At 61.6% G+C, this 57671-nt stretch carries 46 protein-coding genes (2 of these 46 running past the window's edge); 26 read left to right on the top strand and 20 right to left on the bottom strand.

Going from position 1 to position 57671, the window contains the following annotated elements:
* From ilvC to CGZ88_RS06150, 4 genes are all read left to right on the top strand, one after another.
* On the top strand, positions 1-853 hold the 3' portion of the coding sequence (gene ilvC, locus CGZ88_RS06140; protein ID WP_026644820.1) for a ketol-acid reductoisomerase. 209 nt of this gene lie to the left of the window's left edge; only the last 853 of its 1062 coding nucleotides appear in the window; its start codon lies beyond the left edge, outside the window; it ends in the stop codon at positions 851-853.
* An 828-nt stretch (positions 854-1681) separates the two neighbouring features.
* The gene (locus tag CGZ88_RS06145) at positions 1682-2956 is read left to right on the top strand and encodes an MFS transporter (RefSeq protein ID WP_101671379.1); all 1275 of its coding nucleotides are present in this window, start codon (positions 1682-1684) and stop codon (positions 2954-2956) included.
* 20 nt (positions 2957-2976) lie between these two features.
* Positions 2977-3141, top strand: a complete 165-nt coding sequence (locus CGZ88_RS08980; RefSeq protein WP_165778724.1) for a hypothetical protein — start codon at positions 2977-2979, stop codon at positions 3139-3141.
* Positions 3142-3184: 43 nt separating this feature from the next.
* Positions 3185-3577 carry a hypothetical protein gene (locus CGZ88_RS06150; RefSeq protein ID WP_101671380.1) on the top strand — a complete coding sequence of 131 codons (393 nt, stop codon included), beginning with the start codon at positions 3185-3187 and terminating at the stop codon, positions 3575-3577.
* Here CGZ88_RS06150 and CGZ88_RS06155 read toward each other — a convergent pair.
* Positions 3534-5276: a sialate O-acetylesterase family protein gene (locus CGZ88_RS06155; protein ID WP_101671381.1), complete on the bottom strand. Its 1743-nt coding sequence runs from the start codon at positions 5274-5276 to the stop codon at positions 3534-3536. The two genes, CGZ88_RS06150 and CGZ88_RS06155, sit on opposite strands and share 44 nt — an antisense overlap.
* A gap of 117 nt (positions 5277-5393) precedes the next feature.
* Positions 5394-6491: an SGNH/GDSL hydrolase family protein gene (locus CGZ88_RS06160; protein WP_101671382.1), complete on the bottom strand. Its 1098-nt coding sequence runs from the start codon at positions 6489-6491 to the stop codon at positions 5394-5396.
* Positions 6492-6711: 220 nt separating this feature from the next.
* Between CGZ88_RS06160 and CGZ88_RS06165 the strand changes: the two genes are divergently transcribed.
* The 6 genes from CGZ88_RS06165 to CGZ88_RS06190 all read left to right on the top strand — a co-directional run bounded on the left by CGZ88_RS06165 (position 6712) and on the right by CGZ88_RS06190 (position 17111).
* Positions 6712-8094, top strand: a complete 1383-nt coding sequence (locus tag CGZ88_RS06165) for a GH1 family beta-glucosidase (protein WP_101671383.1) — start codon at positions 6712-6714, stop codon at positions 8092-8094.
* A gap of 621 nt (positions 8095-8715) precedes the next feature.
* Positions 8716-10098 (top strand): ABC transporter substrate-binding protein, encoded by a 1383-nt coding sequence (locus tag CGZ88_RS06170; RefSeq protein ID WP_026644815.1) that lies wholly within the window; start codon positions 8716-8718, stop codon positions 10096-10098.
* Between the two features lie 794 nt (positions 10099-10892).
* On the top strand, positions 10893-11969 hold the full coding sequence (locus CGZ88_RS06175; protein WP_051198480.1) for a carbohydrate ABC transporter permease: 1077 nt from the start codon (positions 10893-10895) through the stop codon (positions 11967-11969).
* Between the two features lie 62 nt (positions 11970-12031).
* Positions 12032-12901 (top strand): carbohydrate ABC transporter permease, encoded by an 870-nt coding sequence (locus CGZ88_RS06180; RefSeq protein ID WP_026644814.1) that lies wholly within the window; start codon positions 12032-12034, stop codon positions 12899-12901.
* Positions 12902-13042: 141 nt separating this feature from the next.
* Positions 13043-15751, top strand: coding sequence for a glycoside hydrolase family 2 protein (locus CGZ88_RS06185; RefSeq protein WP_101671384.1), 2709 nt, complete (start codon positions 13043-13045; stop codon positions 15749-15751).
* A 328-nt stretch (positions 15752-16079) separates the two neighbouring features.
* Positions 16080-17111, top strand: coding sequence for a LacI family DNA-binding transcriptional regulator (locus CGZ88_RS06190; protein WP_101671385.1), 1032 nt, complete (start codon positions 16080-16082; stop codon positions 17109-17111).
* 375 nt (positions 17112-17486) lie between these two features.
* On the opposite strand, the gene CGZ88_RS06195 is transcribed toward CGZ88_RS06190, so the two are convergent.
* A complete protein-coding gene (locus tag CGZ88_RS06195; protein ID WP_101671386.1) occupies positions 17487-18137 on the bottom strand; it encodes a YesL family protein in 651 nt (216 codons plus the stop codon).
* 100 nt (positions 18138-18237) lie between these two features.
* Positions 18238-18978: a hypothetical protein gene (locus CGZ88_RS06200; protein WP_026644810.1), complete on the bottom strand. Its 741-nt coding sequence runs from the start codon at positions 18976-18978 to the stop codon at positions 18238-18240.
* A gap of 224 nt (positions 18979-19202) precedes the next feature.
* On the opposite strand from CGZ88_RS06200, the gene CGZ88_RS06205 reads away from it, so the two are divergent.
* Positions 19203-21371: an alpha-galactosidase gene (locus CGZ88_RS06205; RefSeq protein WP_101671387.1), complete on the top strand. Its 2169-nt coding sequence runs from the start codon at positions 19203-19205 to the stop codon at positions 21369-21371.
* A 119-nt stretch (positions 21372-21490) separates the two neighbouring features.
* A complete protein-coding gene (locus CGZ88_RS06210) occupies positions 21491-22756 on the top strand; it encodes an AGE family epimerase/isomerase (RefSeq protein ID WP_101671388.1) in 1266 nt (421 codons plus the stop codon).
* 131 nt (positions 22757-22887) lie between these two features.
* On the opposite strand, the gene CGZ88_RS06215 is transcribed toward CGZ88_RS06210, so the two are convergent.
* Positions 22888-23766, bottom strand: a complete 879-nt coding sequence (locus CGZ88_RS06215; RefSeq protein WP_026644807.1) for a helix-turn-helix domain-containing protein — start codon at positions 23764-23766, stop codon at positions 22888-22890.
* Between the two features lie 208 nt (positions 23767-23974).
* Here CGZ88_RS06215 and CGZ88_RS06220 point away from each other — a divergent pair, with 208 nt between their 5' ends.
* The 4 genes from CGZ88_RS06220 to CGZ88_RS06235 all read left to right on the top strand — a co-directional run bounded on the left by CGZ88_RS06220 (position 23975) and on the right by CGZ88_RS06235 (position 26657).
* Positions 23975-25450 carry an amino acid permease gene (locus CGZ88_RS06220; protein WP_026644806.1) on the top strand — a complete coding sequence of 492 codons (1476 nt, stop codon included), beginning with the start codon at positions 23975-23977 and terminating at the stop codon, positions 25448-25450.
* A gap of 126 nt (positions 25451-25576) precedes the next feature.
* The gene (locus CGZ88_RS08890) at positions 25577-25924 is read left to right on the top strand and encodes a hypothetical protein (RefSeq protein ID WP_133120912.1); all 348 of its coding nucleotides are present in this window, start codon (positions 25577-25579) and stop codon (positions 25922-25924) included.
* A gap of 116 nt (positions 25925-26040) precedes the next feature.
* Positions 26041-26292, top strand: a complete 252-nt coding sequence (locus CGZ88_RS06230) for an AbrB/MazE/SpoVT family DNA-binding domain-containing protein (RefSeq protein WP_196799999.1) — start codon at positions 26041-26043, stop codon at positions 26290-26292.
* Positions 26292-26657 carry a type II toxin-antitoxin system PemK/MazF family toxin gene (locus tag CGZ88_RS06235; protein WP_026644803.1) on the top strand — a complete coding sequence of 122 codons (366 nt, stop codon included), beginning with the start codon at positions 26292-26294 and terminating at the stop codon, positions 26655-26657. Before CGZ88_RS06230 ends, CGZ88_RS06235 begins: the two co-directional genes overlap by 1 nt.
* Positions 26658-26906: 249 nt before the next feature.
* Here the strand turns inward: CGZ88_RS06235 and CGZ88_RS06240 are convergent, their stop codons facing one another.
* Positions 26907-27440 (bottom strand): helix-turn-helix domain-containing protein, encoded by a 534-nt coding sequence (locus CGZ88_RS06240; RefSeq protein ID WP_026644802.1) that lies wholly within the window; start codon positions 27438-27440, stop codon positions 26907-26909.
* Positions 27441-27740: 300 nt separating this feature from the next.
* On the opposite strand from CGZ88_RS06240, the gene CGZ88_RS06245 reads away from it, so the two are divergent.
* From CGZ88_RS06245 to CGZ88_RS06270, 6 genes are all read left to right on the top strand, one after another.
* Entirely contained in the window at positions 27741-28442 is a 702-nt protein-coding gene (locus CGZ88_RS06245; protein WP_026644801.1) for an ABC transporter ATP-binding protein, read from the top strand.
* Positions 28443-28449: 7 nt separating this feature from the next.
* Positions 28450-31356, top strand: a complete 2907-nt coding sequence (locus CGZ88_RS06250; protein ID WP_101671590.1) for an ABC transporter permease — start codon at positions 28450-28452, stop codon at positions 31354-31356.
* Positions 31357-31427: 71 nt separating this feature from the next.
* Entirely contained in the window at positions 31428-32957 is a 1530-nt protein-coding gene (locus CGZ88_RS06255; protein ID WP_101671389.1) for an amino acid permease, read from the top strand.
* A 273-nt stretch (positions 32958-33230) separates the two neighbouring features.
* Positions 33231-33839, top strand: coding sequence for a MarR family winged helix-turn-helix transcriptional regulator (locus CGZ88_RS06260; protein WP_081664026.1), 609 nt, complete (start codon positions 33231-33233; stop codon positions 33837-33839).
* Positions 33840-33891: 52 nt separating this feature from the next.
* On the top strand, positions 33892-35811 hold the full coding sequence (locus CGZ88_RS06265) for an ABC transporter ATP-binding protein (protein WP_101671390.1): 1920 nt from the start codon (positions 33892-33894) through the stop codon (positions 35809-35811).
* A gap of 99 nt (positions 35812-35910) precedes the next feature.
* Complete coding sequence (locus CGZ88_RS06270; protein WP_026644797.1) at positions 35911-37746, top strand: ABC transporter ATP-binding protein; 1836 nt, start codon at positions 35911-35913, stop codon at positions 37744-37746.
* 15 nt (positions 37747-37761) lie between these two features.
* On the opposite strand, the gene CGZ88_RS06275 is transcribed toward CGZ88_RS06270, so the two are convergent.
* On the bottom strand, positions 37762-39201 hold the full coding sequence (locus tag CGZ88_RS06275) for a polysaccharide deacetylase family protein (protein ID WP_101671391.1): 1440 nt from the start codon (positions 39199-39201) through the stop codon (positions 37762-37764).
* Between the two features lie 421 nt (positions 39202-39622).
* On the opposite strand from CGZ88_RS06275, the gene CGZ88_RS06280 reads away from it, so the two are divergent.
* The gene (locus CGZ88_RS06280; protein ID WP_243390094.1) at positions 39623-40111 is read left to right on the top strand and encodes a VOC family protein; all 489 of its coding nucleotides are present in this window, start codon (positions 39623-39625) and stop codon (positions 40109-40111) included.
* Complete coding sequence (locus tag CGZ88_RS06285; RefSeq protein WP_101671392.1) at positions 40075-40263, top strand: hypothetical protein; 189 nt, start codon at positions 40075-40077, stop codon at positions 40261-40263. The genes CGZ88_RS06280 and CGZ88_RS06285 overlap by 37 nt, the downstream gene beginning before the upstream one ends.
* Before the next feature lie 1858 nt (positions 40264-42121).
* Here CGZ88_RS06285 and CGZ88_RS08985 read toward each other — a convergent pair.
* The 8 genes from CGZ88_RS08985 to CGZ88_RS06320 all read right to left on the bottom strand — a co-directional run bounded on the left by CGZ88_RS08985 (position 42122) and on the right by CGZ88_RS06320 (position 49069).
* Complete coding sequence (locus CGZ88_RS08985; protein WP_165778725.1) at positions 42122-42277, bottom strand: hypothetical protein; 156 nt, start codon at positions 42275-42277, stop codon at positions 42122-42124.
* A gap of 2 nt (positions 42278-42279) precedes the next feature.
* Complete coding sequence (locus CGZ88_RS06290; RefSeq protein ID WP_101671393.1) at positions 42280-42963, bottom strand: ABC transporter ATP-binding protein; 684 nt, start codon at positions 42961-42963, stop codon at positions 42280-42282.
* Entirely contained in the window at positions 42963-44192 is a 1230-nt protein-coding gene (locus CGZ88_RS06295; protein WP_101671394.1) for an ABC transporter permease family protein, read from the bottom strand. Before CGZ88_RS06295 ends, CGZ88_RS06290 begins: the two co-directional genes overlap by 1 nt.
* 9 nt (positions 44193-44201) lie before the next feature.
* Positions 44202-44657, bottom strand: a complete 456-nt coding sequence (locus CGZ88_RS06300) for a hypothetical protein (protein WP_101671395.1) — start codon at positions 44655-44657, stop codon at positions 44202-44204.
* An 806-nt stretch (positions 44658-45463) separates the two neighbouring features.
* Complete coding sequence (locus tag CGZ88_RS08895; protein ID WP_133120913.1) at positions 45464-45859, bottom strand: hypothetical protein; 396 nt, start codon at positions 45857-45859, stop codon at positions 45464-45466.
* Between the two features lie 349 nt (positions 45860-46208).
* Positions 46209-46898 carry a response regulator transcription factor gene (locus CGZ88_RS06310; RefSeq protein ID WP_101671397.1) on the bottom strand — a complete coding sequence of 230 codons (690 nt, stop codon included), beginning with the start codon at positions 46896-46898 and terminating at the stop codon, positions 46209-46211.
* 987 nt (positions 46899-47885) lie between these two features.
* Complete coding sequence (locus tag CGZ88_RS06315; protein WP_101671398.1) at positions 47886-48386, bottom strand: hypothetical protein; 501 nt, start codon at positions 48384-48386, stop codon at positions 47886-47888.
* The gene (locus tag CGZ88_RS06320; RefSeq protein WP_101671399.1) at positions 48386-49069 is read right to left on the bottom strand and encodes a phosphatase PAP2 family protein; all 684 of its coding nucleotides are present in this window, start codon (positions 49067-49069) and stop codon (positions 48386-48388) included. Before CGZ88_RS06320 ends, CGZ88_RS06315 begins: the two co-directional genes overlap by 1 nt.
* Before the next feature lie 111 nt (positions 49070-49180).
* On the opposite strand from CGZ88_RS06320, the gene CGZ88_RS06325 reads away from it, so the two are divergent.
* On the top strand, positions 49181-49642 hold the full coding sequence (locus tag CGZ88_RS06325) for a hypothetical protein (protein WP_231371398.1): 462 nt from the start codon (positions 49181-49183) through the stop codon (positions 49640-49642).
* Between the two features lie 223 nt (positions 49643-49865).
* Here the strand turns inward: CGZ88_RS06325 and CGZ88_RS06330 are convergent, their stop codons facing one another.
* The 5 genes from CGZ88_RS06330 to CGZ88_RS06350 form a co-directional block, all read right to left on the bottom strand.
* Positions 49866-50471 carry a TetR/AcrR family transcriptional regulator gene (locus tag CGZ88_RS06330; protein WP_051198475.1) on the bottom strand — a complete coding sequence of 202 codons (606 nt, stop codon included), beginning with the start codon at positions 50469-50471 and terminating at the stop codon, positions 49866-49868.
* A 63-nt stretch (positions 50472-50534) separates the two neighbouring features.
* The gene (locus tag CGZ88_RS06335; protein ID WP_101671400.1) at positions 50535-52736 is read right to left on the bottom strand and encodes a YhgE/Pip domain-containing protein; all 2202 of its coding nucleotides are present in this window, start codon (positions 52734-52736) and stop codon (positions 50535-50537) included.
* Positions 52733-55489 (bottom strand): YhgE/Pip domain-containing protein, encoded by a 2757-nt coding sequence (locus CGZ88_RS06340; protein WP_101671401.1) that lies wholly within the window; start codon positions 55487-55489, stop codon positions 52733-52735. The genes CGZ88_RS06335 and CGZ88_RS06340 overlap by 4 nt, the downstream gene beginning before the upstream one ends.
* Before the next feature lie 291 nt (positions 55490-55780).
* On the bottom strand, positions 55781-56371 hold the full coding sequence (locus CGZ88_RS06345; RefSeq protein ID WP_101671402.1) for a hypothetical protein: 591 nt from the start codon (positions 56369-56371) through the stop codon (positions 55781-55783).
* 188 nt (positions 56372-56559) lie between these two features.
* The gene (locus CGZ88_RS06350; RefSeq protein ID WP_051198473.1) at positions 56560-57441 is read right to left on the bottom strand and encodes a patatin-like phospholipase family protein; all 882 of its coding nucleotides are present in this window, start codon (positions 57439-57441) and stop codon (positions 56560-56562) included.
* 137 nt (positions 57442-57578) lie between these two features.
* On the opposite strand from CGZ88_RS06350, the gene CGZ88_RS06355 reads away from it, so the two are divergent.
* Positions 57579-57671, top strand: partial view of a TetR/AcrR family transcriptional regulator gene (locus CGZ88_RS06355; RefSeq protein ID WP_243390095.1) — the beginning only. It continues 531 nt past the right edge of the window; 93 of the gene's 624 nt are visible here — the first part of the coding sequence; the start codon lies at positions 57579-57581; the stop codon falls past the right edge of the window.

Consider the following 57671-nt stretch of genomic DNA (forward strand, 5'->3'; position numbering starts at 1 on the left):
GGCTGCCGCGGAGGCCGACGTCATCATGATCCTGGCTCCCGACCAGTATCAGAAGGCCATCTGGGACAACGACATCGAGCCGAACATCAAGGAAGGCGCCGCACTGGCCTTCGCGCACGGCTTCAACATCAACTACGGCTACATCAAGCCGTCCGAGGACCACCCGGTCTTCATGGTCGCGCCGAAGGGCCCGGGCCACATCGTCCGCCGTGAGTACGCGGCCGGCCGCGGCGTCCCGGTCGTGACCGCCGTCGAGCAGGATCCGCGCGGCGACGGCTGGGATCTCGCCCTCGCCTACGCCAAGGCACTCGGCGCGCTGCGCGCCGGCGCCATCAAGACGACCTTCAAGGAGGAGACCGAGACCGATCTCTTCGGTGAGCAGAACGTGCTCCTCGGCGGCGTCAACAAGCTCGTCGAGATGGGCTTCGAGGTCCTCACCGACGCCGGCTACCAGCCGGAGATCGCCTACTTCGAGGTCTGCCACGAGCTCAAGATGATCGTCGACCTGATGAACGAAGGCGGCCTGAACAAGGATCGTTGGTCCTGCTCCGACACCGCCCAGTACGGCGACTACGTCAACACCGTCATCGACGAGCATGCCCGTGAGCGCATGGAGTATCACCTCAAGCGCATCCAGGACGGCTCCTTCGCGAAGGAGTTCATGGACGATCAGGCCGCCGGCGCGCCGAAGTTCAAGCAGCTCCAGGAGGAGTACTCGAACGTCCGCATCGAGGAAGTCGGCCCGAAGCTCCGCGCGATGTTCTCCTGGAACAACGAAGCCGCGAAGGACGCCGACGAGGCCAACTCCTTCACCGGCAAGATCGCCCGCGCCCAGGTTCAGGACGCCGAGTGATTGAATCGGCCTGCACGGTAGTGCACGGCTGAGCCACGCCAGTAGGTACTGATAGCTACGTATAGGTAGGGTGCAGTTCATCAAGAACTGTACCCTACCTTTTTTGCTCTCCGCCCCGCCGGTCTGCCGGTCTGTTGCCTGACTCTGCTGGTCGCTGTCCTGCAACTCGCGTCCCGTTCCGTCGCTCCCGTCGACGAACCGCCCCGCTAACGGCCACCATTGCGAACGGCCTCGGCGAGGGGACCGACGGGATGAGTCACAAACCAGTGTGGTTGCGGGTTGTTTCGTCGCCTCCATCGGCGGATCAGCCCGTAGCGGGTAGTTCTGTCGGGTGTGTCGACGATCCAACCCGCGAATGGCCGCTGTTGTGGGTCATTTCGTCAACCCGCTCGACGGGTCGGACCGCATCGGGTCGATCCGCCTCTCCCGTCGAGGAATCGACCCACTAACGGCCGTGGTTGCGGGTGAGATTGTCGCGCGGGGCGACGAAACGGGACGGTGGGATGGTAGACTGACGAAGCATGTGTGGAATAGCAATGATGTCGATGATCGCGTGGGATATCTGACCGCGCGTCAGTGCATATCCTCTTGAAATCCTCGAATTTCCGATAGCCATCGCGCGCAGCCGCTACGTAGCGGCTATATCGGCATGCCTGCAACCACCTAAGCACGTCTAACTCTCACGCCCTAAATGCACCTGTCCTGGACCTACCCGTTCCAGTTCCGCTTGTTCCGCTTGCCTCGCCTCCGCATCCGAGCACTCGGAGCAAGCATCAGTGACGTGCCGATCATGCATGCCTTCGCGCGCATTCAAGCAAAGGAGACATCATGAACAACCATCCGCAATCCCAACCGGCCGCGGCCGCCGTCCCGCCGCATTGGCAGGCGCAGGTCGCGCTGCTGCTCACCGGTCAGGCGCTTTCGCTGATCGGATCGAGCATCGTGCAGTACGCGGTCTTCTGGTACCTCGTCATGCGCACCGATTCCGGCATCACGATGACGGTCGCAATGCTGTGCGCATGCGTACCGCAGGCGATCGTCTCGCTGTTCGGCGGCGCATGGGCCGACCGTTGGAACAAGAAGGCGCTCATCATCCTGCCAGACGCGCTCATCGCCGCTGTCACCGTCGTGTTGTCCATCGCGATTGCGCACAACCTCGCCGACCTGATGCTGTTCTTCGTCGTGCTCGCGATTCGTTCGGCCGGCGGCGGCGCGCAGACGCCGGCTGTGCAGTCGTTCATTCCGCAGATCACGCCGGAGCATGCGCTGCTGCGCGTGAATTCGATCAACGGCACGATTCAGTCGGTGAATCTCATCGCCGCACCCGCCGTCGCCGCCGTGCTCGTCAATCTGCTGCCGTTATGGGCGATTCTCTACGTCGATGTGACGACGGCGGTCATCGGCGTCGCTTTCGTCGCACTGATTCGTGTGCGTCGCGCGCGTGCCGCCGCTGCGCAAGCGCCGAGCGCGTCCGTGTTCGACGATATGCGCACCGGTCTGCGCTATGCGTGGCAATACCCGCGTATCCGCAGTGTGCTCGTCGCCTATGCCATCGTCTGTTTCATCAACATCGCGCCGATGAATCTCACGTTGATTCTGATGAATCGCGGATTCGACGGCCAGCAGCTCAACCTTGGCTTCACCGTATTGTCGACGGCCGCCGACAAGCTCGCGGCGAACGAGATGGCGTGGAGTGTCGGCATGGTGATCGGCGGCGCGCTGCTCGCCGCGTTCGGCGCGCGCATCTTCCATGACAATATGGCGCTGCTCGCATGCGCGTTCATCGGCATGGGCGTGTGCACGGCGGGACTTGGGTTGTCGCCGACATTGCTCGTCTATCTGTGTGTCGATTTCCTCGTCGGTCTGTGCACATCGCTCGGCTCGTCGCCGACGTTCACGCTGCTGCAGCATGAGAGTACGCCGGAGATGCGCGGCCGCGTGTTTGGCCTGCTGACGACGTTCTCCGGTTTCGGCACGCCGCTCGGCATGCTTGTGTTCGGGCCGCTCGCCGATGTGATCGACGTGCGTGTGATCTTCGTCGTCGGCGGCGTGCTCACAGTGCCTTTCGGCATCTGGCTGCTGCGTGTCGACCGTCGCCATTGAGCGCGTCTGTCAGGAGATTCGTGACAGACGGTGGCGGCGCATGGTCCTTCTGGATTACTGTCGAACATACGGGTGGCATCGTCGGGATGCCATTGACGATACGGGCGGAGGCGCAGATGGCTGAGGGACGTGATCGACCGCGTGTGATGCGCATCGGCGTTATCGACAACGATGTGTGGCGCTGACGACCGGCGATTGGGAATGGGCGCGACCAGACGAACACTTCTGGTGGGCGTCGGGACTGCGGTGCCCTACGGCTGCACGCTTGGCGCAGTCCCTGCGCTGCTCGGCGTCGGCATCGGCGCCGGTGTGCGCTGGCTGCTGCGCATGGCGCGTGCCGCGCGGTGGACGCCGGACGCCAGACGTCGCATGGCCATCACCGTCGCCGGCGTGGCATGGGGCGTCTTCGTCGTCAGTGCGATTCTTATCTTCGCGCTGGCCGTCCCCGCAAGCGCGACGCCGCTGCCATGGACTTATCCGGTGCTGCCGGCGACGCTGATGCTCGCCGCCGGCAGCACGGCGCTCATTCCGCTATCGGCCAATCCATCGGTCAACGCTCGGAATCGGCGTCCAGCCGTCAGTCATCGGCGAACGGGAATGCCGGCAGACCGTCGCCGTTGAACAGCGGGGCCGGACCCCAGCTGCGCCACGCGTACCGCACGGCGGTCGGCGCGGGCACCTGCGGCGCCGACACGCGCACCTTCATATGCTCACCGTCGGCCGCGTCGATGCCGCTGTACTCGAGGATCTGCGCTTCGGCGTCCACATAGACGCCGTCGTCGCCGGCGATCTCGAATCCCGAAGCTCCGGCTGCACGCGCGCCGCTCTCGTCGTCGGCGTCACGCATCGTATCCGGCGTCGTGCCTCGCCAGTGCAGTCCATGCGCATGATTGAACATGACGTCGATTGCTGCGCCTGCGACGCTCGTGTGCACGGCGCGCGGACTCTCGGCGGCCACATCCTGATGTCCATAGACGGTACGCAATGCGAGATTCGCGATGCGTTCGCCGACCGTGCGCTTGTCGAGCGGATGGATGTTGTCGAATTCGCCGCAGTCCATCGTGCAGACGAGCTCCACGTCGTCGAGCGATTCGCTCGCGTCGTACTGCGCGGCGCGGATGGCCGGCCAGCGGCGCGGATCCTCGCCGAGCGCCGCGACCTGGCCGTCGATCCACTGCGGCAGCTGCACGACGAGGAACGGCAGCGTCCGCGCGCCCGGCTGATAGCCGACCGTCGGCTCGTCATAGCCGTCGAGATTCCACAACGTCCGCCATTCATCGATAAGCAGCCCGAGCAGCTCACGGTAGGAACCGCATTGCAGTTCATCCTCCTCGCCCTGATACCACAGGAATCCGCGGACCGTGTACGGTGCGACGCGCCTGACCATGCCTTCGAAGGGCGCGCCGACGCGGCGCTCCGAGAACGGCGTGACCGGCGGCGGCCACGGGCATGGCCCGAGCACGGCGTCGATCTGCGGCTGCGTGATGCCGGGATGCGTGTCCTTCATCGCGGCGACGTCGTTGTTCCACTGGTCGAAGGTGCGCTGCCACGCGTCCGCCTCGGCGCGCATCTGCTCGTCGGTCTTGCCGGCGATCGCCTGCTCGTAGCGTTCGACGTACGGGCGACCGGCAGTGGAGCCGTTCAACGTGGCCGTGCTCATCCAACAGGAGATCGACGTGCCGCCGATATAACAATCGATGATGCCGACGGCGACGCCTTCGCCGAGCTTTTCGCGCAGCCGGAGTCCGAAATGGTAGCCGACGGCAGACATGTGCGCGACCTCGGGGGTGACGGCGGCGCACCATGCGCTGTCGGCCTCCGCCGCCTCGTCGACGGCGCCGACCTTCGGCGTGTTGTAGAAACGCAGCAGCGGGTCGTCAGCGGCGGCGATCTCGTCGGCGCCGTGCTCGCTCGTATGCAGTTCGAGTTCGATGTTGCTTTGGCCGCCGGCGAGCCACACTTCGCCGATGAAGACGTCCGTGCAGGTGATCGTGTCGTGGCCGGCGCGCACGTCGAGCGTGTACGGACCGCCTGCCGACAGCGGCGGCAGCAGCACCGTCCACGCTTCGGCGTCGCGCACGTCCTGCGACGCGCTCTGTGCGACGATGACATCGTCGGCCGTCCGCAGCTGCACGACGACCTGCGTGTCGCGCGGCGCCGTACCGAAGACAGCGATCGGCATATCGCGCTGCAGCACCATATGGTCGGCGAAGACGGCGGCGACGCGCAGCGCCCCCGCGCGCGTGCGATCGGCGCCGTGATGGCGGCCGCCGTGCGCCACCTTCGACGCTCCGGGTGCGATTCCCGTCACTGTGGACATGTCACTGCCTTTCCCGATGAGCCCTGCCCGAGCTTTCGTACTGATGATTCGCCGGCTGCCGATGGTCTGCCGATAGCCGGCGCGCGCCGATCACCATCTCCCGTTATCGCATGCGCGTCAGCGGCCGCTCCAGATATCCGCGCCGAGCGTATCAAGATAGGCGACGAGCTCGCGCGCCATCTCCTCGTCCTCGGCGATGCGCGGATGTCCGGGCGTGCCGCTGCCGGCGCGCGTGTAGCCGAAATAGCTGATGCGCGGATCGTCGATGGCCTCGACCGTTTCGCGGATCGCGCGATCCCACTGCGCGCTGTGCTCGAGCACCGTCGTCGTGCAGACGATGCGCGCGTGCGGGTAGCGTCCACGCAGCGCGCACACGAAGTCCGCATAGCGGGCACGCCAATGGACAGCCTCGTCGCCGTCGTAGTCGTCGGCCATGAAATCGTTCGGATGGGAATCGTTCTGTCCGAGCGCGATGATGACGACCTGCGGCTCGTAATCGTCGAATCTCCACATGCTCGACTCGCCGAGCGCCGGGTTGTAACGCACACGGTCCCAGATGCTCTCCATGCCCACGTAATCGGGGGCATTGAACCAGCCGATGCCGTCGATGAGCGGTGCGCCGCCCTGTGCAATGATGCGCAGCTCGGCGCCGAGCGCACGCGCGGCGATCGCGCCGTACGAATACCAGGCGTTGCTGTACGACGACAGATCGGCATCCGGATCGGACTTGCCGGTGTAGAGGACGGCCTCGTTGCGCTCGCCGCAGCTGACCGAATCGCCGTAGATTTCGATGCGGCGCGTGCTCGGCGTCTCAAGCGGCGCCTCGATGTGGGCGTCATCGTCCACCGCGACGCCGACGAATTCCATATAGTGCATGCCGCCGTCCTGACGTTTGAAGACGACCGCCTTGTGCTCGATATCCGGCAGATGATCGGCGATGCGCAGCGTCAGCACGCCTTCGTCCTCCTCGGTGTACACGGGCAGCGTCGGCTCGGCCGGCGAGGGGATGCGCACGCTGTACTGCGTGTTGTCGATGATGACGCCGAGGCGGATGTCGCCGTAGTTCCAATGGTTGCGCAGTCGCACGCTCAACGATGTGCCGGTGAAGCGGAATCGCGTCTGCGTGTAGGGGAACACCCACAGCAGGCCGGCGTCGGTCTTCTCGGTGCGCCCTTGGTACTGAAACGCTTGATCCGTATAGGTGATGAGCCGCATGACACTCCTTCGTATGCATCGTCTCGGTACGGCGGCGCCCGCGGATGGGTGCGCCGCCGTGTCCTGCTGTCCGCTGTGTTCCGATGATAATCGCGGGGGCGACCTCGACATGCTGAAGCGCTCAAGTTTCTCTGTGGCTTCGGATATATATTGATGCACTTATCAGCAGCGCGGAGCGCCGACGGCGGCGTCGGCGGCACGTCAACGAAAGGACGAAGCGATGGAAGAACGGTTCCCGAAGGGATTCCTGTTCGGTACGGCGACGGCGGCGTACCAGATCGAAGGAGCGGCGGCCGAGGACGGCCGCACGCCGTCGATCTGGGACACGTTCTCCCACACCGGACACACGCTGAACGGCGACACTGGCGACGTCGCCGATGATTTCTACCACCGTTGGGAGGATGACCTCAAGCTGCTGCGCGACCTCGGCGTCAACGCCTACCGATTCTCGATCGGCATCCCGCGCATCATCCCGACGCCGGACGGCAAGCCGAACGAAGCCGGCCTCGACTTCTACGAGAAGATCGTCGACCGTCTGCTCGAGTACGGCATCGCGCCAATCGTGACGCTTTACCATTGGGATCTGCCGCAGTACATGGCCTCCGAGGGCGGACGCGAGGGCGGCTGGCTCGAGCGTGACACCGCCTACAAGATCGCCGATTACGCCGGCGTCGTCGCGAAGCGGCTCGGCGACCGCGTGCACACCTACACGACGCTCAACGAGCCGTGGTGCGCGACCTATTTGAGCTACGGCGGCACCGAACAGGCGCCGGGACTCGGCGCAGGCCCGCTCGCCTTCCGTACCGTGCACCACATCAACCTCGCGCACGGCCTGATGTGTCAGGCTGTGCGCGCCGAGGCCGGCGGCAAGCCGGAGCTGTCTGTCACCTGCAACCTGCAGGTGTGCCGCGGCGATGCCGATGCCGTGCATCGCCTCGACCTCATCGCCAACCGCGCGTTCCTCGACCCGATGCTGCGCGGCCGCTATCCGCAGGAGCTGTTCGCGATCACGAAGGGTATCTGCGACTGGGACTTCATCCGTGACGGCGACCTCGCGCTCATCCATCAGCCGATCGATGTGCTCGGCCTCAACTACTACTCGACGAACCTCGTCAAGATGAGCGACCGTCCGCAGTTCCCGCAGAGCACGGCGGCTTCGACGGCGCCGGGCGCGAGTGACATCGACTGGCTGCCTACGGCCGGTCCGCATACCGAGATGGGTTGGAACATCGATCCGGACGCGTTGTACGACACGCTCGTGCGGCTCAACGACAACTATCCCGGCACGCCGCTCGTCGTCACCGAAAATGGCATGGCGTGCCCGGACAAGGTCGAGGTCGGCCCCGACGGTGTCAAGATGGTGCACGATGCCGAACGCATCGACTATCTGCGCCGGCATCTGGAGGCCGTGTACCGCGCGATCCAGGAGGGCACCGATGTGCGTGGCTATTTCGCATGGTCGCTGATGGACAACTTCGAATGGGCCTTCGGCTACAGCAAACGCTTCGGCCTGACCTATGTGGATTACGAGACGCAGGAGCGCATCCGCAAGGACAGCTTCATGTGGTACCGCGACTTCATCGCCACGCACAGCGCGCGCTGAGTCGATCGCGCAGGAGGCGCCGATTCGTTTGCTGCGGATCGGCGCCTTTGTCATCTGTGATGGTTGCGGGGGTCTGGTGCCGGGGAGGCGACGTTGGTCTTGAACGCTTGCCGCATTGCGACAGCATGGAGCAGGGCCGATGATTGCCGTCGGATGGAGGGGAGGACATGGCTCATGGGCCCGGTTTCGCGAAGGGTGAAGGTGACATGTCATCCGTCGTCGGCGAATTCGGCGACGGCAACGCGCCATGAGGTCCTCTTCGGCTTGGATTCTGCGGTCGGGGACACGCCGAGATTATGAAGCGCTTAACACAAGAAATCGTCGTATATGGTGTCGGAGCGAATCAAGATGTGTTGCGGCATGGTGTATTTGTGCAACGGAAAACCGTTGGGAATACTTGGAAAAGACGATAGGCTGTGACAACGCTGACATAACGTGCTCGCGGTGATGGCAGTTGAGGACGGTAGTCGAGCTACTTAAGCGCTTGACAAGCTGAGAAAAGTCGGTTATATTGAATGCCATCGTTCACCTCAGGCAGGCAGAGAAGCCGAGAGGTGGCCCAAGCTCATTGCTGAGCTGGACGTCGGCGACGACGCCCAAGAGACCAGGAAGGACACAAGAATGAACGTCAAGAAGATCGCGGCGGCCGGTATCGCGGCGGCGTGCCTCGTCAGCGTCGCTGCGTGCGGCGGCAACAACGGCGGCTCCGCGGACAGCAACAACAAGGCCGGCATCACCTATCCGCAGATCAAGCTCGGCGAGACCGACAAGGACCTCAAGGCGGAGATCACCTTCTTCAACGGCCGCACCGACATGGGCCTCGCGGACTACCCGGGCAAGAACTGGGAGTCCTACATGAAGGACTTCAACGCGATGTACCCGAACATCAAGGTGAAGGTGCAGACCGACTCCAACTACGCGGATTCCGCGCTCACCCGCCTTCAGGCGAACAACGACTCGTGGGACGTCATGATGATCCCGGCGGTCGACCGCTCCGAGTTCTCGAACTACTTCGTCTCCTACGGCAAGACCGAGGACATGGACAAGGAAATCAAGCTCGCGAACGAGAAGGCCTATGACGGCCAGACCTACGGCATCGCGACCGACGGCCAGACCTCGGGCATCGTCTACAACGCCAAGGTCTTCGAGGAGGCCGGCATCAAGGAACTGCCGAAGACCCCGGAGGAGTTCCAGGCCGATCTCAAGCTCATCAAGGAGAAGACGAAGGCCATCCCGCTGTACACGAACTTTGCCGAGGACTGGGCGATGGGCGCATGGGATGCCTACATCGGCGGCAACGCGACCGGCGATCCGAAGTTCATGAATCAGGTCATGCCGCACGACAAGACCCCGTTCAAGAAGGACGACGAGGCTCCGGACACGCACCCCTACGCCGTCTACAAGACACTCTACGACGCGGTCGCCAACGGCTACACCGAGGAAGACTACTCGACGACCGATTGGGAGTCCTCGAAGGGCAAGATCAACAACGGTGAGATCGCGACGATGGTGCTCGGTGCGTGGGCCGTGCCGCAGATGAAGCAGGCCGGCGACCACCCGGACGACGTACAGTACATGCCGTTCCCGATCACGATCGACGGCAAGCAGTACGCGACGCTCGCGGGCAACTACTCGATGGGCATCAACAAGAACTCCGACGCCGACCGTCAGAAGGCCGCGATGATCTTCGTCAAGTGGATGACCGAGAAGTCGGGCTACGCGAAGAACGAGGGCGGCATCCCGATTGTCAAGGACGATGATTCCTACCCGGACACCTACGAGCACTTCAAGGACGTCGAACTGATCGTCGACGACCCGGCGAAGGAAGGCGAAGAGGACCTCTTCGCTGACATCAACTCGGATTCCGAGCTCGGCATCAACAACGGCAACGGCAAGAAGATTCAGGACATCGTCGTCGACGCCGCGAACAAGACGAAGACGATTGACCAGATCATGGACGAGTGGGATCAGAAGTGGGGCGCGGCTGTCGAATCCGAGAGCTGACCTGACTGGCGTCAGCGCCCATGACGGGTGCTGACGCTCTCGATCCATTCCCATGGCATAACCTTAACTCCTTTCCCTTTTTCCCCTTTCTTTCCTCGATGAGGGCCGGAACGGCAACGTTCCGGCCCTCATCGTTGTTATGGGGAAGTGAGAGGGGGGCGGGGATGTCCGCAATGGCCGTGCCGCGCCGCCTGGATCGGATCCCGGCACCCGGCCGCCAACGTCGCGACACGCCGAAACGCCCGTTCTTGGCCCATCTTCGGTGTGCGGAAATTCGCCTGCGGAGGAATGATATAGTTATGCGCTTAAGTATCGCGGAACTGGCATGGCATGAGGGTGTGCATGTCGGCGAAATCGTTGGAAAATCAACGAAAAGTCGACGTAAAACATCGCTCGTACCGCCGCATGGGCGTGCTGAAATGCACAGCTTATTGAGTGAAGATCGGCGCAATGTGCGATGACGGACGTTGAGCGGAGGGTCGTGGCCGCGACGGTGCTGTCAGTTGCGTAGCAGGGTTGAAAATCGCCGCAATATCAGGGAAACGGCGGCTTCTGAGGGTAGTGGAACGCCATCGGAGGGACTTGCGGGGGAAGTGGGTGTCGTTCGTCGTGCGACGCGGGGGAACTTAAGCGCTTGACAAACTGAAAACACACGGTTATATTGAGTGTCATCACTTATCACAGGCAGGCAGAGAAGCCTGAGGTGGGTATTCCAAAGGACTCATTGCTGAGTCGGGAGGAAAACGCAGACGCCCCGGCGTCGGCGGAAGGATAAGGAAGGAACAGAGACCATCATGACTACCACACAGCCGAACGTAGCGGTCGCGGAGCGGTCCGCCGCGGACATCCCGTTCAACAAGCATCGCAGGGATTGGAAGAAGACGGGCATCATCGTCCTCTTCTGCCTCGTGCCGGTTGCGCTCCTCGTCGTCTTCACGTATCTGCCGTTCTTCCAGATGTGCGGATACAGCCTCTACAAGATGAAGTACATCGGCACGCCGAAGTACATCGGCATGAAGAACTACGTCGACATCTTCACCCGTCCCGACCTGCTCGCGACGCTCAAGCTCTCGCTGTACTACATGGTCGGCGCGCTCATCCAGGTGGCCCTCGCGCTCTACCTCGCCACGGTCCTCGCCTTCAAGGTCAAGGGTGGTGCGTTCTTCAAGGGTGCGCTGTTCTTCCCCTACCTGATCAACGGCATCGCGATCGGCTTCATCTTCAAGTTCTTCTACACCCGCGGCTACGTGCTCGATTCGGTGCTCCAGTGGTGCGGATTCGACCTCAACAACCTGCCGTACTGGCTGCGCGACCAGAAGGTCAACAACTGGTCGCTCGTCGCCTCCTCGGTCTGGAGGTACCTCGGCCAGACGATGATCCTGTTCATCGGCGCGATCATGTCGATTGATGGTTCCCTCTACGAGGCGGCTGAGATCGACGGCGCGAACAAGTGGCAGCAGTTCAAGCACATCATCCTGCCGGGCATCCAGACGATCCTCGTTCTGAACATCATCCTGTCGATCACCGGTTCGCTCTCCGCCTTCGAAGCGCCGTACGTCATCACCTCCGGCGCGAACGGCACCGGCACCTTCTTCGTCCAGATGGACAAGATTGCGCACTCTGACCAGAAGGTGGGCCTCGCCTCCGCGATGGCCGTGGTCCTGCTCATCATCATCATGATCTGCGCGCTGCTGCAGAAGATCGTCATGGGCTGGCTGTTCCGTGACGCGGACGATGGCACCGCCAAGGCCCGCAAGCATGCGCAGAAGGTCGAGAAGCAGCGCAAGAAGGCGCTGCGTCAGGCCAACAAGGTCAAGGCCGGCAACGCCCCGCTCTTCAAGAACGGAGCCCAGAAGGAAACCGAGGCGTGAGCACGATGTCTAGCGAAACGATCACCCCGGATATGCAAACGAACTCGCAGAAAGGAAAGGCCATGGAAGCCTCCGTCGAAAAGGTGAGCGCCTGGTACCATGTGCGCCGTTGGGTGCTCTCCTTCCTCAAGTACTTCAGCCTCGTCTTCATCACGTTCTGCGTCCTGCTGCCGCTCGCTTCCTGCGTGTGGACGGCCGCGAAGACCGACGCCGAATACAAGACTGGCAACGTCATGGCGATGCCGCACAACTGGTTCAACTTCCAGAACTACGCGGATGCGTTCAAGCTGTCGAACATGGCCGTCGCCTTCCGCAACTCCTTCATCGTTCTGGTGTGCGTCTGCTTCATGACGACGATCATCGGCACCCAGCTCGCCTACGTCCTGAGCCGCTTCCAGTTCCCGGGCAACGCGTTCATCCGCGGCGCCTTCACGATCGCGGCACTGCTGCCGGGCATCGCGATGCAAGTCGCGGTCTACAAGATCATGGGCTCGCTCGGCATGATTAACTCGTTGTGGGGCTACATCATCATGTCGATGGGCACCGATGTCATCTCGATCTACATCTTCATCCAGTACTTTGAAAACCTGCCGATCTCGCTTGACGAGGCGGCGATGATCGACGGCGCGAGCTACTTCACGATCTACGGCCGTATCCTGCTGCCGCTGCTCAAGCCGGCAATCGTCACGGCCCTCATCCTCAAGGGCGTCGGCATCTACAACGAGTACTACGCCGCGAACCTCTATCTGCAAGACAAGCAGAAGCTCGGCACAGTGGCAATCTCGCTGTACGCCTTCACCGGTCCGCAGGGCTCGAAGTACAACCTGATCTGCGCAGGCGTCATCGTGACGCTGCTGCCCGCCCTGATCCTGTTCCTGATCTTCCAGAAGCAGATCTACAACGGCGTTGCAGCCGGCGCAGTCAAGGAGTAATTTCCAGACTTACCCTTCCCCTTTCCTCACCGTCAGGGAGCCGTGCCGAGCGAGTTGCGTGCGGCGCGGCTCCCTTTCTCCTCTTCTTTCCCGATTTTCCGTCGGCGGCCTCGGGCCGCCCACAATCCAGGAGCACATATCATGACCAACACCTCTTCTACCTTCGCCCCGCTGTCGAGCGGCTGGACCGTCACCGCAATGAATCCGGAGGTCGCGCCCGCCGACCTGCGTGAGAAGCTGACCGCCGGCATCCCGGCGACCGTCCCGGGCGAGGCGACGCTCGACCTGCTCAACGCCGGCCTTATCCCCGACCCCTTCGATGGCGACAACGAGAACAAGCTGCAGTGGACCGGCGACGTCGACTGGCGTTTCACCTGCACCTTCGAATGGCATGACGACAGCAACACACGCCACGATCTCGTCGCCTACGGCCTCGACACCGTCGCGACGATCGAACTCAACGGCGACCCGGTTGCGCAGACCGAGAACTGCCACCGCTCCTACCGCTGGGACGTGCGCGACCTGCTGCGCGACGGCGAGAACGTGCTCACCGTCACCTTCATGTCCCCGGTGCGCTATTCCGACGCCGAGGAGCAGCGCCGCGGCTACTACCCGCACACCGAGCACCACGCCTTCAACCAGATCCGCAAGCCGAGCTACTCCTTCGGCTGGGATTGGGGCATCGACGTCGCGAACGCCGGCATCTGGCGTGAGATCGGCATCGATTCGTGGAGCGGCGTGCGCCTCGCCGAGGTTCGCCCGCTCGTCGACGTTGCCTCCGACGGCACCGGCATCCTCAACGTGCACATCAAGGTCGAGCGCGAAGGCCATGGCCGCATCATGAACCCGATGGACGCCCACAAGTTCCAGACGCCGGTCCCGGTCCACGTGACGCTCGAAGGCTACGGCACGATGCTTGAGGCCGACGGCTCGGTCGATCAGGGCCGCGACGAGACGACGATCACGATCGCCGTGCCGGACGCGAAGCTGTGGTGGCCGCTTGGCTACGGCGAGCAGCCACTCTATGCCGTCGACGTCAAGGCCGGTGCCGATCTGCAGGCCGAATGGAAGGGCCGTATCGGCTTCCGCACCACCCATGTCGACACGCGCGCCGACGACCTCGGCCGCCCGTTCCAGATCTACGTCAACGATGTGCCGGTGCACGCGCACGGCTACAACTGGATCCCCGACGACGCGTTCATCGCGCGCGTGACGAAGAAGGATTACGAGCGCGGTATCCGCGACCTCGTCGAATCGAACTCGAACATGGTTCGCGTCTGGGGTGGCGGCATCTACGAAGCCGACGAATTCTACGATCTGTGCGACGAATACGGCATCATGGTCTGGCAGGACTTCATGCTCGCGTGCGCCGCCTACCCGGAGGATCCGGAGACGAAGGAAGAAGTCGAGGCCGAAGCCCGCGAAGCCATCGTGCGCCTGTCGAGCCACCCGAGCCTCATCGTCTGGAACGGCTCGAACGAAAACTACGTAGCCTACGCCGAATGGGGTGGCTACAAGCAGGCTGTGCGCGACGACGATCTGCCGGCGAACGAGTACGGCTACGGCGAAAAGGGCTGGGGTGACTACTACTACTCGGAGCTCTTCCCGCAGCTGCTCGCCGAACTCGACCCGACGCACGTCTACCTGCCGAGCTCGCCGATGAGCTTCACGAAGTTCACGAACGCGAACTGGGACACCGATGGCACGATGCACATCTGGGATGCGTGGAACCGCAAGGACTACCGCATCTACGCCGAGTACACGCCGCGCTTCGCCGACGAATTCGGCTATCAGGCGCCTCCGGCATGGAGCACGCTCGTCGGCGCCGTGCACGACGAGAAGCTCGAGCCCTTCGGCAAGCAGATGCTCGTGCACCAGAAGGCGATGGGCGGCAACTACAAGCTCGCCCGCGGCATGCGTTCGCATCTGACCCCCGGCCAGCTCGACGACGTGAGCTTCGGCGGCGTCGTCAACGGCAAGCCGAGCGACGGCGAGCACAGCTGGCTCATCCCTACCGACGACTGGGCCGATATTCAGGATTGGCACTGGGCGTGCCAGCTGCAGCAGGCGCATGCGATGAAGTTCGGCGTCGAGCACATGCGTTCGCTCGCGCCGGTCAACGCTGGCGCGCTCATCTGGCAGCTCAACGACGACTGGCCAGTCGTCTCGTGGGCGGCCGTCGACTTCAACGGCCACCGCAAGCCGATGTGGTACGCGTCGCGCGACTTCTTCGCGCCGCGCCTCGCCACAATCCAGCCGCGCACCTCGGAAGAGTACCGTCAGACGCACAGCTGGGAAGGCGTCAAGGTGGGCACCGACCACTTCGAGCTCATCGTCCTCAACGATACCCGCGAACCCGTCAAGGACACGTGGACGGTGCAGCGCGTGACGCTCGGCGGCGACGTGCTCGCGACGCAGACGATCGACGTCGATCTCGACGCGACCTCGCACAAGGGCTACACGCTCAACGACGACATCGTCGCCTATGACGACCCGAACGCCGAACTCATCGTCGCGACGCCGTCCGACGATTCCTTCGCGCGCGTCGTCTACAACCCGGCGGAAGTCGTCGACCAGTCGCTCGCGGCGCCCGGCGAGGCGTTCACGGCGGACGCGAAGAAGGTCGACGGCGGCGTCGAGCTCACGGTGACCGCGAAGGACTACGTGCGCGACCTGTTCGTCATGGTCGACAAGGTGGATCCGAAGGCCAGCGTCGAGGAAGGCCTCGTCTCACTGCTGCCGGGAGAGTCGGTCACATTCCACATCACGACGGACGCCGACGATCCGCAGGCCTTCGCGGCGGCCAACGTGCTGCGCAGCGCGAATGACCTCAAGCGCGAAGCGAAGTGATCATTTAAGCGGCCATCAGCGCTTCGGCAACTGATGGCCGCTTAACTATCGTCCGGACCATTCGACCTGTTCGGACGAGACAATCGCACAATAGGCAGAATTATAAGAAAAGTCGGACGATTATGAGGAAAAGTCGGACGGCGAGATGCGTCGACCGACCTTTCTCTATACAATGGTTCTGAAGCGATTCAGTGCAGGCGTCCCCGCGGATGCGACACGGAATCGCGAGGCACCAAGCACAACGCATGACGTCCGGGCATGGACGGCGGCCACAGAACGCAGCGGCACAGCGGCGTGCGCGCGGCGTGACGGGATTGGAGAAATCGACATGGCGGCACAGAAGACGAAGGTCACGATCTTCGACGTGGCGAAGGCATCGGGGGTGTCGAGCAGCGCCGTGTCCTACGCGTTGAACGGAAAGCCGGGCGTCTCCGACACGACGCGTGCGAAGGTACTGCAGGTCGCCAGAGAACTCGGATGGAAACCGAACGGCGCCGCGCAGTCGCTCGCGCAGTCGAAGACGCGACGCATCGGCCTGATCCTCGGCTACGATCCGCAGCTGCTCGCCGTCGAGCCGTACATGATGAGCCTCATCTCCGGCCTCGGCGCGGAGCTCGAGGAGAAGGACTACTCGCTGCTCGTGCGCATGTCGATGGACAGCGACGACGAGGATTCGATCATCGAGGATTGGGTCGCGACGAGCAACGTCGACGCAATGCTGCTGCTCAATCTCGAAATCGGCGACCCGCGCATCGACATGATGAAGCAGAATCCGCAGATGCCGGTGCTCGCCGTCGCCGACGCGTCGCTCACCGCCGGGCTGCCGACGCTCGCGAGCGACGACGCGGCCGCCGTCGGACTCGCCGTGCGTCACCTCTACGATCTGGGACACCGCAACATCGCGCGCGTCGCCGGCCCTGAGGAACTCGGTCACTCGTACATCCGCGACGCCGCGTTCTCCGAAGTGACCGCCGAACTCGGCGTGCGCTACCGCTGCCTGCACACCGACTACACGCCCGCGGCCGGCGCCGACGCGACGAAGCGACTGCTCAGCGTCAATCCGGCGCCGACGGCGATCATTTACGACAACGACGTGATGGCGCTCGCCGCGGAAGGCGTCGCGGCGGTGAGCGGCGTGCGCGTGCCCGAGGATCTGTCGATCATGAGCTGGGACGATTCGTTCATGTGCGAGGCCGCGCATCCCGGCATCACGGCGCTCAACCGCGACATCGTGGAATCAGGACGCATCGCCGCGTCGCTCATGCTCAAGCTCATCGATGGTGAGGAAGTGGACGTCGTCGAGGAACCGCCCTACGTGCTGCGCGTGCGCGAATCCACCAGCCCGGCCCCGGAACGCTGAGATGTGCGGCGCATGCTCGCCGCATAGGAGAAGAAAGACGGCAGCGGCCCCGCCTGATAAGTCATGCAGGCGGGGCCGCTGCCGTATCCATAGGATCCATAAATGAACCGGACGATCGCAATGCGCACCGGTGGCGATCGCGAAGATGCCTGTTGGCGAACGCTGCGGGTGCAAGTTGCGGCGGTCGCGTTCGCGCGGCGGGGTGTTGCGAACGGTTCGGGTGCAAGTTGCGGCGGTCGCGTTCGCGCGGCGGGGTGTTGCGAACGGTTCGGGTGCAAGTTGCGGCGGTCGCGTTCGCGCGGCGGGGGCGTTGCGAACGGTTCGGGTGCGGGGTGCGGCGGTCGCGTTCGCGCGGCGGGGGTGGGTCAGGGAAGATCAGGCGTCGTGGTCGGCGGGAGTGTCGCGCGGCTTGAGCTGGAAGGCCTTGCAGGTCCAGCGCATGACCGCCCACATCGAAACGCCGGCGCCGAGGACGCACCACAGAATCGGCACCCAGACAATCGCGCCGGGCGCGAACCACATCAGCACGAACGGCAGCGCGATGAGTGCGACGTTGCCGAGCGCCAACAGCGGCTTCATCAGCGACAGGCGGATCGACTGGCGGATCTGCTCCCACCAGGACAGCTTGCTGCGGCCGGACAGCGGCAGCACGAAGGACAGCATCATCGCGACGATGACGAGCGCGCCGAGCGTGACGCCGTAGATGATGGACGCTGCGTCGCCGGACTGCCGCGAGATGTACCACAGGTCGACGGCGCCGATCGCGAAGAGGACGATGAACAGCAGCGAGAACAGCATGTTGACGCCGAAACGACGTTTGATCGCGCGCCAGAAGGTGCGCAGGACGCCTTCATCGGTGTCCTCGACGATCTCACGTGCGACTTCGCAGGCGGCCGAGGTCGCCGGACCGATCGTCACGATCGGAATCGAACAGACGAACCATGCGACGGACAGCATCGCGAGGTCGCCGATGCGGCCCATGACGATGTTGAACGGATTGTCCTGACGGAACAGGCTGGAACTCATGGCGGTGTCTCCTCTCCAGATGGCTTCGGATGTCTACAGATTCTTGTCTACAGATGATTCTGGCGTGCAGTCAGTGGATCGCATGCCGCTGCCGGCACGTTCAACGGTACAGGTATTCGATGAAACGCTGTGCGTTGCCGCTCTGCTTCGTGTTCGCGACGACGCCGATGAGCGCGGCGTCGGAGGTCGCAAACTCATGCCAGCGTTTCGCATCGTCGAGCTTGAGGCCGTAGGGTTCCGCCTTGCCTTTGCCGCTGCCGGAGTCGTCGACGTCGTCGGCGAGCGCGGAATCGTCGAATCCGTGGAAATCCTCGACATAGGCGTGCAGATCGCCGTATTCGCCGGCAGGCAACGCCGATTTGAGATTCGTGAAGTAGCCGTAGCCGGCGAGTTCGCGGAAGACGGAAGGCGGTGCGATGACGACGTCGATCTGCTCGCTCGAGATCATCGTCTGCAGTTTGGAAAGGCCGTCCTTCTTCGTGTCGAAATAGTCGTCGATGATGACGTCCTGCCCGAGCGTCTTCGCGTACTGCTCCTGTAGCTTCGCAGATTCGCCGAGCGGCAGCGTGCTGTCGACGACAGCCGCGTACAGCGCGGGACGTTCGCGCGGCGAGACGAAACGGACGATGACGAAGGCGCACAACGCGATGATGATGACGGCGGCGACGCACGGAATCAGGAAATGCTCGCGGAAATAGGCGGCCTTCTGCCGCATCGGCAGTTTCGCGAACACATACAGTTTCGATTTGCCGGCGTATTGCGGGGACTGCGTGAGCGTGTCCACGGCCGCGCGCTGGGATTCGGTGAGCCGATCGTTCGGCGAATGCTTGTCTGCTGCCATGGCGCCCTTCCTCTCGTCATATCTTCCGGCGGCGTCGCCGGTGGCCGCGGTGCGCACATCGGCGTGTCGAAGTGAACCTCAGCCATGTTCTGTTTGCGTTACTTAACCGCTTAATTTATACTGGTTGAACGAAAAAGTCAACCCCTTATGTAGTGCCGACGGCGGAGCTTACGGGGGAACTGAATGCGCGGCGGACACGCCGCAGTTGTGCGAAGGAGACAACGATGTTCGACAACGGAAACCATGTGGTGCTGCGTCGCGACGGCGTATGCGTCGTGCTCAAGACGCCGCAGAATGAGATGCCGCAGGTCGAGTACTGGGGCGGCGATTTCGGCGTGTCGAGCGCCGAGGACGTACTCGCGATGCTCGACGTGATGACGCTCAAGGTGACGCCGCCGGACGAGAATCCGGACGCGGCGCTACGCCCGTCGATTCTGCCGCAGGGCGCCGAGGCCTTCGCGGGACGCCCGGGACTCGAGGCGTACCGCGGCGAGAAGCCGGTGTTCGTGCGCTGGACGTCGGTGACGACCGAAGCGCATGACGACGTCGCGCTCGACGTGTACGCCGAGGACGCCGTCAACGAGGTCGCGCTCGACATGCGCCTCGAACTCGCCGAAGGAGGCCTGCTGCTCGCGAAGGCCACCGTCGGGAACGCCGCCGAGGGCGGCGAGCCGCTCGTCGTCAACTGGCTCGACCTGACGATGCCGATCCCGCGCCGCGCCGACCATCTGACGCAGTTCACCGGCCGCTGGCCGCTCGAAAAGCAACCGGCGACGACGGCATTGCCGGTTGGCTCCGTCACGCGCGACTGCCGCCACGGCAAAACGAGCCACGAAAGCCCGTGGCTGTTCATCGCCTCCGACGGCGCGCCGAAGTTCTCCGCCGGCGAAGTGTGGGCATGCCACCTCGCATGGAGCGGCAATCAGACCTACCGTCTCGACAACCTGCCGCAGCACGAGGCGCTGCTCGGTGCTGGCGAACTGCTTGGCCCCGGCGAGATGCGCCTCGAGCCCGGCTCGTCCTACGCGATGCCGCAGGTGTGTTTCTCCTACTCCGATGCCGGCCTCGACGGCGCCGCGAGCCGCTTCCACCGCTGGCTGCGCGCGCTGCCGCAGCATGTGCGCACCGACCGTCCGGTGACACTCAACACCTGGGAGGCCGTCTACTTCGACCATGACGAGGCGACGCTGATCAAGCTCGCCGACCTCGCCGCGAAGGTGGGAGTCGAACGCTTCGTGCTCGACGATGGCTGGTTCCATCTGCGTCGCGACGACACAAAGGGCCTCGGCGACTGGGTCGTCGATCCCGAAGTGTGGCCGAACGGACTCGACGCGCTCGCGAAGCACGTGCACGGCTTCGGCATGCAGTTCGGCCTGTGGTTCGAGCCGGAGATGATCAACCTCGATTCCGACTGCGCACGTGAGCACCCCGACTGGATCCTCGCGGCGCCCGAGGCGGTGCCGTGCCGCGCCGACGTCTCCTACCGCACGCAGTACGTGCTCGATCTGGCCAATCCGGACGCCTACCGCCATGTGCATGACCAGATGGCCGACCTCATCCGCGAACTGGGCATCGACTACATCAAGTGGGACCACAACCGCGACGTGACCGAGCCGGTGCACGCCGGCCATTACGGGCTGCACGCGCAGACCGAGGCCTGCTACCGTCTCTTCGACGAGCTCAAGCACGAGTTCCCGGGGCTCGAGATCGAAAGCTGCGCCTCGGGCGGCGGCCGCACCGACGCCGGCATCCTGCAGCACGCCGACCGCATCTGGGCTTCCGATTCGAACGATCCTCGCGACCGCGTGGATATCCAGCGCTACACCGAGCTCGTCGTGCCTCCGGAGATGATCGGCGCACATATCGGACCAAGCCCGGCGCATTCGACGTGGCGCGCGACCGACCTGTCCTACCGTGCGGCGATGTCACTCGAAGGCTGCTCCGGCTTCGAATGGAACATCCTCGAATGCACGCCCGAGGAACTCAAGCAGATCACCGAGTTCGTCACGCTCGTCAAGGAACTGCGCGGCATCCTGCACTCCGGATCCGTGCACCACGCCGACTTCCACGATCCGGCACTGCGTGCACGCGGCGTCGTCGCCGACGACGCTTCGCGCGCGATCTGGGTCATCGCGACCGTCACGAATCTGCGCGATATCCTTACCGAACGGCTGCGCCCGGCCGGCGTGTGCGACGACCGCGTCTACCGCGTGCGCATGCGTCAGGAGATCGGCGAGTCGCGCTGGGGCTGGAACACGCCCGAATGGATGCGCGACGCGCGCACGGAGGACGGCTTTGTCGTGAGCGGCGCGCTGCTCGCGCACATCGGCCTGCAGATCCCGCCGTTGTGGCCGCTGCAGGCGATCGTTCTCGACATTCAGGAAGTGCGGTGAAACTTGCCACTTAAGCGCTTCAGTGATACGCTCGGTATCGTACGCGCACGAAAGCGCGCATGGCCGTCACGGTCAGGCAACGTCAACGAAGACAGCGGACGACAATCGGAAGGAAGACGATGACCACCACCAATGCGAAGTATCAGATCGGGACGCCGGAGAACAAGAAGTTCCTCGACATCTCCCGTGACAACCTCATCGCGTTCGGACGCCATTTCCCTGCCGTCGACGGCAGCTCGTACTGGCTCGGCGATGACGGCACGCCGTGGAAGGACCGCAATCGCGCCACCTGGATCACGTGCCGCATGACGCACGTCTACTCGCTCGCGACGCTGCTCGGCGTCGACGGCGCTGCCGAACTCGTCGACGACGGCATCCGCGGCCTGCGCGGCGTGCTGCATGACGAGGAGAACGATGGCTGGTACGCCGAAATCACGCCGGACATCTGCCACATGCCGACGAAGCAGGCCTATGCGCACGCCTTCGTGCTGCTCGCCGCCTCCTCGGCGCTGCTCGCGGGACGGCCGGGCGCCAAGGAGCTGCTCGAACAGGCCGAACACGTCTATCTGACGAAGTTCTGGGATGATGAGATCGGCCTGAGCGTCGACACGTGGAATACCGAGTTCACCGAACTCGACACCTACCGCGGCCTCAACGCGAACATGCACTCGGTCGAGGCGTGCCTCGCCGTCGCCGACGTCACCGGTGACGAAAGCTGGCGTGAACGCGCCGGCCGCATCATCGGCCATGTGCTCACGTGGGCGGAGGAGAACAACTGGCACATCCCGGAGCACTTCACCTCCGACTGGATGGCGCAGCTCGAGTTCAACGCCGACAAGCCGGACGACCAGTTCAAGCCCTACGGCGCGACGCCGGGCCACGGCATCGAATGGGCGCGCCTGATCACGCAGTACGCGCTCTCCGTGTACGGCAAGGACGGCGTACTCAATGGCGACGGCAAGAAGTACCTCGACGCGGCCGAGCATCTATTCAACCGCGCGGTCGAGGACGCATGGGACGCCGACGGCGCGCAGGGCATCGTCTACACGACCGATTGGGAAGGCAAGCCGGTCGTGCACGACCGCATGCACTGGACGCTCGCCGAAGGCGTCAACACGGCGGCGACGCTCTACCACGTCACCGGCAAGCAGGAGTACGCCGACTGGTACGCGACCTTCCTCGAGTACATCGACACCTATCTGATGGACCACAAGAACGGTTCGTGGTTCCACCAGCTCAACCGCAAGAACGAGGTCATCGACACGGTCTGGCCGGGCAAGTCCGACCTGTACCATGCGACGCAGGCGATGATGATCCCGCTGCGCGACCCCTCGCTCTCGATCGCTCCGGCGACGAAGAAGGGCGTTGAGGAAGGCCTCGACTGACGGCGAGCACAGTATGAACACGGTGAGCACTGTGCATACTGTCGCTTAGCGTGAACGGGCGCCGCGGCTGCTGTCGCGGCGCCCGTTCATATATTGGTGCCTATCGGGTTTCGGATGGACGGTGCTGTGCCTTACTGCACCGTGACCGGACGGAATTCGATATAGCCGCGTTCGCCCTTCGGCTCGAGCTGGATGCGCGGGGACTGCGTGCTCCAGCGGTAGCCGAGCACGGATGGGTCGTAGCGGTCCGCCGCATGTTCGACAAACTGGATCGCCTCGCCGTAGTCCGCTTCGGCGAAGGGCTGCCCCTGGAACATCAGATAGTCCGCTTCGGGCAGCTCGATGATGTCGAATCCGTCGGGGACCGGGCCGTCGTAGTAGACGCCCACCTCGACGCCCTGCACATAGGTCGAGGTGCCGGGCTCGCGGTACGCGGCCGGCAGCCACAGGCACACCGGCTCGCCGCACAGCGAATCCATGCTCAGCAGCGTGCCCCAGACGTCGCAGCCCACCTCCTCGCAGTAGGCCCAGTAATCGTTCGCGGACGTGCCGCGTTTGATGATCGCCTTGCGGCGTGGCTTGTGGATCGGGGTGACACACAGGTACTGCATCGTATCCATGTCGATCGTGTCCTTTCGTGGTTGCTGATACTGGACGCCGTAAGGATGGAACAACGTGATCGGGCTCGGCGAACGGGAGAAGTCGCCCGGTGTGCGCCCGAATTCGCGCCTGAACGCGCGTACGTAGCCGTCGACGCTGCCGAAGCCATACGCGAAGGCCGTCTCGGTGACCGGACGTGCATCGTGTTTGAGCGCCATCGCCGAACTGCTCAGCCGCATCCGTCGCATGTAGGCGGCCGGCGTCAGACCGGTCATCTCGCGGAACAGGCGGTAGGCATACCATGGTGAGAACAGCGCCGCGCCGGCCAGATCGGACATCGTGACGCGTTCATGCAGATGCCGCGCGATGTAGTCCTGCATCCGCTGGACCGCGGCCGTTCGTTCGTCCATCGTCGTTCGTCTCCTTCGACAGCTTCCATGTAAGTCGATGTTCTGCGCTGATGCTCGACCTTTTTTGCCATGTTCGTGAGGCTCGCCGTAACAACGTGTCCGTAGAATGGACGTCAGCCGTCCACGCATGCGCGCGTGGTGCGGCCTTTTCCATGCCATTGCCATGCCACGGACGGCCGTTCGCGGCAATGCGAAACAAAGGACGATCATGGCCTCCACATCCGAAGTGAGTGAGCAGCCGCAACAGCTGCGCAAATCATTGAAGAACAGGCACATCCAGCTCATCGCGCTCGGCGGCGCGATCGGCACCGGCCTGTTCTACGGCTCGAGCGAATCGATCTCGCTCGCCGGCCCCTCCATTCTGCTCGCCTACATCATCGGCGGCGCCGCGATTTTCATGATCGTGCGCGCGCTGAGCGAAATGAGCGTCGAAGACCCGAAGGCGGGCGCGTTCAGCTACTACGCGTCGCGCTACTGGTCGAAGCGGGCCGGATTCATCTCCGGATGGAACTACTGGTTCAACTATGTGCTCGTCTCGATGGTCGAGCTCGCCGTCGTCGGATCCTTCGTCAACTACTGGTTCCCGAACATTCCGCAGTGGGCATCGGCGGCGTTCTTCCTCGTGCTCATCACAATCCTCAATCTCTTCGGGGTCAGCGAATTCGGCGAATTCGAATTCTGGTTCGCGCTGATCAAGATTGTCGCCGTCATCGCGATGATCGGCGGTGGCCTGGCGGTCATCATCATGAATCTGCCGACCGATTCGGGCGTGCGCGCGTCCTTCGCGAACTGGTTCACGATCGACGGCGGCTTCTTCCCGAACGGCGTCATGTCGCGCGCCGCGGACGGACGATGGACGGGTCTGCTGATGGCGCTCGTCGTCGTCATGTTCAGCTTCGGCGGCACAGAACTCATCGGCGTGACGGCGGGTGAGGTCGCCGAGCCGCGCAAGACGATCCCGAAGGCGACGAACGGCATCATCTGGCGCATCCTTGTCTTCTACGTGGCTGCGCTCGGCATCATCATGGCGGTCGTGCCGTGGAACAGGATCGACGGTCAGATGAGCCCCTTCGTGCAGATCTTCGACTCGGTCGGCGTGCCGGTGGCCGCCGGCATCCTCAACTTCGTGTGCCTGACGGCAGTCATGAGCGTCTACAACTCCGCGCTCTACTCGAACTCGCGCATGCTGTTCTCTCTGGCCAGGCAGGGCAACGCGCCGGCGTACCTCGGAAAAGTGAACAAGCGCGGCGTGCCGGTCGCGGCAGTGCTCACGAGCGCCGCCGTCACCGTCGTCGCCGTTGTAGTCGTGTTCCTGTGGCCGCAGTTCGCGTTCAACTATCTGATGTCGATCGCGACGATCGCCGCGATCATCAACTGGACGATGATCATGATCACCGAAATGCTGTTCCGACGTCATGTGGCAGCCGGCGACGGCCCGGGTGAACTGCGCGGGCTCACCGGCAAGGAGGCGCTCGACAAGATCCAGTTCAAGCTGCCGGGATGGCGGTGGATGCCGTATCTGATCATCGCGTTCCTGGCGATGGTGGCGGTGCTGATGTGCTTCTCGCCGAGCTACCGCATCGCGCTCATCGCCGGTGTGATCTGGCTCGCCGTGCTGTTCGCAGCATATGCGCTCGCATCGAGGGGCGGCGAACGACGCCGGGAGGCGGCGAAGGAGTGCTGATAGTGGAGTGCCGCATGGCGCTGATGCACGGTCTTTGGCTTTCTACCCGAGTCAAAGACCGTTTTCTGTATGGCAAACGAGTGGCGCATCATGGAGTTTCTGGTTGTCCTTTGAGAAGATGACATCATGTGGTATCACCAAGAAGAAAGTGCGATAATTGGACCGCTGCTTGCGTATGAGCAGGAGCATCCGCATGCGAAGCTGCTGCTTGTGTATGCCGATGGTTCTTCGTGCCATGCAGTGTTGGTTACGTCTTACGAAAGCGACAATGAGAACCTGGTGGAGCAGGATCCGTCCGTTCGGTATGACGAGTTCTATGTCGTGCTTTACGAAGTTCTTGATATCGTTCGCCGTGGAATGGTGAACAATCTCATCGCTGACGGCATGTTGGAGGTCGATTATCGTCAAGCTCCTGTGAAGGTGATCGATGAAGCGCGGGATGTAGTTGTCTATGATCTGCAAGCGCAGCGCTGACGGTTTGCTGTGCGGCTGCGGCTGCTGCTGCACAGCAAACCTTTGTGCCAATGCATGATCGAAAGGTATATACTTTGTATATACGGTATTGAGGTCATGGAGCGGCAAGGAGCGGGATGATGGTCACCACGCTGGTCAAATGGGGCAACGGACAGGGGGTGCGCCTGTCGCGGCAGGTCCTCGAAGAGGCGCATCTGAACGTAGGGGATGAGCTCGATGTTCACGTAGAAGGCGGGAACATCGTGCTCGCTCCGGTTCGGAAACGAATCATTTCCATTCCTGATTTTGCGAGTATGTTCGCCGGTTATTCGGGTCCGCAGCCGCAGGAGGATGACTTCGGTGGCCCCGTTGGCGACGAGGAGTGGTGATGTTCCATTACGGTGATGTGATCTGGGTCGATCTTGATCCAGCTGCCGGGCATGAGCAGACCAAGCGCAGGCCGGCGATCGTCGTGAGCAACGACTCGTACAATCGATTCAACAATCTCATCATGGTCGTCCCGGTGACGAGCGCGCATGAGTATCCGCTGCATATCAACATCGGCGTTATCGAGGATGAGCGGGGCAACGCCATCCACGGCTGGGCACAGGTTGAACAGCTGAAATCATTGGATCTGCGGACCAGAAACGCGACGGTCGTCGGTGAAGTCGACGCCGATGTGCTGAATGCGCTCACGGAGATGATTCTGGGGTGCCTGATGCAACCCACGATGCGCATCGAGCAGTTCGCTTGATCAACGTCGGCGCATGCGCGCACGGCTCGCGCAACTTCGCTCAGCATCAATCGAAATCGATCATATGAAATGAAATCGTCTGCGGGAATGCTGAAGAACGCAGCAGCCGAGCCGTCCGCCGCATATCTCGATAAATCCTCCTCGATCTCGAGATATGCGGCGGACGGCTCGGCCGTTACGGCTGCGCGCGCGTGAGCGCGAAGTCAGCGCGTGGTCAGCGACGTCAGCACGGTCGGCGTCTGCGCGCGGTCAGCGCGTCGAATCGTCGTTGTGCTTCTTGCCGAGCAGATAGCCCTTGAGGCGCAGCTTCGCCCTCGAGATCTGCTGCATGCGGCCGGACGCGTACAGCACACCGCATGCGAGGATGCCCGCGACGAAGCCGAGGCATGCCTCGGCCACGTTCGACCACGGCGCCGTATCCGCCAGGCCGTTCGCCTCGATGATGCAGTATCCGATGAACATCACGAACGCAATCGAGAACAGCACCGTCATACGTCGGTCCTTCCTCTCGTTGATCTGCGCGTTGTAGTCGGCCACCTTGCCCATCGTCGTGTTGTCGATCATGTCGTCACCTTTCCTTTCGCCGTCGAGGATTTCATCGACGCTGATTCCATAGAGTTCCGAAAGCATCACGAGCAGTGAAAGGTCGGGCATCGTCGAGCCGGTCTCCCAACGGGACACGCTTCGGTTGGACACGCCGATCTGATCCGCGAGCTGCTGCTGCGTCCAGCTGTGTTCAAGTCGGAGCTCCTTGAGGAACGTCCCGATGTGCTTCTGGTTCATCGCGCGCTGTCCTTTCTCTGGTCGGGGAGTGCTTTCGAGCATCAGCTTTGCACCGCGTCGGAGGCAACACGCACATCATCGCCGGGCGCAGCCCGAGAACTCGGGAGATGACCATGGATTGGACACAGGACAACGCTGTCCAATGGCGGGATTCCAACGATTGTGACGATCGGCTATGCGGACGCCGTGTTATGCGATTGCGTGTTGCGGGTGGAGGCGGCGTTTCGCCGCCCAAACTCAGAGATACTAAATTGGGAGGTACTAAGGCCGAAGGGCGCAGTGCAGCGGAAGGAGTAGATGATGGCGTACATCGAATTCAATGATGTGGTCAAGGAGTATCCGGCCGGGGATTCCACGATCCGTGCGCTCGACGACGCGAATTTCACAGCCGACGAAGGCGAGCTGAGCGTCATCCTCGGGCAGTCCGGCGCCGGCAAGACGACGGCGCTCAACATCCTCGGCGGCATGGACACGGCGACCTCCGGCAGGGTCGTCGTCGGCGGCCGTGACATCACCGATCTCGATCACCACGACCTGATCACCTACCGGCGCAACGACATCGGCTTCGTCTTCCAGTTCTACAACCTGATCCCGAACCTGACCGCGCTCGAGAACGTGGAACTTGCCTCGCAGATCTGCGCCGACCATTTCGACCCCGCGGACACGTTGCGCAAGGTGGGTCTCGGCGACCGGCTCAACAACTTCCCGGCGCAACTGTCCGGCGGTGAGCAGCAACGCGTGTCGATCGCCCGTGCGCTCGCGAAGAAACCGAAGCTGCTGCTGTGCGACGAGCCAACCGGCGCGCTCGACTACGAGACCGGCAAGGAGGTGCTCCAGCTGCTGCAGGACATCTGCCACGACGAGCGCATGACCGTGCTCATCGTCACGCACAACTCGGCGCTCGCGCCGATGGCGCATAAGGTCATCCGTTTCCGCTCCGGCAAGGTCGTCAGTCAGGAGATCAACGATCATCCGACGCCGATCAGCGAGATCGAATGGTGAGGTGACGATGACCCGACGCACTGTGAACCCGAACCCGCGCAAGAGCGCATCGCCCGTGGGATCCGCTTTCCTGCTGGACACGCTGCGCTCCTGGCTGCATGCATGGAAGCCGTTCCTTTCGATTCTGATCATCACGATGCTCGGTGTGGCCGTGCTCACCGGCATGTACGCGGGCTGCCGCGATACCTTCGCCGCGGCGAACAGATTCTACCGCGAACAGGGGCTCCACGACGTGCAGGTGGTCTCCACGATGGGGCTCACCGATGATGACGTCGCCGCACTGCGCGATGTGGACGATGTGACGGCTGCGCAGGGCATGCATATGATTCGCGTCCATGTGGACGACGGGTCGAGCAAACGGCTCGGCGCGACCATTCAGGAACCGGCCGGAGACCTCGACCATCCGTATCTGCACGAGGGTCGGCTGCCGGACGGACCGGGCGAGGTGGCCGTCAGCTCGCAGTTCGCGCATGACACCGGCGCGAAGGTCGGTGATACGGTCAAGGTGGCCGACGACGACGACGCCAAGGCTCTGCGCGCGCTGAAGATCACCGGCATCGTGACCGACCCCTCCGACCTTTCGAATCCCGACGGATACTCGAGTGGTGCCTTCCGCTCGACGATGACCAACGACTACGCGTTCTACATGGCGAAGGACGGCATCCGCAGGACCTTCGTCGACTCCTCCGGCGCGCCGATCGCGAGCGCCGACCCGGATGTGTACGGCTCGGTCGTGATCCGGCTCGAGAACGCCGAGAACAAGGATGCGTTCAGCGATAGCTACGACGAATACGTCTCCGGAGTCATCAAGCGTGTCGAGAACGACGTTCAGGGCAGGCGCGAGCAGGCGCGCCGCGATGCGCTCGTCAAGACCGCGCAGGACGAGCTGCAGGCTCAGCAGGACGACGCCTACGCCAAACTCGATGATGCGCAGAGAAAGCTTGACGAACAGCGCACGCAGCTCGACCAGCAGAAGCATCTGCTTGATGTACAGGCCGTGCAGATTCCCGCCGGTATGCCCGCACCCGCGCAGCTCACCGAAGCGCAGCGGCAGTGGGCGGCTGGCGAGGCGAAACTCAAGGCGGCACAGCAGGAGCTCAACGCCCAGCGCAAGGATGCTGACCTCGAGTTCGCGAAGGCGCAGCAGGAGATCGACGATATCGCAACGCCACGCTGGTACGTGCAATCCAGATCGGCACTTGCCGGATTCAGCTCATTGAAATCCGATATCAGCTCGATAGAATCACTCGGTCGCGCGTTTCCGATCGTCTTCCTCGTCGTGGCCGTCATGATGAGCTTGACGACGATGAGCCGTCTCGTGGAGGAGGACCGCGGACTCGTCGGCACGTATCTGGGTCTCGGGTACGGCCGTCTCGCAATCACGCTGCGCTATGCGCTGTTCGCGCTGTTCGCGTGCCTCATCGGGGGCGGTCTCGGCTTGCTCATCGGATTCCTCGGCATTCCGGCGTTCCTGCTGTTGGTAATCAAGGGATTGTATGCAATCCCGGACCTCCGTCTTGAGTACGACTGGCTGTATGGCACGATGGGCATCCTGCTCTTCGTCGTGGGCGTGCTCGGCGCGGCGCTGTTCGCATCGGTCCGCGAGATGCGCCAGATGCCGGCCACGCTCATGCGGCCGAAGGCGCCGAAAGCCGGCTCGCGCATCCTTCTCGAGCGCATCAGGCCGCTGTGGAGGCGCATGAGCTTCCTCAACAAGGTCACCGCGCGCAACATCTTCCGGTTCAAGAGCCGTCTCATCATGACGGTCGGCGGAGTGGCCGGCTGCACGGCGCTGATTCTATGCGGTCTGGCCATCAACGATACGGTGGCGGCCATCGGACCGAACCAATACCGGGGCGTCGACCAGTACGACATGCTCGCCGTGGCCAATGACGGCGACGAGCAGGCGCTCAAGGAGAGGCTCGTCTCCGACGGCAGAACGACGGCGATCATGGAAACCCGCATCGAGAACGGTGAGATCACGAACGCCGGCGACCGCAGCTCGAGCATCCAGCTCACCATCGTGCCGCAGGACCAGCTCGCCGAACTCAACGAGATGTTCAATCTCAAGCCCGCGCAGGCGGAATCGTTGTTCGGGTGGATGCACGACGCAGGCAAGGATCAGGCGGTCAAACTGAATAATGACGGCATCATCGTGTCACAGGCGGCAGGACAGTCGCTCGGCTTGCAGGGCGGCGACGAGGCCACGCTGCGCGCCGACGGCACGCAGCCGCATACGGTCAAGGTGACGGCGGTCACGCGCAGTCTCGTCGGCGCCGAGGTGTTCATCTCCCAGGACCTGTACCGGCATCTGTTCCCCGCGCAACAGGGTGGCGGCGTGGAGGAAGCGTTGTCGGGCAACGAGCCGGCGATCACCTGGAACGCCGTCTACGCCAAGCTCAAAGGCGACGACGACGCGCAGATCAAGTACGTGCAGCGGCTCGAAAACGACGCGATCGTGTTGAGCGCAAGCTCCACCGCCTATCAGGCCGAGCATTTCAAGTTCGATCTGATGGGCGCCGTCGTCGGGCTGATCGTCGCGCTCGCCGGCAGCCTCGCGCTCGTCGTGCTGTTCACGCTCGCGCATACGAATGTGTCGGAACGCATGCGCGAGATGGCCACGCTCAAGGTGCTCGGCTTCTACGACAAGGAAGTGCACCGCTACGTCAACCGCGAGATGATGGTGTTGACGATCATCGGCATCATCATCGGCCTGCCGCTGGGGCGGTGGGTCGCCGGACTGCTCACGAGCGTGCTCAACATGCCGGGACTGTATTTCGAAGTGCACATCTTCTGGTGGAGCTATGTCATCACCGTTGTCGCGACGCTCGCCTTCGCGTGGCTCGTGCAGCTGTTCGTCGACCCCGTCCTCGACCGCATCGATCCGGTCAGTTCGCTCAAGTCGGTCGAATAGTGCGGTTGCGCGCCGTGAGTATGCGCAGTGCGAACGGCGCGCAACAGATGGCGGCTACAGTCGAACGTATTATGTCGAATATGCAACAATCTGCGGGCCCCTCCGGCGGTAGCCGTCAGGAGGCCGTGAACAACTCGCTCGAGACGGTCGACGAAGACAACGAGATGGAACGCGGGCTGACGAACCGCCATGTGCAGTTCATCGCGATCGGCGGTGCGATCGGCACTGGCCTGTTCCTCGGCTCGGGCAAGTCAATCGCGCTCGACGGGCCGAGCATCGTGCTCGTCTACATCCTCGTCGGCGGCGTCATGTTCCTGATGATGCGCGCAATCGGCGAACTGATGTACCGTGACCCGAGCCAGCACACCTTCATCAATTTCATCCGCATGTATCTGGGCAACGGCACCGGCAAATTCGCGTTGTGGACATATTGGCTCGTGCTGATCCTGACCGGCATGACCGAACTTTCGGCCGTCGGCCAATACTGCGTGACGTTCTTCCATACGCTCGGCTTCGAACTCAAATCATGGCAGTGGCTCATCGAACTGCTGTTCCTCGCCGCGCTCGTGAGCGTCAACCTGATCGCCGTCAAACTGTTCGGCGAAACGGAGTTCTGGTTCTCGATGATCAAGATCTTCCTGATCCTCGCGCTCATCGTCACGTCGATCATCATGGTCGTCGCCGGCTACCGATACGGCGCGACGAAACTGCCGGGATCCGGACAGACGTACCCGGCCGGTCAGGCGTCGCTCGCGAACATCTCCGACGGCTTCTCGCTTGCGCCGAACGGGTGGACGCAGATGCTGATGAGCTTCCAGATGGTCTTCTTCTCCTACACGATGATCGAATTCGTCGGCGTGACCGTGTCCGAGACGAAGAATCCGCGCAAAGTGCTGCCGAAGGCAATCAACGGCATCATCCTGCGCGTGCTCGTCTTCTACGTCGGCGCACTGCTCGCGATCATGGCAATCGTGCCGTGGCGTAACTTCATGACGAACGACAACAGCAACCAGTTCTCATCCCCGTTCATCATGGTGTTCGAATTCGCCGGCCTACACTGGGCCGCCGCAGTCGTGTTCTTCGTCGTGCTGACCGCCGCCGCGTCGTCGCTCAACTCGCTGCTGTACTCGGCGGGACGCCACCTGTTCCAGATCGGCGAGGAATCCAAATCGCCGACGTTGAGCAAGCTCGGCGTCGTTTCGAAGACGAAGGTGCCGGCACGTGCGATCGTCGTCTCCGGCGCGCTGATTGTGCTGTCGCCGGCGATCGCGGCGCTGCCGGGGGCGTCCGGTGCCTTCGTGCTGTTCTCGTCGGCTGCCTCCGCCGTGTTCATCTTCATCTACATCCTGACGATGGTCGCGCACTACCGTTACCGCAATTCGCCGCAATTCATGGCCGACGGTTTCCTGATGCCGGCCTACCGCGTACTCAACCCGCTGACGATCGTCTTCTTCGTGTTCATCTATGCGACGCTGTTCATCGGCGCGGACACGCGCGGGCCGGCGATCGCCGGCCTCGTATGGCTCGTCGTTTTCGGCGGCTACTGTCTGCTGCACGACCGCTATTCCAGCCGCGGCCTACGTGCGGCCCTGAAGCACTGATCTCGCTTACCTATGTTCAGACGGCAGTCGGTGGTTGATCTCAACCACCGACTGCCGTTTGTGGCGGTTGCGGTGGCAGTCTGTGATTGACCTCAACCGCGTACTGCCATCTGAAGGGTTGATAATGGCGGTCTGTGGTTGAGGTCAACTACGGACTGCCGTTGCTGGGACGTGCGATCGGCGGGATGCAGCCGTCGCCGCAGATGTCTTACAGTGTAAGTAGTTTACGGTGTAAGACAAATTGGTGCCGGATGAAGATGATTGCGAGTGATGATGGATTACACGTTGGAAGCGGTGCATGAGCTGATGTTCGCGATGTGGTCGTCGCGCTCGCGCGCGATGCGCTCTTTCGAGCGCGGCGGCCAAGGCGAGATGTTCGTGCTGCGCGAGCTGTCGTTCCAAGGGCCGCGCACGCCCAAGCAGCTTGCGGAGGCGATGGGCGCCACTTCCGGCCGTATTTCCTCGATCCTGTCCAGTCTGACGAAAAAAGGCTGGATTGTGCGCTCCGAAGATCCGTTCGACCGCCGCAGCGTGCGCATCGCGTTGTCCCAGGAAGGCCGACAGGCCGAGCGTCGGCACAGTGAAATGCTCGTCCGGGATCTGACCTGGGTGTTCTCCCGCATGGGCGAGACGCGCACCCGAGCGTTCGTGGACCTGCTCGCCGAGTTCATGACCTACATGTCCGTCTGTACGCCGGATGGTCCCGTACCGACTGACGAGCAGGTGCAGGAAGCCTTCGCGCGCCGACGACGACTGCACGATCGTATGCTCGCGATGGCACATGGCGACCCGATCTGCCTGCGACCGCCGGACGATTCATTCGAACCCCGTTCCGATACGGAACCCGTGCACCCCGCAGAACCCGTGCAACCCACCGCATAACCCAACCCACCCCACAATCCATCCACCACAAATCCCCCGTACAAGGAGCCCCATGCTGCGAATCATGAAATACCTCTCCAAGACGGAGATAGGCCAGCTGCTGCTGTCGCTTGTCACAATCGTCGGGCAGGTGTACTTCGACCTTGAGCTGCCGAGCTACATGGCTCAGATCACCCGGCTTGTCGAAACGCCGGGCAGCCAGATGCACGACATCTGGGTCGCCGGCGGTAAGATGCTGCTCGTCTCGTTCGGCTCGCTCGTCTGCGCCGTCATCACCGGCTACTTCGCCGCGCGCGTCGCCGCGTCCTTCGGCCAGCGGCTGCGCTCGCTCGAGTTCCGCAAGGTCGAGTCCTTCGGCCCCTCCGAAATGCACCGTTTCTCGACGGCGAGCCTCATCACGCGTTCGACGAACGACGTCACGCAGATCCAGATGTTCATCACGATGGGTCTGCAGATGCTCGTCAAAGCGCCGATCATGGCCGTCTGGGCCGTCTGCAAGATCGCCGGCGACGGTTTCGAATGGACGCTCGCGACCGGCATCGCCGTCGCCGTGCTGATCGTCGCCGTCGGCGTCCTCATGGCGCTCGTGATGCCGAAGTTCAAGGCGATGCAGCGGCTGACCGACGACATCAACCTCGTCACGCGCGAGAACCTTACCGGCATGCGCGTCGTGCGCGCCTACAACGCCGAGGATTACCAGGAGGAGAAGTTCGAGGATGCGAACGCGGCGCTGACGAACACGCAGCTGTTCACGAACCGTGCGATGAGCGTCATGATGCCGCTGATGAGCACGATCATGAACGGCCTGTCGCTCGCGATCTACTGGATCGGCGCCTATCTGATCCAGGATGCCGGCGCCACCGAGAAGCTCACGCTGTTCTCGAACATGATCGTCTTCTCGAGCTACGCGATCCAGGTCATCATGAGCTTCCTGCTGATGAGCATGGTCTTCGTGCTGTGGCCGCGCGCCGATGTCTCCGCGCACCGCGTCATGGAGGTCATCGACACCGAGCCGCTCGTCACGTCCGGCACGCGCGACCGTGGCCTGACCGTGGCCGAGGCGAGGAAGGTCGGCGTCATCGACGATTCCGACGCCGCCGACTACCGCGACGACCTCGAGGTCGCCGGCATGGTCGAGTTCCGCGACGTGAGCTTCGCCTATCCCGATTCGCGCGAGGCGATGCTCGAAGGCATCAGTTTCACGGCGAATCAGGGCGACACCATCGCGATCATCGGTGCGACCGGCTCCGGCAAATCGTCGTTGATCAATCTTGTGCCGCGATTCTACGATGCGACCGACGGTGCAGTGCTCGTCGATGGCGTCGACGTGCGCGACTACGACCTGCGAACGTTGCGCGACAAGATCGGCTATGTGCCGCAGCAGTCGTTCCTGTTCAAGGGCACCGTCGCGTCGAACGTCAGCTACGGCGACCGTCCCGGCGAATCCGAGGATGTGCCGATGCTCGACGCGTCGCGCGCGAGCGGCCGCAAGGCGGAACGTGCGATGCTCAAGGCCGACGAGGAGCGTGCGCTCAGCGCGCAGGAGGAGAACCGCGTCGAGCAGGCGTGCGACGTCGCGCAGGCGACCGAATTCGTCGAGAAGATGCAGGGCGCTTTCGACGCGGCGATCGCGCAGGGCGGCACGAACGTGTCCGGCGGTCAACGTCAGCGTCTGTCGATCGCGCGCGCCGTCTACCGCAATCCGGAGATCCTCATCTTCGACGATTCGTTCTCGGCGCTCGATTTCAAGACCGATCGCGTTGTGCGCGACGCGCTCAAGGCGTATGCGAAGGACGCGACGAAGATCATCGTCGCGCAGCGCGTCGGCACGATCATGGATGCCGACTGCATCCTTGTGCTCGATGACGGCAAGCTCGTCGGCAAGGGCACGCACCGCGAACTGCTCGAGAGCTGCGAGGTCTACCAGCAGATCGCGCACTCGCAGCTGAGCGAGGAGGAGCTCGGCGCCTGAATACGCGCAGGTCGGCAATCGACACTGCATGTTTCATGTGAAACAGCGAAACGCTGAAACAGTCGTTTGAATGGAAGGACAGCAATCATGCCAGGACCAATGGGGCATGGAAGGCCGGGTGCGCCCACTGAGAAAGCAGATGATCTCGGCGGCGCACTCAAGGAACTGATGCGCTTCAGCCGCAGATACATCCCGGCGATCATCGTCGCGCTGCTGCTCGGCGTCGGTGGCACCGTCTGCCAGATCATCGGCCCGGATCGTCTGGGTGACATGACCGACGAGATCACGAAGGGACTGCCGGCGCTCATCAACGGCAAGCCAGTGCTCGGCTCGATAGATATGCACGCCGTCACGCGCATCGGGTGGACGCTCGTCGCGCTGTACGTCGCGTACGCGCTGTGCTCGTATGTGCAGAGCTGGATGATGGCGACGGTCACGCAGCGCACGGCGCAGCGGCTGCGCACGGCGATCGACGTCAAGATGAACAAGCTGCCGCTCAAGTATTTCGATGAGCACAGCAACGGCGATGTGATGAGCCGTATCACGAACGACGTCGACGCCGTCGGGCAGACGCTCGGGCAGTCGCTCGGCTCGCTGATCACGTCGGTCACATTGTTCTTCGGCGCGCTCATCATGATGTTCGTGAACAACTGGCTGCTTGCGCTGTGCGCGATCGCGGCGAGCATCGTCGGCATGGCGCTCATGCTCGTCGTCATGAAGTTCTCGCAGCATTACTTCGTGCAGCAGCAGGTCGCGCTCGGCGACGTCAACGGTCATGTTGAGGAGATGTACAGCGGACACGTCGTCGTCAAGGCCTTCGGCGGCGAGGCCGACGCAATCCGCCGTTTCGAACGCTACAACAACGATCTGTATGAATCCGGCTGGAAAAGCCAGTTCCTGTCCGGCTTGATGATGCCGATGATGAACCTCGTCGGCAACCTCGGCTACGTCGTCGTCTGCGTCGTCGGCGCATGGCTCGCGATGAGCGGGCGCATCGAGTTCGGCGTCATCGTCGCCTTCATGATGTACATCCGATTCTTCACACAGCCGCTTTCGCAGTTCGCACAGGCCTTCCAGAACCTGCAGCGCTGCGCCGCCGGCGCCGAACGCGTGTTCACGTTCCTCAATGAGCCCGAACTCGCCGATGAAAGCGGCAAGCAGCCGCTGCTCGGCATGACCTCCGACGGCGAGATCACGCCGGTCGAAGGCCGCGTGCGTTTCGAACACGTCAAGTTCGGCTACGACCCCGACCGACTGATCATTCATGATTTCTCCGCGGACGTCGAACCCGGACACAAGGTGGCGATCGTCGGGCCGACCGGAGCCGGTAAGACGACGATGGTCAACCTGCTGATGCGCTTCTACGAGATCAACGGCGGCCGCATCACAATCGATGGCATCGACACGAAGGGCGTGCCGCGCTGGAACGTGCACGACCAGTTCTCGATGGTGCTGCAGGACACGTGGGTGTTCCGCGGCACGGTGCGCGAGAACATCGTCTACGCGAAAGAGAACGTGGACGACGCGCAGGTCGTCGCCGCGTGCAAGGCCGTCGGCCTGCATCGCTACATCATGTCGCTGCCGGACGGCTACGACACGGTGCTCGACGAATCGGCGACATTGTCGCAAGGGCAGAAGCAGCTGTTGACGATCGCCCGCGCGATGGTGCAGGATTCGCCGATCCTGATCCTCGACGAAGCGACGAGCTCGGTCGATACGCGCACCGAGGAACTCATCCAGACAGCAATGGACAAGCTCACCGAAGGACGCACCTCGTTCGTCATCGCGCATCGCCTGTCCACGATTCGCGACGCCGACATGATCCTCGTCATGAAGGACGGCGACATCGTCGAACGCGGCACGCACGACGAGCTGCTCGCGCGCGGCGGTTTCTACGCGGACATCTACAACGCGCAGTTCTCACTCGCGCAGTAGGCAGGTGCGCACGCATCAGCGCGTGGGCTCGCCGCCGTTAGGCGGCAGACTGTCCTGTGCCGTGTCGCCGCGCGCATAGAACACAGTGCCGGGGTCGAGTTCATCGGTGAGCAGCTGGGAGACGGTGACCAGATGGAAGCCGCGCTCACGCAGGCCGCTGACGATCTGCGGAATCGCTTCGACGGTGCGTTCGTGGCCATCATGCAATGCGATGATCGCCCCGGCGGACGCACCGTTGAGCACATTGTTCGCGATGTCGTCGGCGCTCGTCTTCGCGTCCCAGTCGCGAGCGTCGACGTTCCACAAGATCACTGATTGGCCATCAGCGCGGGCGGTTTCGACAACGTCCTCGCTCCATGCGCCGTCCGGCGGCCGGAACAACGTCGGCTTAGCCACGCCGGCGTCCTCGATGACTTCATCGGTGTCGTGGAACCATCTGCTGAGCTCGTTGGCGGACAGTGTGTGCAGCTGTTTGTGTCTCCAGCTCATCGAACCGATCTCGTGGCCCTGCGCGGCCATCGTCGCGAGCAACTGCTTGTTGCTGCCCGAAACGAACTGGCCCTGCACGAAGAATGTGGCCGGCGCATCCGCTGTGTGCAGCGCGTCGAGCAGCCGCGGCGTCACCTGCTTGTTCGGGCCGTCGTCGAAGGTGAGCGCGACGCATGCGGTCAGCTCGCAGTCAAGCGGCATTGCCTCGACGACGTCGTCAGTTGCCTTCGTCAGTGCGGCAAGCGCATCGTTGATTTGCGCGTTCGTTGCCGTGGAGGTCGGCTCGAGCACTGCCTTCGCCTGCTCGATCCGCACTTGCAGCCCCGCGCGCAGATTGGCGGGCGCGCGCGCATAGACCGTGTTCGCGAAGGTGAGCTCCTTCTGCAGTTCACCACGACGGTCGGCGTTGCGCGCGCCTTCGACGAGCTGCTTTAACGTGTCAGCGTCAGTCTGCACGTCGCGCATGCGGTTGACCATACTCGTGTTCGCAATCGTGAATCTGGCGGCGAGGTCGGTGAGCGCGGCGGTGTCGGCGCTTGCGTCGCAGCTCGCCGTGGCCAATGTGGAGACGGTGTGGGTGTCGTCGATGTGGTCGATCTTGCTCGTGAGCGCCATCGCGTGCTCCTCGCTCACCGTCTTCGCCTCGTCGCCGCGCGCGAGCCTGCCCGCGGATGTGATCGTCGTCGTGTAGGTGGTGTTGAGGGTGGCGAACGCGCGTTGTGCGGACTCGCAGTCGGCGAGCGCGCTCGCGTGCGCCTGCTGCTGATGGCGGTGGGAGGCGCCGATGACCGGGATGATGATCGCCGCGAGCACGCCGGCACCGACGACGATTGCCGTGACAAGCGCGAGGATCATGTTGCGGCGGTGATGCGGCGATGGATCGGCAGCCGTTTCGGTCGCCGATCCGAAGAAATCGGCGGGTTGGTCGAGTTGGTCGTTGTGGTGGTCAGAAGAATCGTCGGTCATGATGCCCCCTCAGTACCCCATTGTTGCGATTGTATTGTTGGGTCCAGTATATGCCCATTGCGCGCGGAATCGATATAAACGGCCGATATGGATGGTTGGTGTGACGACGTCGACTAGTCGCCCCTGCGCATGACTCGGTTGTTCGGGCGAATTGTCGAGTGATGTGCGCGCCGCGCTGACCGGGAGATGCGGCGTGAGGTGGAGATGTCACAAAAGCGCACAGGGGGATTGGGAATCGGCACATCATCAATCGCGGGTGATCGCAATCGCACATGGCGGGAGCGTGTGGCTAAGGACGTTGGTGCATAACCCGACAGTTGCCGCGAATATCGAGTTATGCAGTGACGGTGCAGGTGGGGATGAAGCTCGCCGGCACATTTTCTGCAATGGTCGACAACGAACGACGAGCGAAGGAATGCTGATGTTCATCGATCATGCGGCCGTATATGTGGTGGACCTGGAACGCGGCGCACGGTTCTACGAACGGTATTTCGAAGGCGTGCGCGGGGCGAGTGGTACGAGAACCCGAACGCAGGTTTCTCGTCGTTTTTCATCACCTTCAACGGGTGCCGCGCGCCTTGAGGTCATGCACAACGATGCCGTCGCCCGTCCGGTGGACTGCAGTGCGCGTGGCTACGCCCATGTCGCGTTCAACGTCGGTTCGCGCGAGCGCGTCGACGAATTGACGGCGCAGCTCGTCGCGGATGGATATGAAAGGCTCAGTGGACCACACGTCACCGGAGACGGCTACTACAGAAAGTTGTGTCCTCGACGCGGAAGGCAACATCGTCGAGATCACCGGCTGAGGTGCCGGCAATGTGAGTTTCGTGATCGGGATCGACGGCAGCGTCAGGTTAGGCATACAGTGCTCAGATGGCGTGGAGCATGGGCGCAACTGCCAAGACGGTAGCCGAACAAGCATTTTATGATGCGCTCGTCGGTGATGCAGTTGGAAGTCTGGCCGGCAAAGTGGATCAACGATGCCTTGATATGCTCTCGGATGATGCCGCTGGGGTGTATGTGCGTTCGGCGTGCAAGGCCATTGCCGAGTTCGTGTTCTAATCCATGCGCGTAGGGCTTTCCCTCCTCGAATCAAAATGCCACCTACGAGAAAAGAGAGGGGCGGAAGGCTGGCAAGGATATAGGTGTCGGAAAACCATCCGTATATATCGACGTACCATCCGCGAATGGAGGTCAATACTAAATTGAGCGCGCATCCGCTTACTATTGCGAGTAACCGTAGAAGAAAAGATGCGGTTCGTAAGTGTGTGTTTCGTGCGCTCCAGACACCTTGGAAAAACGCGATGACTGGAGCAAGGAATAAGGAGGGGATGCCTAGGGAAAAGCAAACCAGCCACCAAGCTGTGCTGTACCATCTAGTATCCGATATCGAAGGCGGCAGGAAATAGGATGCTTCCATGACGAAGTAGAGCAGGCAGAGCAGAATGCACGAGAGGATGAGTTTGCTGTGTTTTCGTAACTGCGTCATCTCTGCTTGCTTTCGGTTCTTCGACTTTCGGAGTCATTGTAACAACATCAGCCGGATACGAGTGGTGGGGTATTGGGGTGTGTCCGGGCAACATAAGCAACGTAGCCAGTGCGGAATACCGATTATAAGACAGCCAGAGAATGGATAGGCGATCCATGGAATTGGAAGGTGGTTTTCACGCCGGCAGCGGTGTGATCGTGGCTATGAAGAACAGGTATGAGCTTATAAGTGCGATGAGTACGGTTGTGATGACGCAGATGATGGTGGTGGCGTGATCGCGGTCATCCGGTATGCGGTGGCGGTGTGACCGCCGTTTCTATGAGCTGCAGAATTGGGCAGAGCAACCATAATGCCCAACCGACGAGTATCGTGATGCCAATCGCCCGCCACGGGGTAGTGCTTGGTGTCGTCGAGGCGGCATCGTTGTAATACGCGACGATTACGCAGCCGATTTGCAGGAGCAATCCGCTCCATCACAGTATCCTTCGGATGCCGGTGAACCATTGATCGGGGCGGATCCTCTTTAGCCTATCTCGGAAATGAACATTATGGATGAAGCGAATACTCATCACCTACCTCCCATGGTGACTGCTCTTCAAACAAGAATAGTATAACATATGACCAATCAGAGGGGTTTGTGTGTAATTCTTGGAAATATAACTTGTAGATATAAATGGAGTAAGTGGTTTATGGTGCGCACCTTGATCGGTTCCTGTCCGAGTATATCCGGTTGGTGAGTGTGCGGCTGTTGGTGTACGTGCGGCGGTCGGCAACGATGGCGTATTGCCGGGGCGCTCCAGGAAGCCTACGAGACGGTGATGAAAGATATAAGCAGGAGCAGGCAGGATATAGGTAAGGTAATGACGGTGGCGATGGCGCCCAGTATCTGACTGGCCTTGTCTGGAGGATTGTTCCGTCGGATATCGGCAGGGATCGGGAACCATAGACCGATTATGCGCACAATGAGGCACAGGCACCAGCTCGCTATGCCTGCGATGAGCGCCGCAGTGAATGCCGTCCACGATGCCTGTCCTGCGTGGCCAAGCCGGTCTCCGTAGACCAATGCCAGATAGATGCATCCTATCTGGGTGCACCATCCCAGCCACCAGAGTGTTTTTCGGCAACCCGTGACCCACTGATCGGGGCGAATCTGTTGTAATCTTTCGCGGAAATGAACGTTGTGGACAAGATGGATGCCCATCGTCTGCCTCCCATGGACTGCTCATCTATCGGAAGCAGCATAACACGCGAACAATCGCAATCAGGGTGCCTGTTGCGCGTTGTGTTGATGCAGGTCGTGCGGAAGTGGGAGGCCGTCGGCGATGTTATCGGCACATGCGGTCGGGCGCGTCCCGGTGATCATCGCGCCTCCGAACCCTCTCGAAGTTCTGCGATGATTAACGGGAAATCGCCCTTGGGCGTCCGATGGCATTAGTGGGGCAGTCCAAGGAAGATGGCGAATCCGATGCAAGTGATGCCGATGATGATGGAGAGCGACCAAAGCCAGTTTTCCTTGACATTTTTGATTCCCGCCACGAGCAGCAGTATTCCGATGATTGCCGCGGACACCATGATGATGAATCCCATGGCTATGCCTCCTTGTGTAGCGTGATGATTCGGTCGTGTTGGTTGGCAACGTAAGCATCGTGGGTGACCGTGATGACCGTGGTGCTGTGGTTCTCATTGAGATTGCGCAGGAGCATGAGCATGCGTTCCTTGTTCTCGTCATCCAACGCGGAGCTCGGTTCATCGGCGAGGATGATAGGCGGATCCATCATGATCGCGCGTGCGAAGGCGATTCTTGACTTTTGACCGCCGGAGCATTCCAGCGGTTTCTTCTTGAGCAGATCGCGAATGCCAAGCTGATCTACAGCCTGCGCGAACCGCGTCTCGAGGTTTTGCGGCCGTGGATTGGCGTAGAGGAAGGGCAGTTTGATGTTCTCCTCGACTCTCAGCGTATTGATGAGCGATGATTCCTGCAGCACGAAGCCAATCTTCTCGTTGCGCCATTGGGCAAGTTGGGCGTCGGTCAGTTCTGACGCGCGCTTGCCCATGATTGAGTAGTCGCCATCATATTTCCTGTCGATCAGGCCAAGGATGTTGAGCAGCGTGCTCTTGCCGATGCCGGATTCGCCAACGATCGCGACGCTTTCACCACGCTCCACCGTGAGGGAGAACTCCTGCAGCGCTGGCACAGGCGTGGTTTTCCTGAAACATGCCCATCCTTTTTGGTAGGTCTTGTTGTTGATATTGAGTTTGATTATTGGTTCCATTACTGAAGCACTCCCAGGGAGATCGGGATTCGTTTCACCCGCCAGGTGACGATTTGCGCCAGCAACGCCGCAACGGCGACCATGACAACGAATGAGCTGTACAGGCCGATCCAGTCCATCGGAATCAAGCCGCCGGCCCAGCCAAGGGTCATGGCGAGTGGGTCGTTCATCGTCCATGCGGTCTGTCTCATCGCTATCGTCAGAGCGGTTACGACGGCCCATGCGATGAGACCCAGCACCATATAATGCGCGAAGAGGAGGTTTCGTAGTTTCCGGTAGCTCAATCCGACCAGTATGTTGACCGTGTATTCCCGCATCATTATTCGAATGCCGGCCAACGAGCTCCAGACTGCCACGATGACCAGCAGGATGATGAATGCTGCGCAGGTTGCAATCAAAGATCTCATTGATGGCATGTAATACTGATTCAGGTCATCCTTCAGGTCCTGATAGCTGCTGAATCTGAGAGGTCCGGGAGCCACCTGCCCTGCATAGTCCTCCAGTCGAGTCACGTCGGATTGTTGGGCGTTGAGCAGGACCAAATCAAAGAGCAGGTCTATTCTCAATGCGCTATTCTCGGCTTTCAGGAATGCCCTATTCACTGGCACGAGGATTGAGAAATTATAGTAGGTCTTTGAATCAAGCGCCTTGAGGTTGGAGTGAGCCGCATTGTTGGCGAGAACGCCTTTGACCTCGTAGTGCATGTTCCGATCCAGTGCGGGGTCACGCATGACGAATGTGGAGCCCAACGGATAGTCGTCGGCAAGCCCTTTGCCGACGAGTACGGGGATTGTGGTGTCGTCGGCGAGCTTGTAGTCAAAGTTCAGATCGCCGCCAGCGCTGGTCGGGAGTCTGCTGAGCTCATCCCAGTTCTTATTCATATAGGCCACAGTGACGTTGCTATTATTGCTATTCGGAAGATCGGCGAGGAATCCGTCTACGAAAACAGCATATTCATATTGCTCGTCCAGACGGTCGAAAACACGTTGAGCTGACTCATTCGTGTACTGGCGGAAAGTGTCGAAGGAAGAGCCGTGCAAATCCATCACATACGTTCCCTCACGGTCGAAATTGGAGAACTCTCGAAAACCTTGCTCCAAAGACACGACTGAGCGCACACACATGAAAGGAATGTAGCTTGCCAAGATCGTCAGGAGAACGGTCGCCGTGACGAGGATTAGTTTTTTCAAGAAAACGCGGGTTGAAAAGAATCGGAATAGTTTTAACATGGTAAGTAATCAATTCCTATGAATTCCAATACAGATCGAGCTCGCAAGGATGTATGCGATGAGCGCCCCGGTCAGTTGTATGCAATGGATGATCTGGAATCTCAATGCCGCATGGATGGCGACGGCGCAGGTGAAACAACAGGCCAGTGCCACAACGCACTGCGCGATGTAACGGATGCGAATCCGCCACAAGAGGTCTCCAACCATGATTCTGCACCGAACCTCCGTCTTGCTATTGACGACGAACTGATAGTGGAACATGACCACTATCACGGAGAAACACAATAGGATCTTGGTTTGGTTCCCGAGAATGGGCGCCATGTGGTCTTTGAGGAAATCGTCGTTTTCGGCGAGTCGCTGAAGATACAGAAGAAATCCTGCGAAAAAGAAGCAGCCGAAATACAAGCAAGCCAATTCAAACAAGCTTGTTTTCATCATCGGCAATCTATAGATGGAGTATTTCATGGTTTACTCCCCAAAACCCAATGGTGCCCTACCTGTTGCATAACGGTTACGGGATCTCTGGCGGTTTTTGACTTAGTGCCTGAACTCCGAATCACCCACGGTTCCAACGGAAGTAGGTGCGTCCGTCAGGTCCCCAACTCAGGCTATCCCAAACACGGGAACTTTTAGCGCCATTAGTTGCCTTACGATATCCTATCTGCCCTTTATTCGGTCGGTAGTACCAGTGCTCTGCATATCTGTAGCCGGATCTGGGATGATTCCAACACCAGCCTACATATACTAGCTGTGCCACTTCTTCTGTGGAGGCACCGTTGGCGTTATTGCCGAACATTGTTTTAGCCATAGCGATTTCTGCTGTCCCAAACGATAGTGCAAGAATAGTGCTAACAGTTGCGATTCTCTTAATAACACGACGCATGATTATATCCTTTCTTTCGATATCTTTTCGACATTGAAAGACATATCGAAGCTAGATAAACTCCCAGATGTATTTTGTCAAATTGATATGAAGCTGAGAAGTCAGTTCGCGCGTCTCTGACTGGTTGAGTCAGGTGAGGGCGAAAGGTTGTTCGTTCGACGGTACGGCGGTCGGAAGATTCGTCGTCGAACTCAAGCGGGAGGTTCCGTCGTAACTGCAACAACATGTTGCAGTTACGACTAGAATCCGTCTATGATTTTCATCTTCACTCCATCTACGTTGAATATGTGTATGTGTTCACATGGTAGAAGCGGAGTGGCTCGATGTATATGCGATGTACCCAATATGGGTATGCAAGGAGCTGTTGGCGTATTGGTGCCCGCGTCGGTTAGCTGGCAGGGGAGTCTGCTGTTTCGCCATATTGTTCGAATAGCATGTTCACAATTTGAGCAACATCTTGAGACGCTTGGTCGAGTCGAGTTCGAATATCTTCATCAAGTTCCAGTATTTGTTCGACGTCTGCTGTTGTGGGAGCGCTGAGCAGAGTGTGGCTGCGGTATTGCAGCATGAGATCAACATTAGAGAGCGTACCAGAGACGGCATCATGCAGTTCTTCGGCGGATTTCAGCATCTGCAATCTCATCTGCGCTATTGCCTGTCGTTGCCGTTGCAGGTGATGGGTGAATCGACGCAACGCTGCGCCGAGCAGAGCGGCTAGCATAAACATGCTGGAAAAAGCAGTGCCGTCAGTGGAGTCGCCGCAGTGTCTGTGTTCGTCGACCATACAAGTTGATATACTGAAAATAATAGTGCAGCGCCGACCGATGCTGGGTCATTGGTGAAATATGACCATAGACTGATTGCGGCGAGCACACTGTATAGGGCATATGAGCTGTACATGGGGGAAAGTGCATCCCCGGTTATTGATAGTACGGCGAATGTGATTAATGAGGGTAGGGGGAACCGGTATGTGCATCCGAATGCTATGACTTGGGCAAGTACCAGTATCCCTAACGGTATTGTGGGGCGATGAATTACGAACGTTTGCCACAGTAGCACGGCGGATACGGTGACAAGAATCATGAGCAACCCCGGATGTGCGCAATGGAGTGGGTTGCGAATGCGGCCTACGCTTAGTTGAGCTTGAAAAACCGGTTTATGTTTTGCCACTGAAGCACTCCTTCCACTGTGTTGTTTGCGCCGAGTCGTTTTAAGCAGTTCTGCCGATGCTTGCGCGCGGTTTCTCGAGTGCAGTGCATGTGCTCCGCTATCTGCTGATCGGTATACCCTTGAGCTATATAGTTCATGATCATGGTTTGGGTACGGGTTAGCGGCGTAGGTGCGTCTCTTTGCGGCTGCAATCGTCGGAAAGCGTCTTCCGGCGACTCAAAGCCTTCCGGAATGCGACCAGCGCAGATACGTTGGATTGATGTGATGATGTCTGTGATATTCTTCTTTGCTTGCAAATCCTGCATTCCGGCTTGTCGGGCAGCGTTAAGGTAGTGCGTGAGTGGCAGAGAGGTGACGCCGATGATTGGTGTCGTATCGTTTGCGCGACGAATTTGCCATGCTACGGATGGCCCCTCAATGTCACCCAGATGCATATCCATGACGACTGCGTCAAACCGATCATAGATTTCGAGGTTCTGTAATGCGGTAATTCCGCTAGATATAACGTGCTCAATTTTCGTCGACTGTGTTCGCAGATGGAATAGTTGCGTGAACAATTTCAAGGCGAGGGGGTCATTCTCGATGAAAATCAGACGCAGGATGCATTCGGGTGTGCGAGTATCGTTAGTTTCATTTTGGTTTGGTGATTGCAAAGCCGTTCCCTTCCCTTATGCTCTCTAGTCCTCCCTAGGAACACCGTAGCGCGACAGGTTCGAGATCGCAAGCAGCCCCGAGGAGCCCACGGTGCCGCCTGGTTGAATGTGGGGCCATACCCATAGTGGGTATGGCGGCTAGGTATAAGCATTCATGTCATATACCATCATGAGGGTTATCCGATTATCGGGAAGTCAAACAGATGGGCGGTGGTCGTATGAAACGGTTCCTTGTTGGGCTAGTGCTTGCTCAGCTACTTGTGCCATCAGCTGTTCCTGAAACTGTCTCGGGAGCCACTGTTGAGACGATTTCGACGTTACCGGTTACGACCTATTATGCTTGCCCTACATGGTTGAGATGGTTCTGCGGCGAATGAGCCATTTATCCTCATGGTGCAGTAATGGCTGAACGAAGCCTACGGGACCACCTCGGCCTTCGACGGGGTGCCAGAGAGCGGTGGGACTGGATGGATGACGGTATACGGTCTGCTGCACGCGCGTATACGATGCCCGGTCTCCAGCGTCGTATTCGACATGTCCACAGGATTCTCCGGCAACGGAATTGTGCGTGGCGTGTGGCAGGGCATTTGGGGCATGCATTGCATCCGTGGTGTGGATGCCGTGGCCGTCGCATTTGGCGTGCACTACGACGGTGTCAACAGCCCCGCTGGCCACCTGACAATAGTCGGGCGCGCGACAGCGTAGCCGGTTTCTCCGATGCGCATGACTCGGTTGTTCGGATGAATTATCGAGTCATGCGCGCGCCGCGCTGACCGGGAGATGCAGCGTGAGACAGAGATATCACAAAATCGCACAGAGGATTGGGAATCGGGCACATCATCAATCGTAGGCAATCGCAATCGCACATGGCGGGAGTGTATGGCTAAGGACGTCGACGCATAACCGGATAGTTGCCGCGAACTATCGAGTTATGCGTTGAAGAAGGGTGGCGTGGCCGTTGCGGATGCGGCGCGCAGCCGATGCAGGTCATGCGCGCTCGGGCACATCCGATGGCAGGGACCTGAAATACTGGTGGCGCACGGCGAGGTAGGCGGGGAAACAGGCGAGTATAAGCGCGGCGACGACATAGGCGGTGATGAGGTCGTTGTGTTGCGCCCAGGAGCCGAGAGTGCGGTAAGTAATCGTCAAGATCGCCGCCATGCCCGCAACGCACAGTGCAGTCGCGATGAGACGTTCGTTGCGGCGGCGCTGTGCGTCGAGGCACGCGAGCAACAGTCGGTAAATCAGATAGACGGTGGCGAGCCAGAAAACGACCGAGCCGCACAGAATCGTCAGATCGCGGCTGTGCTGCTCGGGCGTCACCGGGCAATGGTCGGGATCGCAATCAGTCGGCAGGTCGGAGACGTGGTTTTCGGCGGCGCAGACGACGAAGAACGCGGTGACGAGCAGCGGAAGAAGATCGAACAGCGCGACGATGCCGAGCACCCACGAAATCCATTCGGGCGGCCTGTGGAAACGGCCGTCCATTAGCGATGCTCGGAATCGGTCGGCAGTAGCGTGAGCTTCATTATCGGAATCGACAACAACGTCAGATAGGCGATCGAGTACAGGCAGCCGGCGAGTACGTCGCTCGCATAATGGACGCCCAGATAGACGCGCGTCGCCATGACAATCGGCGGAACAAGCGCGAGCAGCACAATCGCAACCCATTTGATCGCGCGCCGCCAATAGCGGTACACGAGATAGATGAGGAAACCGTAGAATGCCGTCGACGCCATCGCATGACCGGAAGGGAAGCTGAAACCGACCTCGTCGATCAGACGATGATCAAGCGGCGGCCGCGGACGGGCGACGATACGTTTGAGCATCTCGTTGAGCGCCGCCTCGACGGCGAGATTGACTGCCGCCGCGACGCCGATACGCCAACGCCGCAACGCGCAGGCGGCGACGAGAATGACGGCAGTGAGTCCGATAAGCGTCGCGACGCCGGACATCTGCGTGAACACGACGACGGCGGGCGTCAGCGACGGCGAGATGACATGCGCGGACAGCCATGTGTAGACCGCCGTGTCCATCGGCAGCGGATCGCCATGCGCGAGCAGCACGGCGATTGCGAAGGCCGTCGCGCTGCAGACGGCGAGGATGCCGACGATCTGCCAGCCGTAGCGGCGCAGGAAGGAATCATGGGGCGTGGAATCGCAAACTTGCATGGCACAAGGGTACGGCGCAGGCACGGACGGAATTTGCGCGCAGGCGACACGGTGGGCATAATGAGGAAGGCATCGAACAGATGTTCGGGCGAGTGAAAGCGAGGAATGGACGTGAGTGCGTGGCGCAGCGTGAGAAGGTTCTACCGGCGGCATCGGACGGCCGTCACGTCGGCAGCCGTGTTCGCGGCGGCGATCGCGCTCGTCGGACGCGTGCCGCTGATGCCCGATGCAGACGCGCTGTACACGCCGTTGAGCGGCGTGAGCTCCTTCATCCTTTCGCCGGCGGCAGGCGGCGCGTTGCTGTATCGGCAGCGCTCGCGACGCGCAATGTGGTGGTATGCGCTCGCGATGGTCGCGGGCACGACGGCGCCGATGCTCTACGGGTACTTCCACAACATCGTCGACGATGGCACGATCGGTGGCATCATCGGTGGCGTGACCGGCGGAATCTCGGCGGGCGTGGGGAACCTGCTCGCGACGCTCGCATCGATGGCGCCGGTGCTGTTGTTCATCGGCGGCGCATTGGGCGGCTGCTGGCTCGCGCAGCGGTTCGGCCGGCGTCGGCGGCGATGAACGGCCGCTGAACAATGGTGTGCGTGGCGCGCGAATACGGCGGTGCAAAACAAAGGAAAGAGGCCCGGCCGAAGGGAAGAAGCCGGGCCTCTGAGAGAGAGGAAAGAGAAGAAAGAAGGTTTTCGATTATGTCAACCTTGCGGCTGATGACTTCAATATAACCACCGGTATCTTGAAGCAAGGCTGGAACATGCTGTGAAGTTGCTGAAAATAATGACCGGCGTCATGCGCTCACCGACGGCCACAGCAGTTCGGTCATATGCGAGGCCCAGGCGTTGTGCGAGCCGTTGCCGGGCGCGCCGAGCGCCTTGCAGGCGAGCATCGAGCCAAGCACCGTGCGGAACAGGAACGGCGCGTCCAGACCGCCGCGGAAGACGCCGTCCGTTGCACCGCGCGCGAGGAACTCGGCGAAACGTGCGGAGACGGGGCGGATGACGTTGTCTGCGACCTCGCGCAGCCGTTCATTGCTCGACGACAGCACGATGCCGACGGCCGTCAACCCGACCTTCTCGTCAAAGCAATCGACGATGCGCCGCAGCGCCGCCTGAAGACCCGCGCGTCCCGGCTCGATGCCGTCCAGATCGATCGGCAGCGCGATTGTGTGCGCCAGATGCCGGATGAGGTCGTCGCTGTTCGCGAACCTGCGGTAGATCGTCGTCTTCGCGACGCCGGATTTGCGCGCGACCGCCTCAATCGTGACGGCGCCGATGCCTTGCGCGATGAGGATCTCCAACGTCGCGCGCATGATCTTGACGTCCGTCTGCTCGCGGCGTTCGGCATGTCGCGCCGGCATGCGGACACCGTCGGCCGGCTGTGCTGCTGCGTTCATGACCTTCTTCCTGATTCTGTCTTGATGATTCTGTCTTGCCGTTGCCGCGTGGCCGTGCCGCCGTCAGCTGATGAGCTTTGTGCTTTCGACTTTGCGCTCATACCACAGGTTGAACCGCGTCAGGCCGCGCCGCAGCCCGAAACCGATGATGAGCAGCGGCACAAGGAACAGCGCGAGCTTGCCCATCGCAATCCAATAATCGTTCTGATAGATACCGGCGATCGCGCTGCGCAGCGCGGCCGTCGAGTAGGTGACCGGCAGCCACGGGCTGACATCGCCCAGGAATTGCGGCAGGATCGCGAGCGGATACGCGGCGTCCGAACCGGAGATCTGCATGACGAGGAACAGCACGGCGATCGCCTTGCCGACGTTGCCGAAACTCGCAATCAGCGTGTATGTGAAGAATGAATAGACGATCGCGCTGAACCAGCCATCGAGCATGAACAGCCACGGGTGCACGGTCTGCACGCGCAGGAACAGCAGCGTGCCGGCGAGCGAGAACGTCGCCTGCATCAGCACGATGATGCCGAAGACGAAATAGTGGCCGAGGAACTGCTGCCACGGCTTCGGATCGCCGAGTGCGAGCTGCCGCTTCTTTGACAGGTTCACCTTGAGCGTCACCGCCGTCAGGATTGCGCCCACCCACAGCGGCAGGAAGGTGTAGAACGGCGTCAACGACGTGCCGAAGTTCTCCACGGGGAACAGCGCCTTCGTCTTGAGTTCGACGGGTGCGGACAGCGTGCTCGACAGTTTCGACGAATTGCCGGCGAGCATCTGCTTGACGACGCCCATGTCGCCGGTATTGAGCGCCTTCGTCAGCTGTCCGCTGAAGTCGGCAAGCTTCGTGGACGCCGTGTCGAGTTCGCCGGCGGCGTCGTCGAGCAACGTACGCACTTTGGTGATCTGCTCGTCGGCCGTCGTCGTCGAGCCGTTGAGGTCACCGAGCGCGTCCTTGAGCGTCGTCACGCTCGTCGCCAAGCTGCCGGAGGCGTTCGCGAAGGCCGTGCTCATCTTCTCCAGATCCGGCTTGATTGACGTGTCGAAATCGGTGGAGATGCCGCTCACCGACGATTTCGCCTGCGTGACGAGATCCTTGATCGACTGCCGCGTCTCGCCGTTGACCTTCACATGGTTGGTGATGTCGGCGGCGGCCGCGTCGAGTCGCGACGACAGCTGCGTCAGCGTCGTCGAGGCGTCGCCAAGACGGTCGATGAGCGACTGGATGTGCGCGCGCACGGCGCCGTCCTGCGGCAGCGACGACTTGTCGAGCAGATCTTGCAGCCGGTCGCGCGTCGTCGCATAGTCCTTCGCCTCGGCGGCGACGTTGCCCGACAGGTTCGTGATGGCGGCCGCCGACGCGTTCGCCTGATTGTCGACGCTGCCGAGCAACGTGTCGACGCTGCCGGCGAGCGATTCCATGCTCGCCGAGCTCGTGTCGAGCGCCTGCTGCAGCGCGTCCGTGGACGTGCCGAGCGCGCCCGAGAGATTGTTGACCGACTGTTTTGCGCCGGACAGTTCGCCGACGGCGTTGTCCACGCCCGACTTCGTCTGCGCGACGAGATCCTTCGAACTCGCCATCAACGTCTGCGCGGAACCGGTGAGCTGACTGTACGAACGCAGCATCGACGCGCTGTCCTTGAGCGTCGACGACAGGTCGTCGACCCGCGCATTGAAATTGCTCAGCCGATCCTTCGCCTCGGGTTTGTCGAGCATGTCGACCATCGACGATGCGACGTTGAGCGCCGTGTCGGTGATCGTCTTCGCGAACATCTCGTTGATCGACGCGGCGATCGTGTCGGCGCCCTGCCCGGTGACCTTCGGCGCGAGCGCGTTGAGTTTCTCGTTGTCGTAGTAGTCGAGCACCGCGTGGTCTGCATCGGTTGAGAAGAACGTCAGCATCGTCTTGCTGAAATCCTTCGGGATGATGACGGCGGCGTAGTATTTGCCCGACTTCGTGCCGTCGATCGCCTCCTGCCGCGTCTTCGTGAAGTTCCAGTCGAGCTGTGTGTTCGCGCGCAGCGTGTTGACGACTTCGTCGCCGATGTTGATGCGCATCGGCAGCAGGTCGCCCTTGTATCCCTCGTCCTCGTTCGCGATTGCGAACTGCAGGTTCTTCGTGTTCGCGAAGGGGTCCCAGCAGGCGGCCACGTTGAACCATGTGAACAGGCCGGGGATGACGGTCAGTCCGATGACGATGATGATTGACGCGATGTTGCTTGTCAGCCGTTTCACGTCGTCGATGAAGATCCTGCCTACCATCTTCATGCCGAGTGCCTCCCCTCATGCTGCCCGTGGTGCGGGCGCAGGTCGTGCATGCCCTTCGTCAGTCGTTCGCGCAGCTCGTGCAGATCGAGGTCGAGCGTGTCCTCGAGGTCGATCATGTCGTCCTCGTCCTCTTCTTCCTCATCGTCTTCGTCATCGGCGTCGGCGAGTGTTTTCGCGGCCTTCGCGTAGCTCTGCGCGAACTTCGGCGCCGACGGACGCGTGATGATGCCGCGATTGAGCACGAGTGCGCGCAACGCGTCCTTGTCGAGCGTGCCGAGTTCGGCTTCGCGGCGCAGGCTGTTGCGGATCGATTCGACGACCATCAGGAAGATGATGATGCACAGGATCCAGACGATCCACGTCGCGAGCGCCACGAGCTTCGTGCCGTTCGTGAACGAGAATGTGACGAACAGGATGATTGGCACGACGAAACCGGCGACGAGTGCGCCGCGCATCAGCTTCGGGTAGAGGCGCGCGAACTTCGTGGCGCGTGCCTCCACCTGCTTGCGGTAGCCTTCCTGATTCGCGAGGACGGCGACGGCCTGCCTGAGGCTGAATTTGTGCGTCGGCGTGTAGACGCGTTCGCTGTTGACCATGTCCGCCTCGTTGAGCTCACGGGAGAACAGATGGTTGAAGTTCGACATGAGCGGACGCAGCCCCAGACCGATTGCGAAAGCCAGGGCCATGAACAGTGCGAGCAGCAGCATGTCCTTCGCCCAGTGGCCGTCGTAGAAGCCTCCTATCGTCTCACGGAACGCGCCGATCGAATAGGTGAAGGGGAACAGCGGGTACAGCTCGCGGTAGAAGGTCGGCATCATCTCGATCGGGTACAGGCCGGACGCGCCGGGGATCTGCACCATGATGAGCGCGACGACGAGCGCCTTGCCCACATGCATGAAGGTCGCGGACAGCGCGTACGCGATCGAGACGTAGACGATCGACGTGAACCACGCGGTGAGGATGAACAGCGCCGCGTTCTTCATCTGTATGCCAATCGCGATATCGCCGACCGCGCAGACGATGCCCTGCAGCCCCGCGATTAACGCGAGCAGCAGGAAACGCGCCATATAGGTCTGCCACATCTTCGGATCGCGTCCTTCGAGGCCTTCATGATCCACTTCAAGGCGGATCAGCACCATCAGCATGAACGCGCCGACCCACAGCGCCAGACTCGTGAACAGCGGCGCCATCGCCGATCCGTAGGTGTCCACCGGATACAGCGTATGCGTTTTGAGCACGGTCGGCGACAGCATGAAGTTCGCGATGCGCGAGACGTCGACGTCGCCGTCGACGCCGGTGAACTGTGCGAGCAGATCGGTGTTCGCGAGCGCTCCCAAATCAGTCGCCGTCGTGTCGAGACGGTCGATGAAGGTCTTGAGCAGGCCGTCCGTGCTCGCGAGCGACGTATCGGCGTCGTCGCTGATCGCATCGATCTGGTCGAGCACGAGCTTGGCCTGCGCGGACAGCGACGCCTGACCGTTGAGTGAGCCGGCGAGTGCGCCACTGGTGCCGGCGAGCGAGCTCAGGCCGGCGTTGAGCTGTGGCAGCGCCGTCGTGTTGATCGTCGTGCGCGCGCCGGCGAGCGAGTCAATCGTCGATGTCGATGTCGTCGAGAATTGGTCGATCGTGGACAGCGAGTTCGTCGCGGCCTGCTGCGTCGACTTGTTGAGTTCGGTGAGCGAGGCGAGCGTTTGCGCGGATTTCTTGTTCTCTTGCTCGAGCAGCGTCACGATTTCGTTGATCTGCTCGGACAGTGGATTGTCCGGCAGATTCTTCAGGTCGTCGAGGATCTTCGCCGTGTCCTCGTTCACCGATGTCATGTTGTTGAGGGCGGCGCCGGTCGCGCCGCTCGCCGTGAGGATGCCGTTCGCGACGCGCGTCGCGTCGGTGGACGCGCGCCCGGTCGCCTGCAGCATCAGGTTGCCGCCTTTGTCGAGCTGATTCGACGCGTCCGCCGCGAAGGTGTTGATCGATCCTTGTGATTTCGTCAGCAGATCGTTCGCCGTCGTCAGGCCGTCGCTCGCGTTCGTCGACGCCGTCGTGACGCCGTCGAGCGCCTGCCGTGCCGCCGCCGTCTTCGATTTCGTCGTGCCGAGCGTTTCGCGCAGCTGCGCGACGGTCGCGCGCGCGTCCTCGAGGTTGGATTTCGTCTTGTTCAGCTGTGCGGTTGTCTTCGCGACCGTCGTGTTGGAATCGTCTTTGATCTTGGTGTTCGTTTTGTTGACGATGCCGCCGATGACGCCGCTGACCGTGGAGACGAAGGTGTTGTTGATCTGACGGTCGACGGTTGTTGCGCCGACGCCGGTGATTTTCGGTGCGACCGGATTCGCCTTTTCGTTGACGTAGTAGTCGATCTGCGGGCGGTTCGCGGTGTCGGTGAGCACGTCGGCGATGCGCTCGCTGAAATCGGACGGGATGACGATCGCCGCGTAGCATCGTGCGGATTCGACGCATTCCATCGCCTCGGCGCGGCTCATGAAGTCCCAGCCGAGCTGATGGTTCTTTTTGAGCGTGTCCTCAATCTGGTCGCCAAGCTTGAGCTTGCCCATAAGGTCGCTGTTCGCGCCGCGGTCGTCGTTCGCGACGGCGACGCGGATGCCGCTTGTGCTGCCGTAGGGGTTCCAGAAGCCGACAATGTTGAACCACGCGTACAGCGGGGGGATGAAGGTCAGGCCAAAGAGGATGACCCAGGCGGTGGGCACGCGCAGCAGACGCTTGAGGTCTCTGCCGAGAATGAACCATATGTTGCGCATGGTGCCTCTGCTCCTCGTGTTCCTCGGTGCTCTGATGGTGTGGGTCGCGACGGCAGCGCGTCGGCGGCCGTCATACGGACAGCAACCTTATACGCTACGGTGTACGTAGCGCTACGGATGCTGTAGCGTTTGCGTGTCGATGCCGTGGCTGCGGCTGCTTCCTACCATTGTGCGACGCCGCTTCGGTGGACGCTTTTGCTGAAGAAGAACACGGGGATGGGAACGCCGCGCGGGCGGGGCGCGGCGTTGGGGCGGTTTGCAGTGTGGTGAGTTTTTGCAGTGCGGTGCGATTTACAGGTTGAGGAGGTCACCGTACCACACGTAGCTGCTCTCCTTTTCGGAGTTGGAATCGGAATCGCTGGAGTCGTCCGAGCCGTTGCGGTCGGACTTGTCGGAATCGCGCGAATCCGATCCGTCACGGCCCTCGAGACGCTGACGGTTGCCGCGCATGCCGCGGTCGCCTTCAAAGCCCCGCATATCCAGGCCGCCCATGTCGCCGCCTTCGCCGCCTTCGCCGTCTTCGGGCATCAGTTGCTCGAGCTGCTCGTCGGTGCTGTGCGCGAACGGTGCCATATGGCGCCCGGACTGGCCGGAATCGTGCAGCGCGTTCGTGATCGCGCTGCCAGCGACGCCGGCGCCGAGACCGCAGGCGAGGCTGATGCCGACGATGAACGCCGTCATCTTGCCACTCAGCTTGTCATGGATGCGCGTGGTCGCGCCGTTCTGCGGAGGCGTCGGACTCGCCGTGTACATCGGTGTGGCCGGACGCTGCGTGAAATCGTAGTTGTATGCCTTCGTCGAATCGACCGGCTGCTGCGCGACCGTCGGCGTCTCGTCCGCGTTCGTCGCGGTGTTCTGGATGTCGTGATCGTGATTCGTCATGATGGTCCTTCATGTGATTCGATGCGCGTGCACATGCAACGCGCGTTTGCTGACGGAACCATCTCAGTCGATAATTATTGGACATCGCTTGACGCCGGATTGCAAACGGCTTCGGAATCGCTGAAAGCCCACTGAAAACACGGATTCTTCACATTGTTCCACGCTGCGCATGCGCGCGGACGCCCACCTTAGGCGGCGAGAAAATCGGCGATTGTCGCACCGTCCGCAAGTCCCATCCGGTAGAGACGCCCGATCGCGTCGGCGTCGCGGGTGAGCGTGCTCATGCCGTCGATCGACTGCGGCGCGACGATGCAGGCTTTGCCGGCGCGCGCGAGCCGCTCGACGAGGTCGAGCTCCTCGTTGTAGGACGGCGCGCGGTGGGCGAGTGCGCGCGCCGCCTTCGGGTAGCGCAGCCGCAGCAGCGTCGAGCTGCCGGCGTCGTGCGAGGCCTTGCGCCGGAAGTCGCGTGGCCGCGTGAGGATGACGACGACTTTGTCGCAGCCGTCGGCGAAAGCCTGTCGCACCGGAATCGGATCGCTGATCGTGCCATCGAAATACGGGACACCGTCGATGACGTACGGGCGGTCGATGACGGGCAGGCACGCGGTGGCCTTGAGCGCGTCGTAGCCGTCCTGCCGCATATGCTCCGGACCGAAATACTCGGGGGTGCCGCTGAGCGCGTTCGTCACGGTGATGCGATACGGCACCCCGCCGCACGTCAACGCGTCGTAATCGAGCGGATCCTCGCCGCTGGCGTTCATCAACGTGCCGTAGATGTAGTCGAGGCCGAGAAACGAGCCGGTGCGCAGCAGATTGCCGACGCCCATGTATGCGGGGCGCGACGAGTAGTCCGCGTAGAAACGGAAGGCGCGCCCGCGCTGCCCGGCGAGATACGACGTGACGTTGGCGGCGCCGGCGGAGACGCCGAGCCCGTAGTCGAAACGCACATCGTGGTCGAGGCACCAGTCGAGCACGCCGGCGCCGTACGCGCTGCGCAGGCCGCCGCCGACGTCGATGACGCCGATTTTCGGACGCGCGGCGGTGATGGCGGCGGACGACGAACTCGACATGGGCACCCTTTCGACGAACTGCGGGCCGCATACGACCCAAGTGACTACCCATTCAAATGCGTCGACGGCGCGTTCAGACGAGGGGAGGGCTGCAAAAACGACGAAAGTGTCCACCGTCGTCGTCTATGCTGACGGCGATGATGGAAACGAATCCGTATGCGGATGTGCTCGAGCTGACCCATCCGCCGACGCAGACGCCGGCGCGGCGGCAGATCGAACGCGCGCTCGTC

The sequence above is a fragment of the Bifidobacterium anseris genome (genome assembly GCF_002860345.1).
Classification (GTDB): domain Bacteria; phylum Actinomycetota; class Actinomycetes; order Actinomycetales; family Bifidobacteriaceae; genus Bifidobacterium; species Bifidobacterium anseris.

Coding starts and splice junctions, on each gene's coding strand:
- CGZ88_RS06295 (WP_101671394.1), bottom strand. CDS start 44,192: ATGTTAAAACTATTCCGATTCTTTTCAACCCGCGTTTTCTTGAAAAAA.
- CGZ88_RS06205 (WP_101671387.1), top strand. CDS start 19,203: ATGTTCGACAACGGAAACCATGTGGTGCTGCGTCGCGACGGCGTATGC.
- CGZ88_RS06300 (WP_101671395.1), bottom strand. CDS start 44,657: ATGAAATACTCCATCTATAGATTGCCGATGATGAAAACAAGCTTGTTT.
- CGZ88_RS06340 (WP_101671401.1), bottom strand. CDS start 55,489: ATGCGCAACATATGGTTCATTCTCGGCAGAGACCTCAAGCGTCTGCTG.
- CGZ88_RS06320 (WP_101671399.1), bottom strand. CDS start 49,069: ATGCAAGTTTGCGATTCCACGCCCCATGATTCCTTCCTGCGCCGCTAC.
- CGZ88_RS06255 (WP_101671389.1), top strand. CDS start 31,428: ATGTCGAATATGCAACAATCTGCGGGCCCCTCCGGCGGTAGCCGTCAG.
- CGZ88_RS06210 (WP_101671388.1), top strand. CDS start 21,491: ATGACCACCACCAATGCGAAGTATCAGATCGGGACGCCGGAGAACAAG.
- CGZ88_RS06280 (WP_243390094.1), top strand. CDS start 39,623: ATGTTCATCGATCATGCGGCCGTATATGTGGTGGACCTGGAACGCGGC.
- CGZ88_RS08890 (WP_133120912.1), top strand. CDS start 25,577: ATGTGGTATCACCAAGAAGAAAGTGCGATAATTGGACCGCTGCTTGCG.
- CGZ88_RS06335 (WP_101671400.1), bottom strand. CDS start 52,736: ATGAAGATGGTAGGCAGGATCTTCATCGACGACGTGAAACGGCTGACA.
- CGZ88_RS06350 (WP_051198473.1), bottom strand. CDS start 57,441: ATGTCGAGTTCGTCGTCCGCCGCCATCACCGCCGCGCGTCCGAAAATC.
- CGZ88_RS08985 (WP_165778725.1), bottom strand. CDS start 42,277: ATGGGATTCATCATCATGGTGTCCGCGGCAATCATCGGAATACTGCTG.
- CGZ88_RS06315 (WP_101671398.1), bottom strand. CDS start 48,386: ATGGACGGCCGTTTCCACAGGCCGCCCGAATGGATTTCGTGGGTGCTC.
- CGZ88_RS06195 (WP_101671386.1), bottom strand. CDS start 18,137: ATGAGTTCCAGCCTGTTCCGTCAGGACAATCCGTTCAACATCGTCATG.
- CGZ88_RS06250 (WP_101671590.1), top strand. CDS start 28,450: ATGACCCGACGCACTGTGAACCCGAACCCGCGCAAGAGCGCATCGCCC.
- CGZ88_RS06145 (WP_101671379.1), top strand. CDS start 1,682: ATGAACAACCATCCGCAATCCCAACCGGCCGCGGCCGCCGTCCCGCCG.
- CGZ88_RS06180 (WP_026644814.1), top strand. CDS start 12,032: ATGGAAGCCTCCGTCGAAAAGGTGAGCGCCTGGTACCATGTGCGCCGT.
- CGZ88_RS06235 (WP_026644803.1), top strand. CDS start 26,292: ATGTTCCATTACGGTGATGTGATCTGGGTCGATCTTGATCCAGCTGCC.
- CGZ88_RS06245 (WP_026644801.1), top strand. CDS start 27,741: ATGGCGTACATCGAATTCAATGATGTGGTCAAGGAGTATCCGGCCGGG.
- CGZ88_RS06215 (WP_026644807.1), bottom strand. CDS start 23,766: ATGGACGAACGAACGGCCGCGGTCCAGCGGATGCAGGACTACATCGCG.
- CGZ88_RS06240 (WP_026644802.1), bottom strand. CDS start 27,440: ATGAACCAGAAGCACATCGGGACGTTCCTCAAGGAGCTCCGACTTGAA.
- CGZ88_RS06270 (WP_026644797.1), top strand. CDS start 35,911: ATGGGGCATGGAAGGCCGGGTGCGCCCACTGAGAAAGCAGATGATCTC.
- CGZ88_RS06260 (WP_081664026.1), top strand. CDS start 33,231: ATGGATTACACGTTGGAAGCGGTGCATGAGCTGATGTTCGCGATGTGG.
- CGZ88_RS06345 (WP_101671402.1), bottom strand. CDS start 56,371: ATGACGAATCACGATCACGACATCCAGAACACCGCGACGAACGCGGAC.
- CGZ88_RS06160 (WP_101671382.1), bottom strand. CDS start 6,491: ATGCGGCTCATCACCTATACGGATCAAGCGTTTCAGTACCAAGGGCGC.
- CGZ88_RS06165 (WP_101671383.1), top strand. CDS start 6,712: ATGGAAGAACGGTTCCCGAAGGGATTCCTGTTCGGTACGGCGACGGCG.
- CGZ88_RS06170 (WP_026644815.1), top strand. CDS start 8,716: ATGAACGTCAAGAAGATCGCGGCGGCCGGTATCGCGGCGGCGTGCCTC.
- CGZ88_RS06185 (WP_101671384.1), top strand. CDS start 13,043: ATGACCAACACCTCTTCTACCTTCGCCCCGCTGTCGAGCGGCTGGACC.
- CGZ88_RS06275 (WP_101671391.1), bottom strand. CDS start 39,201: ATGACCGACGATTCTTCTGACCACCACAACGACCAACTCGACCAACCC.
- CGZ88_RS06230 (WP_196799999.1), top strand. CDS start 26,041: ATGATGGTCACCACGCTGGTCAAATGGGGCAACGGACAGGGGGTGCGC.
- CGZ88_RS06330 (WP_051198475.1), bottom strand. CDS start 50,471: ATGAACGCAGCAGCACAGCCGGCCGACGGTGTCCGCATGCCGGCGCGA.
- CGZ88_RS06285 (WP_101671392.1), top strand. CDS start 40,075: ATGGCGTGGAGCATGGGCGCAACTGCCAAGACGGTAGCCGAACAAGCA.
- CGZ88_RS06220 (WP_026644806.1), top strand. CDS start 23,975: ATGGCCTCCACATCCGAAGTGAGTGAGCAGCCGCAACAGCTGCGCAAA.
- CGZ88_RS06190 (WP_101671385.1), top strand. CDS start 16,080: ATGGCGGCACAGAAGACGAAGGTCACGATCTTCGACGTGGCGAAGGCA.
- CGZ88_RS06175 (WP_051198480.1), top strand. CDS start 10,893: ATGACTACCACACAGCCGAACGTAGCGGTCGCGGAGCGGTCCGCCGCG.
- CGZ88_RS06290 (WP_101671393.1), bottom strand. CDS start 42,963: ATGGAACCAATAATCAAACTCAATATCAACAACAAGACCTACCAAAAA.
- CGZ88_RS06200 (WP_026644810.1), bottom strand. CDS start 18,978: ATGGCAGCAGACAAGCATTCGCCGAACGATCGGCTCACCGAATCCCAG.
- CGZ88_RS06155 (WP_101671381.1), bottom strand. CDS start 5,276: ATGTCCACAGTGACGGGAATCGCACCCGGAGCGTCGAAGGTGGCGCAC.
- CGZ88_RS08895 (WP_133120913.1), bottom strand. CDS start 45,859: ATGGTCGACGAACACAGACACTGCGGCGACTCCACTGACGGCACTGCT.
- CGZ88_RS06265 (WP_101671390.1), top strand. CDS start 33,892: ATGCTGCGAATCATGAAATACCTCTCCAAGACGGAGATAGGCCAGCTG.